Raw genomic sequence first — 57,671 nt, forward strand, 5'->3', positions numbered from 1 at the left:
CCATTTGCGCCGCATGTCATCGACCTTGTCAGGATGTTGGGCGGCCAGGTTGTGTTGTTCGGTGCGATCCCCATGCAGGTCATAGAGTTCCCAATCGTCGTCGCGGGCGGAAACCAGTTTCCAATTGCCAACGCGCAGCGCGCGATTGCCTTCGTGCGACCACCATAGTGCGTCCCGTTTGACGCTATCGTCCTTCGCGAACGCCGGGACGAGGCTTTTGCCCGGTGCGGGGGGGACCGGTTGGTCGTTCCAGGTTTTCAGCGGCGCGCCGCCGGCGATATCGAGAATCGTGGGGACGATGTCGATGACGTGTCCCACATCCTGCCGCAATTCTCCCTTGGCTGAAATGCCGGCCGGCCAATGCGCGATCAATGGTGTGGAGATACCCCCTTCATGCACCCAGGTTTTGTGACGGCGGAAGGGAGTGTTGGAGGTCGTCGACCAACCTGGTCCTAGGCAGAGATACGTCGCAGCGGATCCGGGAGCGGCGGTCGGGTCGTGACCGTCATCGCGGACCATAATCTCAGCGCTGCCGCCATTGTCAGAAAGAAACAAAATCAACGTGTTGTCCAGCGCTCCCATGGCACGCAACTGCGCAAGCACGCGGCCAATGTCGCGGTCGACACGATCGATCATCGCCGCATGAATCGCCATTTTGGTGGCTTGGAATTCCTGTTGTGCAGCTGTCAGTGTCTCCCAGGGCAGGGGACGATTGACCTCCCCTGGGCCGAGGATTTCCAATGCTTTGGGGAAATGGTAGGGCGGGCCGACGTCGGGTTCCACGGCGGACAATACGCCGTCGACCAATCCCATCTCTTGAATGCGTTGCCACCGTGCATCACGCACTTTTTCCCAGCCGGCGCGATATTGGTTGCGATACTTGGCGATATCTTCGGGCAGGCCGTGCAGCGGAAAGTGCGGAGCGGTGAAGGCGAGGTAATGAAAAAAGGGTGTCTCGCCATGTTTCTCCGCATGCTCTTTCAAGGTGCGGACCGCATGGTCGGCGATGGCATTGGTGGCGTAATAGTCGCCGCCCGGTTCAACGGGCGGGAGTTTCTGATCGTCTTCGTAATGGACTTTGGGATTAAAAAACCGGCCTTGGTCTTGCACGTAATACGAGTGGTCGAATCCGCACTGAAGCGGCAGTCCGTCGACGTGCCATTTGCCGGAGTGGTAGCTGCGATAGCCGAGCGGCTTGAGCATGTCGGGCAACAGCCGCGCCCACTGCGGCCGTTTGCCCCGCCCACCGCTGGGAATTCCGGGTAGGTTATCGCGGCGAATTTGTTGCGCGTAATACCCGGTCAGCAGCGCCCCCCGCGTCGGCCAACAGCGGGCGGTGTTATAGAACTGCGTAAACCGCAAACCGTTTTTGGCGAGGGCGTCTAGATTCGGCGTTTCAATCTCGCCGCCATAGCAACCGATGTCGGAGTAGCCCAGGTCGTCGGCGAGGATCACCAGCACGTTGGGGCGTTCGGCGGCGCTGGCGACGACGGGCAGGAGTGCCAGGAGACCCAGCGTGGCGAGTATGTATTTCATTGTGACCAACCTCTATCCAAAAAACGCGCATGTGGTGGCCGCCGCAGAATGAATTTGTGGACGTCACAACTCGTCGCCGGTATGCTCGACTGTTCCTGACGCGGCAGGTAGCGTTATTTTAAGGGTACAGTGTCGTTCGTTGGTTTTCCATACAATCGATTCTGAAGTCGTCGTGTCTAATGCTCAGGTTCGGTCGATGGCCGGTCAAATGAAACACAGTCCTAAAGAACAAGGAGAGAAAATTCCGATGCTCGATTTTCTCCTCACCGGCACCGATCCGAGTGGAAAACGCGATACGCATCGCGTGAAAGCAGCCAATTCTCAGGAGGCGTACCGGCACTTTGAGTCGCAGGGTTTTACTGAAATTGTGCTGCACACCGACGATGCGGCAGCATCAGCGTCAATCACCGTACTTGAGGATGGAACGATTACGCCGCGTGAGGCGGTAAACTTACGCGGAAAATCTCATTTCAAGGTCACCTGGTTTCTACTCAACAAGCTTTTGTGGAAACATTGGTGGAAGTTTGGGCTGTTCCTCGCTGTTCTTTGCTTGATAGTGCCGAATGAAAAACGCATCACCGTGATCGTTCTCGGAGTTGTCGTAGCCGTATGCAACTATGCGTTCCTACTGTTCAAGAGCTTGCTGTTTCCCCAATCCGAACTCACCGGTCGTTATAATGAACTGATCGATTCGTTCTACTGGGCGAAGTGGGACAACGTCCTAAACGGAGCGGATGCTCTGCGTGGAAAAGTAGAAGACTTTGAGCTTGACTCATATAAGGCGGGTGCGCTGGCAGGACTCGGGAGATTAGAAGAAGGCCTCGCAATTCTAAAACATTGGGAAGATTCCGACGACGTTCCGCAATGGTTATTGCTTACTCGGCTGTCCAATTTCTATAACGCCGCTTGTATGCCTGACGAAGCATTAAAATGCTTGGTGCAGGCCTATGAGGCAGAACCGGAAAACCCGACAGGAATCATTAACTATTCGATTGCGCTCTCCCGTGCTGGACAACAGACGCAATTAGCGGGTCAGCTGATTCAGTCTGCGGAACGAATGCACCTCAGCGAATCGGTGGCGATGCTTCTGCCGATGGCCAAAGGGCTTTGGCTGACAAACACCGGAAGCGCTGATCTGGCCGTCCATGAATTTGTGCGGTTTCGCGAAACCATGCAACCGCTGGCTAAATCAAATCCTTTACTTTCACTATTGGTCGATTTGAACCAAGCACATTTGGCCGTGGCTCTCTTACAGCTCGGCGACCGGGAACGCGCCGCCCGCGAAGCCAAGCTGGCGTTGCCGCGGCTCCGCGCGTTGAATCGGACGCGGCTACTAGAAAAACTGGCCGATGTCGCCGATTGATTCGACCGCAATGAATCATTTGGTCGTCGCAGTGAACATGTGTCCCAGAATCATGCCTAGAACACTGTGCAAGCACCCCTGAAAACAACGCAAACTGTAACGACTATGCACCGTTGTGTTAGACTATTCAGACGTCGCGCTGCTTGCGACCGAAGAAAAGCATAGGTCTCTAATTCTCGACGGTGAATGCTATGATGACGCGCTGGATGTTGCCCTTGATGGTCGTAACGATTTTGGCGGTTGCGCCGCGCGCTGCCGAAGCCCAATTGTTTGGTAAACGGGTTTTGGGCGGCAGTTCGTTATCGAGGCAAGCGAGACCGGGCGCTGCTGCTGCTGATGCCGGGTCGATAACCGGGAATGAGCGATTCATTCGCGGCAATCGCAGTCGTCGTGCGTTTGTCGGTTCAGATTCCCAGGATGTCACCAGTTTTGTTGGCTCGGAACAAGCCACCACGACTGGTAACGTGACTTCGACGACCACTGGCTTGCGGCCGCCGCCCGATCGGAGTGCCGCGATCAATACGCCGCTGCAACCGCGCAATCCGACGTCGCTGTATTATCCCAAGCTGGTCGTTCGCTTTGATGTTCCGCATCCGCAAAGAATCCAACCGACTGTTATTGCGCATCGACTTGAGGAATCAGATTCATTTCGCCAACTGGGGGAGATTGAGGTGGTGGTCTCAGGTCCGACGGCCACGTTGCGGGGTGAGGTTGCCTCCGAATCGGATCGTCGGCTAGCTGCTCTGCTTGCCACTTTCGAACCCGGAATCGATCGCGTACAAAACGACCTGACCGTGAATACCGAGTTGAAGTTGCCGCCGCTGCCTCCTGAACCTGGGACTGAGGCGGATGCGCCTCCGCTGGCGCCGCCTGCTGGGAATTAGTTGCGTTCTTTAACTCGGACTGCTGGATAGTATCGAGAAAAACGGCTTGCTGAGTGGGTGTCTGTTCCACCTTCTGCACGTTCACCGGTATGCCCGAGTGTTCGACAAACGCCGCTGGAACATCGATTGTGACGGTCGACATCGCTTCTTTGTTCGGTTCTTTCACGGTGGCTGGTGTTTCGTGGCCGACCGGTTGGATGTTGTATAAGTGCTCTCGTTGGTGGTCAATAAACTTCTGCAACCGCGTTCCGGCCGATTCGATCGGGCCGCCCGCTTGAACAACGCCGAGTGACGCATCGCGCTGTGCGGCGACTTGCTGGATCGGCGATGCTTGGGAAGTGGGTTCTTCAGTGGTCGTTGTCGCCACCTCTTCTTCAGGCGGCGCGCCGGGTAGAATTTTCGGAGCGGCGTCGGACATCACCGCGCCGCCTTGAGTCGGTTCGAATCGGACGAAAAGCGAAATACGCCGTTGCGGCCCGCCCACTTCGTCCCATGGCAACCAGACACTATAGGAATGTCCGATGTCCGACTTGCTGCGGTGTTTGGCCAGTTGCTCGGGCAAAAAGACATAGCGTTTCTCTGGTTTGGTCGCCATGCCTTTCCCGTTGTCATCACCAAAGGCATAGACGGTTAAGGTTCCATCCACAATCAACGGCTCAGCCGGTTTGTCGTCTCCGAGGCCTTGGTCGGCATAGAACATAATCCGTCCGCCGAATCCACGTATGGAGGGTTTGTTACGTTGATTGAGGACCGTATCGGTCCAAACCACCGAAAGGCGATTGGGAACCGAGACCGGGGGCAGCGGTTCTTCGTCGGCAACATCCGTCACCTGGTCCTCGGCAAACTTTGCGTCGGCGGGCTTCGCCTCCGGCGGAACCTTCGACCAGGGCATGGTGGCCGGCATCTTGAATTCGACGCAGCCGCTGAACCCCAGCACGCAGGTTAAGAGAACCCAATGGGACAAACGATTGTCAACGATTTTGATAAACATCGTGGACGAAACCTTCACTCAAATCGAATAGGAAGTCGACGGAACAAATTCAATCAGGGGCGACGCAATTACCGCGTCATTTGATCGGGCACAATCGGCCCGTTGGAGTCTTCAGGACTGTAGAGCACCTTGGGGATTCCCGTGCGCGAATCGGACGGTTGTGCTTTTCGTATCCGCCGTAACCGAACATTCAAATTCGGGTTCAGCGTCCCTTGGGGATTGTCGTCAGGAAACAAAGGTTCGACATCGTCCCAGGAGGACTGAACCGCCGAGCGGCGATCGATACGACTTTGCGGGTTGGTGTCGGGATAGATCACATCTTCTTGCGGTTGGGGAATCAAAGCCGGCTGGGCGGGAGTTGTGCCTTCGCCGCGCGGATCGCTGTCGGGATAAATCACGGGAATGGCGTCGTTGTACATCGGGCAGCCCGATTCGCCACACAGCAGAGGATCGTGATTTTGCAATTCGCATACGTCAGTCGCGCACCAACTCATGCGGGCGTACTCTTCCATCTTGATCCGTTCCATATCTTTTTGGTCGCGGATAACGTGCGGGGTGAGAATGATCAATAACTCGGTCCGCCGATCAGAATTAAAATCGTAGCTGAAGAGTTGGCCCAGCAGTGGTAGCTCTGAAAGATAAGGAACGCGGCGACGAATTTCTTCGGTCCGTTTAGTGATCAATCCGCCCAGAATGATGGTTTCTCCATCAGCAGCACTCACGGTTGTCTGTGCAGTGATGACGTTAATACGGGGTGACTTGACGATTGTTCCATCGGTGGAAACCAAGACGGGAATCCCATCGGCGTCGCTGCCCACGTCGGATTTTTCAGAATCGATTTCCATCACCACCATGCCTTCGGGACTGATGCGTGGCGTGACACCAAGAATCAGGCCGACATTTTCCAATGCGACACTATTGACCGTACCGGTTAACCCGACCGTAGAACCGGTGATACGAGGTACGCGTTGACCAACTTGGATATAGGCCGGTTGATTATCCAACGTCGTGACTTGCGGACGGCTAAGAACTTCCAAACGCCGATTCTCGTGCAGAGCTCGCAACAGGATATTCACGCTGTCGCTGCCGGCGGAAAGGACGAGACCGCCGTAACCAAGTTGCGTGTTCGTGCGGCCCACGGCGAAGTTCGACAATGCTTGACCGGCCACAGTCGCTGCGGTCGCCAACGAAGTGGCGCTGCCGCTGTTGCCCAAATCTGCTTGATTGAAGTCAAAGCCCGGTTCCAACGTGGCACCGATGACTTGTTGTTCCGTCTGGGTGGTGATCCCTTGGGAAGTCGATTGTTGTGAGGTTCGCGTTAATGTTTGTGAATCCGCGAGATTGCTCAACAGGCTGCGATCGAAAAGCAGCGAATCTTGCAGTCCCAACTCTACGCCGAATTCGTCGGTATCATTCAAGCCGACTTCGGCGATCAGTACTTGGATCATCACCTTGGGCGGTTGTTCGTCGAGTTTTTCGACAATGGTTTTAATCTCTTCGAAAAACCGCGGCGTGGCACTGACGATCAGGTTGTTCCCCACCGGTTCGGGCACAACAACCACTTCGCGTTCGATCTGTTGAAAAGCACTCAAACCACCCGGCGACGCCAATTGGATCTGTCGCTCACTTCGCAAAAAGTCGCCAATCGCGCGGGCAACGTCGGTCGCAGAAACGTTCTTCAAACGATACACGATATTCTGCCGCAGTTTGACTTCGCGTTCATCCAAACGCAGCAACAACGCTTCGATGATTCGCAAATGTCCCGCCGAGCCGGTGGCGATGATACTATTGGTACGTGTGTCGATGGCGAATCGCAACGGAGCGAGTGAGGTTTCCCCTTCAGCTCCAGGGAGTTGTGGGCCGGTGCCAGCGCCGGTTTGTGTCGGCAGCAATGACCGCAGCATCTGCACCAAGTCGGCCGCGTCGCTGTTGATGATCCGAAACACCTTGATTTGCGCGGTGTCCACCGGCGTTTCATCGAGTTGGCGAATCAATTCGCCCAATAGCTCCATGCTTTCCGGTGGTGCGGAGATGACGAGTGTATTTTTACGCGGGTCGGGTGTGATTTGAACGTTGTTCAACAACCCCGATTTGAGGACTTTTTGTCCGGCCGTATCGATCGCCAGCAGTTCCAACACCGAAGAGGCTTGTCCGCCACTCCCGTTGGCACCGGAAATGGCTTGTGTCAAAACCTGGGCGACATCGGCTGCTAAGGAGTTCTTCAGCGAGAAGATGCGTGCCTGATGAACCGAGGAACTTTCTGCGACATCAATCCGGCTGATCAACAGTTCCACATCCTGCATGTCCCGTGGTGCTGCCTGGATGAGCAATGCATTGGTGCGCGGGTCGGCTGTGACACGCACCGACGCAGCCAGTCCCGGCCGGTTCGTGAAATATTGTTGTACGGTTTGCTGCGCCTGTGCCGCCGGCGCATGTTTCAGCTGAAAGACGCGTAGTTGCGAGTTGGGATCGACGGGGCTATCCAGCGAGGCGATCAACTCTTTTAGCACCTCCATCGCTTCGCCCCAGCCAATCAATAACAGCGCATTGGGTGTGATCAGCGGGGTTTGTTCCACGCGGCCTTGTCGACCACCGATTAAATCGGGGAGCACACCGGTGATTAATGTCGATAATTGTTGGCTATCGACATGTTTGAGACGCACGACCTCAATTTCCGGTTCCGCTTCGGCGCTGAGCCGTTCGATTTCATTGATGATGCGGGTCATTTCTTCAACGTCACGATCGCGCCCCCGCAGGATGATGACGTCCAGATCGGGCAGCGTCTCGACTTCGACATCAGTTCCCAACTCCCGCAACCGTTCGCGTTGGCGGTCTAACTCGGCGTCCAGGGCGTCCGTTGGTCCGTCCGGATCCAGGGCTGGGGCGGAATCGCTGTCGGCGTCTGTTTCTTGGAAGGCAAAGTTGGCCGGGCGGATTTGCGAATCCGTGATGAGGTGCGTCCCCTTATCACCGGTTTTTTTGTGGTTGGTTTTTGGTGATTTCAGTTTGTTTTTTTCACCGCGATAGGCGCGAACGGCCTCCTCGACTTTATTGGGACTACTGCGTCGAAGTGCGAGGATACGAATCCGGCGGCCTTCGGTGGTCTCGCGGCTATCGAGTGCCCGCACGAGTCGCGCGACCTGTGCGACGGCTTGCTCTTGTCCATACACCAAAAACTGATTGCGACGGCGGTCGATGGTAATTTCGACATCGTGTCCCGCAATTTTCGAGAGGACATAACTCTGCTCGGGACTTTCGTTGACGCGGATCGGTTGCATGCGCTTTCCGAACAATTGCCGCAACATCGGTAGGATGTCGGCTGCTTGGGAATTGATCAATGAGACAAACAATTCACGCGGCGGGTCGGTCGACGGTGGCTCGACGGGCTGACCTGGTTGAGCACCTGCTTTGAGCGTGATCGTCCGTTCCACCTCTTGGATTTCTAGCGGCGGTGTCGGTTCGTCCAATCGCGACGAGATCCAGTCATGAATCTGTTGGGGCGCCACAACCAGTAACCGTGAAGCATCGACATCAATCGCGACACGGACCTTGCGGTTCTCTTGAAATCGTTTGCGGAGGCTGTCGGCTGCTTCTTGCAGTCCGGCAGGCTCGATCGGATAGGATTGGACGACCGGTTTTGTCTCGGCCGGAGCTGTAGTCGTCTTCGACTTGCGATCTACCGATTTGATCAGCTGCTGCGCAATCTGTTGAGCGTTTTTCGGCCCGCGGAGCAAGATTTGATTGTTTTGACGATCGGCAACCAGGTGCGTGTTGTCGTCGAGATTATCCAGCAGTTCCACCAGCATTTTTTCGACTTCAGTCGCCGATTTATGCCGCAGCGGATAGACCTGGTATTCGGCTGCCGAACTCGACTGAGCTGCGGCAATGCCCGAGAGGTAAAGTGTCAACAGAACGGCAGCAAATGTGCATTTCATGGGTAGCTGTTTCCACAAAACGTCTCGTCGTTGGGGTACGATCACGAGAAATTCCTCGTATGAAATTCGGTAGGCGAGCAACGTGCGCCACGCGAACTTGTCGGTGTTACAGAAATTGATGAGTTGTCGAAAATGTGAGTGAGAGAGGGGGCGGGATACTACGCAATTCCAGGGAGCCCATCAAGGGCAATTGATCCGTTCGTTATGAGAAATCTATCTGTTCTGAGAGAGGGTTCGGACGCGGCTGTATAATAACGATTCACAGCGCAAGCCATCTTGACAGAATCGAACGGTTGCGGGTATTACACGCTCCCTCTTCACAGACACTCTCTCATAAATACTCATTGACGAACCTGTGGCCATGACGCATTGCGTCTCGCCGCTGCCTATCCGTTGCGCGAACTTATTCGTTGCGCGAAGTCATTCCTTCCCCGCGAATGCGGGCAGGTCTGCATTCACGCGTTTCGACGGCATTTAGACACCTCTCCACAGCGACCACACTTCACCAACAATTGCGACTCGTTCCTCTTGGATGTTCATTCGAGATGAGTCACGCGTTCCATTCCTAACTTAGCGGACGTCCCTCCATGGCGACCGAACCCCAACAATCCGAATCCGGACTACCGGAATCTGATACGGCGCTGGCCGATGCGCCGAGCGTAGAGGGTTTGGAAAACGTCGATGATTTTCAGCCGCCGTTGGGTCTTGTGGCCAGATTGATGGACAAGTTTCGGGGCGTGGCCAGCAGCGCACAGGATTGGGTCACGCCGGCGAATTTGAAATTGGCCGGTTTTACGACGGTCGGTTTTTTGTTGTTGTTCGCCGGGATCTACGTCGCCACACGCGAGGAAGGGCCAACGAACTCCGAGAAATTAATAGAGGCTCTCGAATTTTTAAAAACCGGCGATGATGGACCCGCGGCACGCATCGCTCAAGAAATCCAGCAAGAAGGTTTCCAAGATCCTGATTTTCCGGGCGGCGACCAGTTTATCTTGGGCATTGTTGCATTTCGGCAAGCTGAGAAACTGACCGAGGACGAAGGCCGCGAACAAAAGTATCTAGTGGCCAAAAGTTTCTTGGAAGAGGCTCAGGAACGGGCCTTGACTGAAGAATATGAAGCGCAATGGGCCTATGCTCTGGGCTTGAGCATGTATCGCATTGGCCGGGCCAAGGCGGCGCAACCGTTGTTGGAAAAAGCGGTGGAATCCTACGCCCCCGGCAAGATCGAATCGGGATTGTTGCTGGCGGACACGTATGTTTATTCAAAAACGGCCGAAGATCTGGCGAAGGCGCACGAGCTGAACATCGCCATCGCTGCCTCACCCGAATTGAACGATCAACAGCGCGACCGTCTCTTTTTGCAGCGTGCACAAATTTTGTATGCGATGGACAAGCCGACCGAAGCCGAAGAGGCCTTGGCCAATGTCCATGCGGAAACCGACGGAATTACTATTCTGCGGGCTGAGGTGCTCATGAAAGCCGGCAAGTACGGTGAGGCCTTGGAAAAATTACGTCCCGTAGAAGCGGGCAAGGGTCTGCAACAAAAGTTTCCACGACAAGCACGGTACCTGATGGGATTGTGCGAACAACGGTTGGCCCAACGGGATCGCAGGAATCAAACCGTCCATTACGACGCAGCTCGCAATTATTACGAACGCACCTACAAACAATATCGTGGATCACACGAAGCTGTCGCGGCGCAGTTGTGGGCGGCGGACATTTTGAGACGGCAGGATTTTCACGAAAAGGCGCTGGAGACCTACCACGATGTCCTGCGGCAGGTACACAACCCGAGCGACTTCAGTAACAAATGGATCGACGTCAAGGTATTTCGCGGTGTGATTTTGGATGCCTGGAATTCCTGGAACGAGATGCAGTTGTATCAACACTCGATCGCGCTTTCCGAACACATGGCTCCACTGTTTCCTGCGGCTTTGGCCCGGGAATATGCGGCGTTGGCAAATCAAAAAGCTGCGCAGCATCTTGAGGATCAACTCGCGGTTGCCGACAACCAGAAACGTCAGCAACGACAAAGCGAACTCGAAAACCGCTGGGTACGTAGCGGGCAAGCCTTCGCACTCCTGGCTGCCGAGCGAAAGACGTCTGCCGAATATCCCACCGATTTGTGGATGGCGGCAGAGCACTTCTTGAAAGGGCATGACTATCAAAGTGCCGTGAACTACCTCACGTTGTTTCTGAATACGAATCCCACTAAGCAGTTGCCCGCCGCCTTGGTGCTCAAGGGTCGGGTCTTGATGCAACTGCATTTGTTTGAGGATGCCCTGAAACATTTTCAAAGAGTCATCACCAGTCATCCCACGCATGTCATGGCCTTTCAAGCGCGGCTGTTGATTGGCACGTGCTATTTCGAAACCGATCGCCATGAATTGGCGGAACAAACTTGGCGGGAAATGTTGATTTCCGACCAACTGACTCCTGCGGCGGAGGAATGGCAAGACGCGTTGTTTGGTCTGGGAAAACTGCTGCATCTCACCTGTGAAGAATTGGCGATGCAAGCCGCGTTGGTGGAAGCGACAGATCAGGAAGCTGCGGAAAAACTGAAATTCACCGCGTATCGGCGCTGGGACGAAGCGATCATCCGGTTGGATGAATATGTCAAACGATTTGACCTCCCGACAAAGGCAACCATCGACCCGCGGCATCGCGAACGAACCAAAATGTTGATGGAGGCTCGCTACTACCTCGCCAAGGCGTGTCAGCGCAGCGCCGAATATCAGCAAACAAAAATGAAAGCCGCTGAAACCGAAAACGCCCGCAACCAGTTTTTCAACCAGATGAAACAACTGCTTGATCAATCCAACAGTAACTATGAGCGGTTGAAGACGGAATTGTTGTTGGCGTCGGATGCGGGCCGCATCGACGCGTTGGGGCGTGAGTTCTTGCGGAACTGTTACTTTGAAATCCCCAACAACTTTTTCAATTTCCAAGACTATCACGGAGCGGTGATTCGTTATCGCGAAGCGGCCGGACGGTATCAAAACCATCCCGATGCACTACGGGCGATGGTCCAGGAAGCGAACTGTTATGACCGGCTCAATCGTCCGTTGGATGCCCGTGGGGCGCTGGCGCAGGCGAAATTTATTTTGGAGCAAATCCCAGATCAGGATTTTCTGGAACACAGCGAAGCGTTGAATAAGGACCAATGGAGAGATTGGTTGCAATGGGCTATTGAATTGCACAATCGACCCTCTGCTTAAAGACCTTCTGCTGAACGATACACGTTCTGTCTCGGCCACCTTTTATTTTTTTCTTGACTTCGAAACCATCCTATGACCGGATCTCCCACGTTCAACTTTGTGCGAATCTTCGCGGCACACCGCGAATGTTGCAGCCGGTTGTTGGAATTGTCCCGCAATCAGGATCGGTTAATCAATGAGGATGACTACACCCAATTGTTGGTCGTCTTGGGTAAGAAACAAAAAGTTTTGAACCAAATGGAAGAGTACGCCAAGCATCGGCCGCGGATTCAAGCTTTGTGGAAGATGCAACGCGATGAACTCGACAGTGAAACACGCCAACAATGTGAGGATTTACTCACCGGCACGGAGTCCGACCTCGCGGAACTCGTCCGACAAGAACAAGCCAGTACCGACCGCATTGAACAACGTCGCGCAGCCACACAACAGGATTTAAAAAACCTCGACCAAGGTGGCCGCGTGAGCGAAGCCTATCGCGATAGCCTGGCACCCGCGACACACCGCCGTTTGGACATCGGACAATGACCAACATTATTTCCACACACGATTCCAGTCGCCGTTTCAAATCAGCTGCATTGAATCAACCCATGGACCATCGAAACGACCACAACCTGAATGCCTCTCCGTTAAAAATCTACGGGGCTGACGTCCGTCAGGAACAGACACTCACCGCGCACGCGCTCGTGGTGGGCGATCAGCTTGACAGCCGTACCGCCGTGGTGGATGGGCTTGTCGAATTCGGCGGACGGGCAACAGCCGTCCATTCGCCCGCCGATGCCGAACTGTTGTTGCGCAGCCAGCAATTTGATTTGGTGATTTACAATGTGCACGAAGATGGCGAATCGGCGGTCGCGGCAATCACCGCACTGGTGACAAGTTCGCAGCCGACCCCGCACATTGTCATCGCTCACACTGCCGCTCCGTTTGCAATGATTGACAAGATGCAATCGCAGCCCTGTGTGGTGATCGCCCCACCCGTGAATCCGGAAATGCTCTGCAGCATCATACAGCAAGTATTGGCGCATGCTGAAATGATTGCGGAGAACACCCGCCTTACGCGACAACTTGCACAACGAGGAACACATGACATCGTCGGAAATAGTGCGGCGATTAGCGAATTGCGTTTACGAACTCTGCGCTGTGCCGATGGGGACGCGCCCGTGTTGGTTCAGGGAGAACCGGGCACCGGCAAGCAATTGGTGGCTCGCGTTTTGCATGATTTGGGATCACGAGCCCATCGTCCCTTCATCACGCTGGATTGTTCAATCTTGACCGCCGCACACTTGGAGCGGGAACTGTTCGGCGACACGGCAGTCGATTCGTTTCGAGGTGGTGAACCGCGACCGGGACGGCTGGACTTAGCGGCCGGCGGCACGTTGGTTGTGCAAAACATCGACGAAATGGCGTTCATGATTCAAGCCGACTTTGCACAGGTGTTGCGCGAGCGGCGGTTTCGCCGTTTGGGAGCAACCGAATACCGTCCGCTGGACACGCACATCATCACCACAACCCGCTACGACCTGAGTCATCAAGCGCGGCAGGGACTATTCCGTGAGGACCTACTCAAGGAAATCGCATCACGGATCCTCCCCACACCCGCACTAAAGAACCATCGCGACGACATCGCAGCACTCACAGAACATTTTCTCCGCAACATCGCTCTCAAACAGGGGAAACCGGCCAAACGTATTCCGGCGGCCACCATGGATATTCTGGCCAACTATGCCTGGCCGGGGAATGTTCAGGAGTTGGAAAATCTGATCGAGCGAGGGTGTGCCATCGACTGCGGTCCTAAATTGACCCCGGAACTGATTCGTCCCTGGTTGGCCGCCCCGACGCAAGACCACAACTCGTCCGAAACCGGCATGTCGCTGAAGGAAATGGAACGCAAACTCATCGAATCAACATTCGCGCGTTTTGCCGGCAACCGCGAAAAAACTGCACAAGCGTTGCAGATCGGTCTGCGAACGCTCTCTGGAAAACTGCGCGATTACGGCTATCCGCCGCGCGGCGGCCCCGGCTCCAATCAACCGTTCAAACGAGCTGCGTAACGAAAGGTTCATGTCATGATCAATTCAATATTGCAGTCCACCACAGTTCCGTTACTGGAACAGGTCGCCTCGTTCACCGAACGCCGCCAAGAAATCTTGGCCGGCAATATGGCCAACATCAACACCGACGATTACCGCATGCGGGATTTGGACGTTAAGAAGTTCCAATCTCTGCTGCGGGAAGCAATTGAACTGCGAAGCCAACCCAAACAATCCCAAAGCCAATACCCGATGCCTCCGTTTCCTTCTCCGGGGTTTCCGGGCGACAGCCAAGCAACACAACCCGATATTGCGGACTTGTTCACACCGGAAGTTTTCGAGGCGGTCCAAGCCCCACCCTACAACTTGACTTTTCAAGACGGCAATAATCGCAGCATCGAAGAAGAAGCGATGGAGATGACTAAAAACGGGATGCTGCAAAGTTACGCGATCGAATTCATCAATGCTCAAATGGCCTTGTTACAGCAAGTGATTTCCGAACGGGTCTAACACTTATTTTTTCTTAACGGCAGAACCATGTTCAAAACACTCGACATCAGCACCAGCGGCTTGACTGCCCAGCGGCAGTGGATGAATACCATTGCGGGCAATATCGCCAACGTGAACACGACGCGCGAACCGGATGGCGGGTCGTATCAGCGGCGGTATGTCAACTTCAGTGCCGACACATCACAAAGTGACGGGATGACCCGCGGCGTACCGGTCTCGTATGAAGTCAAATTGGACGAATCGCCACCGCGCTTGGTCTACGATCCCGGCCATCCCGATGCGAACAAGGAAACCGGAATGGTGGCGTATCCCGCATTTGATATCGTGACCGAATTCGTCAATGCCATCGCCGCCAGCCGCGCGTACGAAGCGAATATATCGGCTGTGGAAATGTCCAAAACCATGTTCAACAAATCGCTGGAGATCCTGGCTTAGTGCTTTGACACCAAGTGCACTGGGGTTCCACTGGCTTGGCCAGTGCAACAACCGACTGCCAGAACGACTGACAAAACACTGGCCAAGCCAGTGGCACACAACTTCCCCTTTCCCCCCTTTTATCGAAACAGACGATGCCCGGTTCCATTGGTGGATTTCAATCGAACTTGTTTCCGGCCATGCCGAAAATGCCGCACGCGCCCATTGGGGGCGCTGTCGGCGGCGCAGCCGGAGCGGACGCGCCGCAGGTCAATTTTCAAGAAGCCTTATTGAATTCCATCAACCAGGTTGGCATGCAGGAAAAGCAAGCCTATGCGGCCATTGAATCGTCGCTCGTCAGTGATGAGGACACTCAAGTCCATGCCATGATGGCTATGAAAAAAGCGGAACTCGCGTTTCGTACGATGATTCAGATTCGCAACAAGATGGTCGACGCCTACAACGAAATCAAGGACATGCGGTTTTAACCGCTGAAAAAAACCGCTGTTGTTCTCACACGCTCTTCACTTCACCTAGAAAACTTCAATAAACGCCATGGACGGCATTCAAAACATATTCAAACAGATCGGCGATCTGTGGCAGTCCTTTAGCCCCAGCCAAAAGGGAACGTACACGATGATCGTGGCGCTGCTGATCGCGGCGCCGCTGGTCTATTCCTACAAAGGCTCGGGATCGGATCACGTCCCGTTATTTCCCGGGATCGCTCTGAAGCCGCATGAGCTGCAAACGGTGCACAGAGCAATGGTTTCTACCGGTTTGTCGGGCTGGGATCTGGAGGGCATCGATATCGTCGTCCCCAAGGGGCGCGAAGCGGAATTTTCCAAAGCACTCGCAGGGCAGGGCGGACTTCCGCCGGAAATCTCGGACATTGTCATCAACGTGTTGCAGGATGAAAGCCCTTGGTCGTCGGGAGATGCACGCAAAGAAAAAACCGAAGAGGGCCGCAAGAAACAGGTCCGCCAACAAATTCTCAACATGGATGGTGTCCAGGAGGCCACGGTGAATTGGCCGCCGAAGGAACGCCAACGATATTTCGGTCAGAGTAAACCCCGTACTGGAATCGTCTCGGTGCGGATGGCGGGGGACCGTGAATTGATGCCGCACGAACGCAAATCGATGCAGGTCTTGGTTGCTGGTACGGTCGGGATTAGTCCCGACAGCGTTTCTGTGATCAACTTGGGCACGAATCGCGCCTACAATCCCCAGGACATCGATTCCAACGATATGTATTTCCAACGCCGCAACGAAGAAGAAACGTTGCTGCAGGAAAAAATTCTCAGCGCGCTGAGTTTCATTCGCGGTGTGGTGGTGACGGTTGCCGTCAAACTAGAAAAAGAAGAAGCCACGACGGAGCGGACCGTTTCCTATGACGCCAAGCCGATCGTGATCGAACAGACGACGTTATCCAAGACTGAAAATTCTCGCGAAAACAAACGCAGTGACCAACCGGGCGTCGTGGGCAATACGCCACTCGAAGTCCGTGCCACGGCCAAACCGGCGCAGGAGCGGGAATTTCAACTCGATGAATCCCAGAAGAACAGCATCACCGGTGGCAAAGAATCGTACGGTGTGATTCAAGGTCTACGACCAGTCTCCTCGACCGCCACGATTACCATTCCCGAAAGCTATTATCGAGAGCGCCTGGCAGACGAAGGTGTCCTTGCCCCGGGCCCCGAGGCTTCGGAGGAAGACAAGGCGGCGTATCAGGCCAAGGTCACGGCTGAAGAAACCAAGATTAAACCGCGGGTGACGGAATTGGTCTCCAAGTTGGTGACCGCTCCCCCCAGCGAAGACCCGACATCGTTGGTCACTGTGATCCGTGCGCCGTGGGCGTCTCCTGAGGTGGTGGAAGGACCAGGAATCATGGATACCGCAGGCGGGATGGTCAACGCCTACGGCCGCAGTGTTGGCTTGGGCCTATTCGCGTTAGCGGCGTTGTTTATGCTCAATCGCAGCATGAAAGCCGTGCCATCCGCGCCGGAACCGGATATTGACGCCATTTTGAATCCTCCCAAACCGGACGAACCAGAAGAACCGGTTCGCGAAGTCGAAGTCCTGCCCCCCTCGCGGCGGGACGATGTGCAACTTCTTGTCAAAGACAATCCCGAGATGGCGGCAGCCGTGTTGAACAAATGGCTCTCCAGCTAATCCATAAACGGAACCTGCATTTGTCGCCTCTTTTATTCTAAATCGACATCGAAATCGCTATGCACCCTACGAACGAATCCCAAATGAAACGAGTGCGTAAGTCGGCCGTCTTGTTGTTGAGTTTGGACCGGACCATGTCCGCCGAGATTCTCAGCCAACTCAATAAGGATGCGATCGAACAGGTTGCGTTGGAAATTGCACGATTAGACGACGTCACCCAAGAAGAACAAGAAGCGGTTCTGGAGGAGTTCTATTTGCAAGGACGAGCGCGTCGGCATATTGAATCCGGCGGGATTGAACACGCCTATGCTTTACTCGAACAGTCAATGGGAAAGGACGAGGCGGCGGAAATTATTGATTCCTTGCGGCAATCCATGAGTTCGGTGCCGTTTGGTTTTATGCATAAAGTCTCGGCGGAGAATGTGATCACCTTCATTATCGAAGAACATCCCCAGACGATTGCGCTGATCATGTCGCACTTGCCGTCGGGCTTGGCTGCCGAAGTGTTGGGGCGGCTGCCTTCGGATAAGCAGTTGGACGTCGTTCGCCGTGTTGCCACGATGGAACAAACCAGCCCGGAGGTGATTCGCGACGTGGAAAGCAGCTTGCACGCCCGGATGCGAACGATGTTTAGCCAATCGATGGAAAAAGCAGGCGGAGTCGGGTCGGTTGCACAAATTCTCAACGTTACGGATCGCATGACGAACAAAGGCATCCTCGAAAATCTCGAACAGGACAATCCCGATTTGGTCGACGAGATCAAACGACTGATGTTTGTGTTTGACGACATTCTCAAGCTCGACGACAAATCCGTGCAATCGCTGCTCAAGGAAGTGGACAACAGCCAATGGGCATTGGCGCTCAAAGGCGCTTCGGAAGACCTCAAAGCGAAAATTATGGGCAACTTGTCGCAACGCGCCGCTGCGATGCTGCAAGAAGAAATGGACTACTTAGGCCCCGTCAAACTCAGCGATGTCGAGGCTATGCAACAACAGATTGTCGACACAGTCCGCCGTTTGGAAGACAGCGGCGAAATTACCGTTGCCACTGGAAACGAAGCGGAACAATTGATCACGTAAGGGCTTTGCGACTGCCGACCAGACGCGGCAAACTTTCTGTTTTCCAGTTCAATCCTATTAACAAAGACACCTCAACCCCATGCCGGCCACACAACCCTCTCGGCTTCTCAAAGCCCACGACGCGCGCAACATTGGCTCAAAGGTCGCGTTCAATTACGAAGACTTGCGCCAACGATGTGATCAGTACATTGAACAGATTAGCGCACAGGCAAAACAAATTTTGCTCGACGCGCGGGCCGAAGCCGAACAATTGCGTGCCGAGGCTCAGGAGCAAGGGCACGCGCAGGGACTTGCCGCCGGGCATGAAGAAGGGCTCAAAGACCAGCAAAAGGCGATCGCCGATAAAGCGGACGAACTGTCGACCGCACGATTAAACGCAGCCTTACCCGCAATACAAGCGGCCGTAGATGCGCTCAACACTGAACGCAACCGTTGGTTGACCACTTGGCAGAACACGGCCATTCAACTCAGTGTGGCGATCGCCGAAAAACTACTGCATGCGGAATTGCAGCAGCGTCCAGAACTCGTGCAAGAGACGATCCGCGAAGCGCTGGAACTAGCGGCTGGTAATCCGCAAATCAAACTTCGTTTGAATCCTGACGACGCGGACCACCTGGGCGACTGGTGCGACGAATTGGTGGCGACCGTTTCCACCGCAGGAACGGCCGAAATTGTCGCTGATCCGCACGTCACCACGGGAGGCTGTGTGGTGGATACCAAACATGGCCAAGTCGATGCACGCCTCGAAACCAAACTCGCCCGCATCGCTCAAGAGCTGTTAGACGATAGCGTCTAAACAACCCAGGTTGAACGCGCCCTCTCCGACAGCAGAGGGGAATATTTTTCCGGCCACTGGCCACCGACCACTCGCCACTTGAAAAGCCACCATCATGCTTGCACTGGAAGAACAAATTCAACGCATCTTGCCGGTCGGACTGTCCGGCAGTGTGACGAAGATCGTCGGGTTGACCGTCGCTGTCAGCGACTTTCCGGCTCCGCTGGGATCGGTCTGTAAAATCGCCACCGAAAGTGGCCGCAGCGTCGAGGTCGAGGTGATCGGTTTTCAAGGCGAGCATACCTTGTTGTTGCCGTACGACGAACTGACCGGCATCCGCCGCGGCAATCGCGTCACCATGGTGCAGAGCGTTCCCGGCATTCGCGTCGGCGACCAATTGCTGGGACGCGTGCTCGACGGTCGGGGGCGGTTCATTGACTCCGGTGTCCCGGCCGCCTTGCCGCATCGTGCGCCGATTCACGCCGAGGCAACCTCTCCCTTAAAGCGGCCGCGCATCGATACCCCTTTGGGAACCGGCGTGCGGGTGATCGATGGATTATTGACCGCCGGCAAAGGACAACGGTTGGGAATCTTTGCCGGCAGTGGTGTCGGCAAAAGTGTGTTGATGGGACAAATGGCCCGAAATAGTACAGCGGACGTGAACGTGGTCGTCCTGGTGGGCGAACGGGGACGTGAAGTCCGGGAATTCATTGAGAAGGATTTGGGACCCGAAGGACTCGCCCGCAGTGTAGTGATCGTGGCGACCAGTGATGCGCCGGCGCTGCAACGCTTGCGGGCGGCGTTTGTCGGAACGGCGGTTGCGGAACACTTTCGAGATCAAGGAAAAGACGTCCTGCTGATGATGGACAGCGTGACGCGTTTTGCGCTGGCCCAACGAGAAATTGGTTTAGCGGCCGGCGAACCCCCGGCAACGCGGGGTTATCCACCGAGTGTTTTTGCCCTGCTGCCGCGACTGCTGGAGCGTAGCGGACGTAACGATCGGGGGAGCATTACCGGTTTTTACACCGTCTTGGTTGAAGCTGACGATGCCAATGAGCCGATCTCAGATACAGTACGCGGCATCCTTGACGGACACATCATGCTATCTCGAAAGCTGGCGCATCAGGCGCATTGGCCAGCGATCGACGTTTTGGCCAGTATTAGTCGGTCAATGCCCGACGTGACGACCGACCAACATCGCGCTGCCTCCGATGGCTTGAAACAACTGTTAGCCGCCTACCGGGAATCTGAGGACCTCATCTCGATTGGAGCGTACCAAGCCGGTTCGAACCAACAGGTCGACGTGAGTTTGAGAATGCGTGAGGCGATTCAACAGTTTTTGCAACAAGGCATGTCCGAATCGGCGGCATTGGACAGCACAATCGAGCAATTGTTGCAGTTGTCCCAAGTCCGTGAATCATTGCTGCAAAACAGTTCTGCAAGTGACGAAACACACGCTGCCTCGGCGTGACGACACGAGATTCAGTTTTCAACCCAATCTGCAAATTTACTAACAGGACATAGTTCTCCCAACGCAATTTGAGATAAGTCACGACCGTGCCGAAATTCCAGTTCAAACTCGAAACATTGCTCAACATGCGTTTAGGACGACGGGACCAATGCCGCCAGGCATTGGCGACAATCCTCAGCCACGACGCGGAGTTAGCAGCCCAAATGCAGCGCGTTGTGCAGCAACGTCTCGGGCAATTGCAGGAACTGCGCGATCTGAATTCGTCACGCAACATGAACATCGATGCCACAGCGGCGCGACGGTACTATGCCGGGCAACTGACGTCGGAAATCGCTGGGATCGAACATCAACAAAGCCTCGTTGCTGAGCAACTGGAAATCTGCCGCCAAACACTCGTCAAAGCAGATCAAGATGTCAAAGCTCTGGAGAATCTGAAGGAGAAGCAACAGGCGGAATTTATGCAACTCCAAGAACAGCGCGCTCAACGCGAACTCGAGGACAGTTGGTCCGCCACGAATCGAGATGAGGTGCCATTATGTTAAAAACCGGCATCGTGATCTTCGCCTGTTTCTGCATTGCAACCGTCATCACCGAAGCAGTCGGTTTAGGGGTGCTTTGGTCGCGGGGACAACTCAATCAGCGGACGTTTCGAGAAATTGAAGTCATTCTGACCGGCTCGGATTTGCTGGGTATCGACGTCCAAGACAACGAACAAGAAACGCGGCAACTCTCGCTGGATGAGATCAGCGAAAAACGGGTGACTGCGATTTTGGGCATCGAAAAACGCGAAAACCTTGCCAAACAATTGTTAAACGACGTCATGAAATTTCGCGATGAAGTGACCGCCGAGCAAAAGGCGTTGATCAAAGACCGTGAATCGTTCAATGCTGAATTGCAGCAGGTCAACGAACGAAACACGGCCGAAGCCACGGAACTGGCGCGAGGCATTCTTTTGGCCTCTTCGCCCAAGGTTGCCGTCGATCGTTTGATGGAATTGACCGTTGAGGAAGACGTCATCTTGCTACGAGGTATGCCTGACGAAAACATTGCGAAGATACTCAAGGAATTTAAAACAGGACTGGCACAGGAACGAGCACAACGCGCACGGCTTATCTACGAATCGATTTATCGCGGCGAACCAACCAGTTCCGTGATCAACAAACACTCCGAAAACGGACAACCACAGGTAGCCACCCCGGCCGGCTAGCCAACACAAATGGCACATGGCGAAATCGTCACGGACGATAGAGCGGGTGCACCGAATGCGTCGTTCGAAATCGTTGATCGGAAACCGACCCGCTGACAGGAACAAGAGTTATGTCCTCGGATAATTTTAACTTTTCGATCGATGCACTTCCGGTTTCGGCACCGGCAAAACCTTCGTCGCTGGACACGTCGGCAAACCGCAGCGATTCCACGCAGAGTGGGTTTCGCGATGTGCTGTCTGGTTCGATGGACGAGACCCGTCAATCCCGGCGGAACGAACCTCGCGATGACGCGCCATCGTCGACGCGCGAAGCCGCGGCACAGAAGCCGTCGGCAGAAGACCGTTCTTCTGATTCAGCGCGGCAGCGCCCAGAGATCCCCGCGGACTCAAAACGCGCCGAGGCGCAAAACACCAGCGCCGATGAACAGGTTTCAACCGAACCGACTGAACCGACCGAAGCGGCGACGGATGCCGGTCAGCAGCCTGCCGACCCGCCAAAAGCGGCTGAAGGTGCGCCGCCGGCAGAATTCGTGGCAACGCTAATGGCGACGCAAACCACAACCGCGAATGTGGATTCCGAAACGACCGCTTCCTCTTTTGAAACAACCACGATTACCGTACAACCGCCTCCACAAGGTCTGGTGACCGCTTTAGCTGCCACAGGCAATGGATCCGCCAACTCGCCGTTGACCAATGATCAACAAGCGGATGAGGGGACCGGGCTGGAATCTGCAGCGGAGGAAACAATAACGGTCAATCAGCCGGCAAATGCGACCGGGGCGGGCGGGCAACCGGTTGAGGCGGCTCAACCGGCGATCGAGAATCCAGCAGCCTCCCAAGTGGCTACGACAACACCCGCCAGCGAAACGGCTTCCTCGTCGCCGACAGAGAGTCGTCCAGCGCCCGTTTCACCGCCAACGACGGAGCCTCAAGTCTCGGCTGGTCAGAATGCAGCAAACAATGTGTCGGAGACCAATGAACCGCCAGTCGCGCAGAAAAATTCTCCACAACAGCCAACCGAAACATCTCAAACCGCGCAGCAACAATCCGTCGTTGAAAATACAAATGGATTGGCAACTGCGGACGAGGGGACCGATCCACAGCCTGCCTCACCGCCGACAACAACGGCAGGCAGTTCCGCAAAAAACTCTGAGACCTCCGAGACAGTCTCTTCCGACAAAGCCGGGCCGCAACAACCGCTGGATACTTCAATGGACGGTCAGCAATCGCAGAGCGGTTTGTCCGACGATCAATCACAGCAGCAATCGAGCAACACAGCGTCGTCTACCGATTCGTTGACGAAGACGGGAGAATCAGCGGGCGTACAAAGTCCACTTGTCGCAGTTGATGATTCGGCGACCGGGCAGGAATCGACGGAATCGGTCCTGGGCGGACCCGCACCCAGTTCGCAGCAGTCGGATGTCTCACGAACTGTCGGGACATCTACGACCACCACAGTGGAGACGGCTGTGGATGTTCAGCGACCTGATTTCGCCATGCGCATCGCCAACGCAGTCCGTACCTCTGCCGAAAACCGCCAAGAGGTCACCATGCGCCTGACGCCGCCGGAACTGGGGGCGTTGCGTATTGAGGTCGCCGTGGAACATGGAAAAGTCTCAGCCCGGATTGATGCACAATCGTCGGCGGCCCAGAAAATCCTCTTAGACAGCTTACCGCAATTGAAGGAAGCCTTGGTCCAAAACGGGGCGAGTGTGGAACGCATTGAGGTGATGCTGGCCGACAACTCGCCCAATGACCAAGGGGGCGCTCTGGGACAGGGATTCACAGAACAAGGCGAACGAGGCCAAGGGCCACAGGACCAAACGACTTACGGTGAAGACGATCGCAGTGCGGCTGAAGGCGAAGAGATAGCGGAAACCGCAGCGCCGACGGCTCAAGGAATCACACGAAATCGCGGCATACTTGAACTGGATATCACCATCTAAAGACCGGGCGGAATCCGGGACTTCGACTCGCAAGATCGTCAACCGAAGACACAACGTTTTACATTGGCTGTTCCACAAATGGTTGATCCATTTGTTTATTGAATGTCAGCCGGCGACATAGAAGGCCGGCTCTCGGAAGGAACCGATCATGGATGTCAATACAACCACAAGTACCAGTGCTGCGTCGACGGCCACGACTGTCGAATCCGAGAAAACGGGTTTTGCAGCACTGAATGCCGACGATTTCATGAAGTTGTTATTAACGCAACTTCAGAATCAAGATCCCTCGGAGCCTACGAGCAACGAAGAGTTGCTCAACCAGCTCTCCTCCATGCAGAGTTTGGCCTCGAGTATCGAACTAGGCGACACGCTCAAGGATATCGTCTCCAACCAGCAATTGACTGACGGTGCCGCGTTTTTGGGATCGTACGTCACAGGCGACAACGACCAAAATGTCGCCGTGGATGGGGTTGTGGACCGCGTCGTTATGCGAGAGGGATCTGCCTATCTCGGAATCGGCGAGCAAGAAATCCCAGTGCGGAACGTCACACAGGTGAACGCGCTGTTCGCCCAATAACGATTCCTGACTGAATTGAATCGAACTCCACCGTCGGCTGAACTTTCCTTCGGCACGCGGTGGTTTTTGCTGCGCGCTAGTCTTTGAAGCGCGGTAGTCCTTGATGCGCTGTGACGAAGTGGAGCTAGCGGACTTCCTAGATTACCAGGTTCCCCGGACCGTCATTGCCCAGACAATTGTACCGGCTGCAAAATATCCGGTCGATAAAACGACTGTGCGAAATTGTTCCGCCCTGCGGAGTCACATTTCGCGCTGAAAACAATTGTCACCTGTCTCGACCGAATGATTGGATTGGTCGAGCCGAATTGTCATGCTAGACCGTGGGGGGTCATTATGGGTCTTACGTCCGCGTTGAATACGTCTTTGAACGGCTTGTCTTTGAACGAAACCGCGATTGATGTTTTAAGTAACAATATCGCCAACGCGGGGACCAACGCGTTTAAGTCGTCTCAGGTTCAGTTTTCGACGCAGTTGGCCCGTACGCTCAGTTTCGGTTCGCGTCCCACTGCGACCAACGGCGGTACCAACGCCAAGCAAATTGGTTTGGGAGCCACGGTCGCGGCGATTATTCCCGACTTCAGCCAAGGGAGTATCACGAATACAACGACACCGTCGGACTTGGCGATTCAAGGCGATGGTTTTTTCATCGTCGAAAGCCAGGAAGGCAATGTCTATACGCGGAATGGGACGTTTCGTCTCAATAGCGAGAACGTGCTGACCAATAGCCAAGGACTGCGGGTGCAAGCTTATGGTGTGGATGACGATTTCAACATCATCAATACGGAATTGAAGGGCGTGCAAATTCCGCTCGGTGAACTGAGTATCGCTGAAGCCACCGAAAACGTGGTGATGAGTGGAGCGCTTTCTCCGCAAGGTGAAATTGGTACGCATGGGACATTATTGGAAACGGCCCCGTTGGTCATCGATGGCGCCGGAACGGCGCTCACGTCCACGGCGACGTTGCTTTCAGACGTCCGCTTAGCGTCCGATCCAGCGACGCAATTGTTCACGGGCATCCCCGCCGATTTGGAGCTGACCGCAGTCAAAGGGGGGCGAACCCTCGATACGAAGACATTAGCGGTCACAGCGACGACGACCGTCCAGGACTACATGGACTTTCTCGATCAAACCCTGGGACTGCAGTCGAACGGAGTGCCCACCGATGCCGATGGCATTGCCGTGGGCGTCGACCTCAGCGGCGGCATGATTCGTGCTAAAGGCAACCGCGGCTCCGTCAACGACATTTCTGTTCCCGTGGGTTCGATGGTCATGAACGGCGGTGTTGTTGGATTAGATGTTCCTCGGAATGGCGAAGCCGCCGATGGAGAAAGCACGTTCACCACGTTCGTTGTCTTCGACTCATTAGGCGAAGCGCTGACCGTGCGGATGAGTGCCTACAAAGAAGCTGAAACGACCAGTAGCACGACGTTCCGCTATATTTTAGAAAGCGATAACAACAGTTCGGGGATCCCCGGCGATGTTGATATTGCTTTGGGAAGTAGTACGGTGGTCTTCGATAGTGTGGGGAACGTCGCCGACCAACCCAACAACTCATTCTCAATCGATCGGAACGGGAGTGCCGCCGTCAGTCCGATGGTGTTTGAGGTCGACATGTCGGCGATCTCAGGGATTTCGTCCTCGGGAAGTAACCTCAACCTGAAATCACAAGATGGTTCCAGCCCCGGTGTATTAACGAGCTTCGTGATCGACGAACAAGGGGTGATCAACGGTGTGTTCGACAACGGTGTCATCCGGACGTTGGGGCAGGTCGTTCTGGCTCGTTTCACCAATCCAGGCGGCCTGTTACAAGACGGTGGCGATACATTTCGGGAAGGGGTCAGTTCCGGGGAACCGCTGGTGAGCACCCCGGGAACGTTCGGTGCCGGTACGATTCGCGCCGGTGCGATCGAGTTGTCCAATACCGACATCGGACGAAGTCTCGTTGATTTGATCGTAGCCTCGACCAACTATCGCGGTAACGCCCGTGTTATCGATTCCACGAATCGGCTCGTGGATGAGCTGTTACTGTTGGGCCGCTAATCAACGACTTGATCGCTGAGAACGGCATAACTCTCTCTTAGGGTAGGCAGCCATGATTCAACTGACGCGACTCAACGGCGACCAATTCGTACTCAATGCCGAATTGATTCGTTTTGTGGAAAGTCGCCCTGATACGTACATCACGCTCACCACAGATGATCGCTTTGTGGTGCGTGAAAGCATGGATGAGGTTGTGCAGCGCTCGATCCAGTATTCGCGTCAGATTCGCGGCGGCATCGTCTAACACGGTAATTGATCGAATTGGTTTTGAGGCCCGGGTCTCTGTTCGGGATGGCATTTTTGGGGCCGTCGGACAACCCGGTCGCGGTGCCGTGAAACCGGAAGTATCGACTCGGCGTTCAGGGATGAAAACAGGCTCATGGACAAAGCAACAATTGGTGGATTGGCGAGCGGAGTCGCATTGTTGGTCATCGCGGTGTTCGTTGCGCCTGGATCGAAGTTCTCAGCGTTTTGGGATACCGCCTCGGCCGCCGTCGTTGTGGGGGGCGCGATCGCTGCGACAGCAATCGCCTTTCCCGTGGTGGCGCTGCTCAAGTTTCCGCGGGTCATCAAAAAGACCCTGCAGCCCAATGCCTTAGAAGCCGGTCCGGTCATTGCAGAACTGGTCGGGCTGGCTGAGGTCGCCCGTAAAGACGGCATCCTGGCTTTGGAGCAAAAAACGGAGGAGATTGAAGACCCGTTCATTTTGCTGGGCATCCAGATGGCGGTCGACGGCATCGACTCGGAATTGATGGAGGAATTACTCCGCACCGAGGTCGATTCAGTCGCCGAACGTCACAAAACCGGCAAGATGCTGTTGGACACGTTGGGCCGTTACGCACCGGCATTCGGTATGATCGGGACGTTGATGGGTTTGATCATCATGTTGGGAAACATGGATGACCCCGATGCGATCGGTCCCGGTATGGCGGTCGCCTTGATCACCACGCTCTATGGAGCCATCGTCTCCAACTTAGTTTGCCTGCCCTTGGCCGACAAGTTGGCCTATTACAGTAAACGCGAAGTCGAAATCCGAGAAATCATCGTGCGTGGAATTCTCTCCATCCAACAAGGAGACAACCCGCGCGTGGTGGAACAAAAACTGAAGACCTGTCTGCCGGCCGACCAACGCGGCTCGGATGAAATGGCAGATGCCGCATAAGCGAGCAAATGGGGGCCGATGGAGCGGGTTCCTAGATCCAAGATTTGCTCTCCACAGCGGGCAACAAATTGTTGGCCCCGCCATTTCTTTTACCGGAAATCATCTCGGCCGAGGCGCGACCCATGCCTGTTCAAGACGATCCCGCTCCCGGCGTTCCCGAATGGGTTGTGACCTACGGTGACATGATGTCGCTGTTGCTGACGTTCTTCATCATGCTTGTCTCGATGAGCGAGATGAAAGAAGAAGGGAAGATGCGGGCTGCTCTGGACGCCATCAGCGAAGCGTTCGGTAATGAACAAGCGATGATGGGATCACCCGGCGATTCGTTCCAAACGACCAGTGTGCTCAGCAAGCTGAGTTCGATGGGGAATCTTTCGTTAGGGGGCACGCGCGAATCCGCTCTTAAAAATCGAGGTCCTGCGGGCAAATACGACCCGGTGCAACGAATTCGCGAAGGGACCGTCGTCACATTGGGCGGCGCAGCTATGTTTAAGCCTTTTGAGGCAGAGCTGTCCGACGAGCTGAAACGAAGTCTGGATTCGATTGCCAACGTTTTGCGAAAGCGTTCGCGGCGGATTGAAGTACGGGGACATGCTGCGCCGACGGCATTGCCCAAGAACAGCAAGTTTCGAGATGCCTTCGACTTGTCATTCGCCCGCGCCGATGCCGTTGCCAAATATCTTATCTCAAAAGAGATTCGGCCCGCGCGGATCCTGGTCAGTGCTGCCGGAGACAACGAACCGCGCTCTTTACGTCGCGGTTCTGAGCACCAAGCGCTCAATCGTCGGGTTGACGTGTATTTGATAGATTCCTATATAGAGCGGTCTTCAAAACACCGTTAGCAGTAGGATTTCTCAAAAACGACCGACGGATACATCGACGGCAGCTGCGCGCGACGTGATCAATACCAGTCATAGCAGCGCGGATGGGATTGTCGATGGTTCGCGAATCGTGGCGCGGCGGGTTTCGATGTTTGTCTGTTGTCGGCCTGTTGTCGATAGCGACAATTCGCGATTTCAGCGTACATTCCGCACGAATTAGCCAATACCGTCATGGAGGATGGTTCAATGGCGACGGCCACCACCGACGACCCCGGCAATGACACAGCGGAGGAACTTCCCGATGATCTGGAAGTCGCTCACGCCGCAGTCGCCGCACGCAAAAAAAAGATCAAGGCCGCCGGTTTAGTCGTCGGGCTCACGGTCGTCATGATGGGCGTCGGCTATATGTTTATGCCCGAAAGCAGTGCGGAAAATCTTGCTGAGGAGGATGAGTCCGCCATTGCCGCATCCGAAATCGAGGACGATACCGCCGAAGTCGAGATTGGCCAATTCAATTGCACCAACTCCCGCGCAGGGATCGACATCAGCGTCCACGTGAATTTTTCGTTGGTTGCCGAAGTCCAAAAAAGCAACGAACAAAATTTTCTGGATGCCAAAGATTTGTACGAGGCGCGCATCCGTGACATCGTCAATCGCGTGGCCCGCAGCGCCAGTCGCGACGACCTCAATGACCCGGCTTTAGACACACTCAAACGTGAATTTCGCGAAGGTATCAATCGCATCGTTCGCAAACATTATATCGTGAAGATCCATATTCCCGACTGGCAAACGATGGAACGTTAATGCCATTGTTGTGACGAAACCACGACAGGCGTTAAAGCGTCTCTACAAGCGAGAGCAACCGTGTCCGACGAAAACGATGATCTCCTCGATCCGGCAGAAATCGAAGCACTGCTCAATGAAGCAGGCGCAGGTGACGCACCGACTCCGCCGCCGCCACAAGCAACTGCGCCAGGCGCAGAAGCTTCTGCAAACGCTCCGGATACACCCGAGGCGGAGAGTGACCAATTGTCGCAGGACGATTTGGATCGTCTCATGGCCGAAGCGACAAGCGGTACCGCGCCACTGGAATCCAAGCCAAAACCGCCGGCAGAAGCCGCGCCGCCGCAGGACAACGACGGCGATTTGCTTGACCCCAGTGAAATCGAACAACTACTCAAAGCGCAAGAACCAGGTGCTGCTGCCAGTCCCACAGCCGCTGCGACCTCTGCGCCGGCGTCGAACCTTTCCGCCGAAACCGACGAATTGCTGCGACAAGCCGAAGCAGGATTGGCGGCCGCCATTTCCACCGATGGCGGGGCACAAGGCAATCCGGGACCCTTTGGAAATCCGGAGCCTTACACCTTTCAAGAATTTGGGAAATCCACGTCTAGTGCGGACAATGTCGCGCTGAATACTTTGCACGACGTGGAATTGGACATTCGCATCGAACTGGGCCGCACGGAATTGTTGATCGAAGAAGTCCTGCAACTCCGCGATGGGTCGGTGGTCCCGCTCGACAAACTGGCCGGCGATCCCGTCGACGTGATCGTCAACGAACGCCTGATTGCCCGTGGCGAGGTTTTGGTTCTCAACGACAATTTCTGCGTACGAATCACGGAAATCCTACCACCGCATCTCTAGCCGCACGTCATTGCGTCACATCAACATTTTTTAGCACGCAGCAACGCGACTCATTTGTTCTCGAGACTATGACACGAAACCTATTATTTGCATTCGTCGGACTATGTGTTTGGGCAGGGTGCGCGCTGCCCGCTGTCTGTCTCGCCGCTCCTCCGAAAACCGCATCCGGAAATTCAAATCCTCCTGCAGTCATCGGTGAAGCGCAAAAACAGGGCTTTCAAAATCCGCTTGACAAAAAGTTTCCGCAGGCGAGTACTGCTAAGAAATCATCGGCATCCTCAACTGAGACACAGCGCAAGAAAAAAGGGGGATCGTTGGTGCAATCGGCCTTGGGCTTAGCATTCGTGCTCTGCCTGATTCTCATCGTCGCTGCTTGGGCCAAACGACATTTGCCGCAAGCCAACAGCGCACTTCCCTCTGAAGCGGTGCAAATTCTCGGACAGCGGGCCGTCGGACAACGGCAGATGATTCAATTGATTCGATGTGGCTCACGGATATTAGTCCTCGGCGCGACTCCCAATGGGCTGACCACGTTGAGCGAGATCACCGATCCGGTCGAGGTGGATTATCTCGCCGGGTTATGCCGCCAGGACCACCCCCATTCGGTCACATCCGCTTTTTCGCGTCTCTTTCAAAATTATCGCGACATGAGCGACGATTCTACTCCGCCCGCCAACCCAATGGGGGCGCTGTCGTCGAAGCTGCGACGGACTGATCCGGCGACGGATGTACCTCAAAATCCGCCGCATCAATCCATGACCGAAACATCAGCTGAAACGCCTGAGCGTTCACTGAAGGAGCGATTGGGCCGCCTCGGTCCGTCTGGCGATTCCTCGCGGTTCTCGCCGCCCGGCGCGGAGGGTTCTTATGAGTAAATCTCCCGCAGCCACGAAGGATTATCTCAAATCAGCAATCCGCCGCGCGCGGCGTTTGGCGCTCTTATTTTCTGCATTGGTATTGGTCAGCGTACTCGTTGCTCCGGCTGATTCTTGGGCGCAAAACGGCAAGCAAAGCGGACGGCCACGCGCGCGTGCCAACCAAGGAGCCGTTCGCGCTCCCGGTGCACCACTGCCGGTTGATCCCGGAGCAAACCTTCCAGCTGCTAAGCAAAACGGCCTGCCGATCGTCGGTGATTTTAATCCCGAATCGCTCGTCTCGCCCGATGGCATGACCTCGACAATGAACCTGATGCTCACGCTGACGGTGATGACGTTGGCCCCGTCGATCTTCATCATGACCACCTGCTTTATCCGCTTCATCGTGGTGTTAGGGCTGTTGCGGCAGGCACTGGGCACGCAGCAACTCCCCCCCAATCAAGTCATCGTTTCCTTGGCCCTGTTTCTCACCTTTGCCGTGATGGGGCCGATCTGGCAGCAGAGTTACGAATCGGGCATCCGGCCTTATACAAACAACGAAGAGATCGTTATTGAGGACGGTAACGATCGGCTGACGCAAACATTCATCAACACCACGCGTCCGCTGCGCAGTTTCATGATCTGGCAAATCGACATTGGCAACAACGAGAACTCATTGATGTTGTTTGTCGACTATCAACGGGGACGGCCTGGATTTGTTGAGCCGAAGACCTACGACGATGTCTCCATCTGGGCACTGTTACCGGCCTTCATGCTCAGCGAACTGAAGACGGCGTTTATCATTGGTTTTGTGATCTATTTGCCATTCGTGATCATCGACATGGTCATCGCCTCGGTATTGATCAGCATGGGCATGATGATGTTACCACCGGTGCTGATTTCGCTGCCGTTCAAATTGTTGCTATTCGTGTTGATCGACGGCTGGACACTAACTGTCGGCATGCTGTTGGAGAGCGTCACCGTCTCCGAGTCATTATCAGCACTGGCCCACTTACCCCCCCCATTCGTATGACGTCGCCAGAGAGGCCACCGAGAAAATTTGGAATGTGCGGTCATCGCGGATTAAAGAATTTCTCTGTGTCCTCTGTGCTCTCTGAGGCTAAAAAAACCTTCCCATTTTTAGTGGCGTTTCACCAAAGACTGTGCCATGAGTCCTGACCAAGCTGTTGAACTGGCCCGTAGCGCCGTCGTGCTGACGCTGTTGCTCAGCGTGCCGATCATGGGCGTGGCCACGTTGGTCGGTTTGTTGATTAGTATTGCCCAAGCCGTGACGCAAATCCAAGATCAGACTTTGAGTTTCGTCCCTAAGATCATTCTGATGCTCGTTACGACATTGTTGTTACTTCCCTGGTCGATCACCCTCATTGTCGAATATTCGGAAGATTTATTTCACAGCATTCCTGGCATGTTTTAACGCACGTGCCGCTATGGTTCCCGATTCCAGACAGGCAAGGATGCCCGTTATGAATAACTTTTTCACCATGGTCTTCTCGGTGATCGCCTTGGCGGCTGCCGTCCTGTTCTTTGCTCAGTCCATGCCGACCGAATTGGCTCGCAGAATCCTTTCCTAAGCTCTTTGGATCCTCCCCCGGATTGACCAAGAGCTCTCCCGCGAGGCGCACAGTCGCCCTCTTCGCACGTGACCGAACTTCTCTCCAATTTGCTCCACGAGACCGCCGGGGCCAATGCACTCAATGCACTGACCGGTACGGCGATTGGATATTTCTACGCCTTCACATTCGTCATGTTGCGGATGGCTGGGCTGATGACCATTGGGCCGGTCTTCGGACATCCCGGCTTACCGGTGAATGTCCGCGTGCTGCTGGTCGTTGCACTGTCGATGCTGGTCACGCCGGCGATCTTCGCTGAGGCTCCGTGGCAGACAATCGCCAAATATGACGTCAACGGCGATGGCCGACTTTCCATTGACGAGGCGCCGGTTAAGATGCAACCCCGCATCGCTCGGCTGTTGGAATCCGCTCCCCCGGGTCGGCAAGACGCCGTCTCGCCGCAACAGCTCGTCACATCGATTGAACCGCCGAAGTCGTTGGTCGATTATCTCTGGTCGGGAGTGGGCGAATTCTCGCTCGGTCTGGTCTTAGGCATCGGCGTCACGATTATTCTTTCGGGACTGCAACTTGCCGGGCACATGATTGATCAGCAAAGCGGGACGGCGGTGGGAGAAATCTTCAACCCGGCGTTCAACACCTCAGAAACTGTGACTGCGCGCCTGCTATCCTGGTTGGGACTGGCGATCTTCCTGGCTGTCGACGGCCAACTCAGCATGGTCTCCGCACTGCTCGAAACCTATCAGGCGTTTCCGATTGGGGAAGGTTTCGTCGATAGCGGCGCCATCGATCTGCTGCACAACCTCTTCATACGTTCGTTGGCCTTGGCCCTGCAAGTCGCCGCTCCGGTGTTAGCTGTGATGTCACTGATCGCCGTGACGATGGGATTTTTAGGGCTGTCGGTCCCGCAAGTCAACGTGCTCGTCGTCGGCTTTCCTATTCGCGCGACCATTAGCTTGGTCGTGGTGAGTTTGACGCTTGTCGGCGCTGGCGGCGTGATTGTCGAGGCGGTCGAAATGTGCATTGAACAGTTGGAATATGCCATCGTCGGTGTCCCTCCGCTGTAGAAAACCATGTCAGGCGGTTGCCTGTCTCACTCAATCCTCTTCACCTTGTTGCGCTGCGGCGGAATTTGATTCATGGCGGACGATCTTGGTGACAAGACAGAAGAACCGACAGATCGCAAGCGGAGTCAAACCCGCGAAAAGGGAAACGTTGCGCGCAGTCAGGATCTGAATACCGCCGGGTTGTTGTTGGCGGCGTCCGCGAGTTTGAAGTTCCTAGGGCCGGGACTCGTCGAAGCCCTTGTTAAAGTGCTGAGGATGTTTCTCGCTCCCCGCGATTGGGAAACCGTCGATGCTCCGTTGATCTCCAAACTGTTGTGGGAAGTCTTTTCGCTGTTGGCGACGGGGATCCTGCCGTTCATGATTGCCATGGCAGCTGCCGCGCTCGTCTTAAACCTGGTGCAAGTTGGCTTCTTCGCAACAACCGAGCCGCTGATTCCCAAGTTCTCCAGGTTGAATCCACTGGAGGGAGCCAAACGGATTTTGTCGATCACCGGTTTGGTGAAGTTGGCAGTCAGCATCGGCAAAATCGCCATCGTCGCCACCATTGCCGGCTGGTTCGTCACCGAGCAGATGGGACATTTTCTGGAGACCATCAATTTTGAAACCGGTGTTTTCTTCTCCGACATCGGCGCGTCGATGGTGACGTTGGCATTTCAACTCGCCGCTGCGCTGGTGATTTTGGCGATGCTCGACTATGGATTCCAACTGTGGAAATTCAATAAAGATCTCATGATGACCAAACAAGAGGTCCGTGAGGAAATGAAAAACATGGATGGCGATCCGCACATACGGCAACGGCGCAAGGAAGCCCATCGCAAATTGGCGACCTCTCAGGAACTACGCCAAGTCCAGGAAGCGGACGTGGTCGTGACCAATCCCACCGAATTGGCCGTGGCCATCAAATACGATGCCAATAATATGGACGCGCCAATTGTCGTCGCCAAAGGAGCCGGAGAACTCGCCGCCCGCATCCGGCAACTCGCCGCCCAACATGGTGTGCCGATTGTTGAGAAAAAGCCGCTCGCGCAAGCGCTCTACAAAAACATCAAACCGGGCCAAGCCGTTCCGGTGGATCTCTACGAAGCGGTCGCCGAAATCCTGGCCTACGTCTACCGCCTGAACAACAAAGCCGCCTCCGCAGCCTGAACGGGCACCCAATCGATGAGCGTGCCTTTGGAACCGGGAGGGGCGAGGCACCTGCCGGTGACGCCCAGCGATGTGGTCGCGACTCTTTCGCGGGCAACCACACCCTATTCAGCCTTGCGTGCGATAACCGAGTTCCGTCAATACTTCGCGGACGCGATCTAATTGACGGCCTTGGATTTCAATGGCCCCCTCTTTGAGCGTCCCGCCGGCGCCGCAGGCGGATTTGACTTTCTTCAGCAATTGCGGCAAATGGTCAGCTTCATCTTTGAGGTTGCGGATCACGGTCACGACTTTGCCTTTGCGCCGCTTTTCGACTGCTAGTTTGGCGGTCTGTTTTCCCGGCGGCACAATTTCTACTTCGGGTGGCGGACAGGTGCAGTCCGCTTCGAGTTGTTCACACTGTGGGCAATGCGGCGGGCGATCCCACTGGGTTCCTTCAAATAAGTGCATGTGCAACTCCAAGGGGGGGATGGGCGGGGGGATTTCCTGCGCCGTCCATCACTCCGACAAGACTCCAACGACAAGTATGGCTCACCCAAATCGATAAGGGATCTACTTAAGTAGGTATTTCTACCGGGGGGTTAGTGTAGTTGCAACCGTCATATTCCGTACGGTTTACGGCATGATGCCATTTCTCAACACATTCCCCTGTCCTAAACGTCAGCGCTTTGAAACATATCCTAAGTTGTCATTGACGAAACATCATGGAAAAGCGCCAAACGTTAGCCTGTGTAGAATGAGCGCCAAATTCTAGCCAGTAACTTGAATGGGGTCGGAAAGGATCCAATCCACGAAAATGAAGTGATTATTTAGGTGCGAGGGAAAACCATGGTCGGTAGTACGATGACGCTCAGCGAGCAAATGGCGGCGCTGGATCGACTCGTAAAGCGAATCGACGAGATTTCAAGTCTTCCCGATATCGCGATGCGCGTGATTGAAGTTGTCAGTTCCCCAGATTCGGCTGTCGCTGACTTGCGGTTGATTGTTGAAAGCGATCCCGCTTTGGTCGCACGGATTTTGCGGACCGCCAATTCATCTGCTTATGGTTTGAGCACGCGCGTCGATAGCATCCATCGCGCCATCGCACTATTGGGATTCAATGCTGTCAAGGATTTGGCGATCACGGCTTCGATTGCACAAATCTTTAAAGACAAAACCAACATCGGCACCTACAACCGCGCCTCACTGTGGAAACACCTTGTCTGTGTCGCGGTGGCATCACGAATGATCGCCTCGCGGAGTGGAATTCAAGAATTCGACGAAGCATACATGTGTGGGCTTTTGCATGACATCGGAATTGTATTGATGGATCAGCACAATCACAAAGGGTTCCTTGAAGTGGTTGCAGCCCTCTCCGTCGATGAACCCACCTTGGTCACTGAACGCCGCATCTTGGGTTTTGACCACACACAACTGGGTTCCGAAGTCTCCCAGAGATGGGGTTTTCCCACCAGTGTGCTGCAAACGATCAAATACCACCACGACACGTCGCGTTGCGATGCGGAGGTGCGTCCCATCGCCCAAGCTGTCGAAGTCGCGAATTTCTTTTGTACGAAAAAGAACATCACCGCCATGGGGTTGATGAACGTCCCCGCCCCTGCGGGGGAGACATTCGCCGCACTCTCGATTGGGCGAAATGAATTGAAGGTCTTGTTTCAAGATCTTGACGCAGAGCTTGAAAAATCACGAGACCTCTACGAAATCTAAACGGGGCTGACGATGTCGAACGTGGATTTACTATCCGATGAGATCTTTGGATGTGACACAGCGAAAAGCGAGTCGCAATCCTGTTTGGAGTTGATCCAGACGGCGCTGGAACCGTTCGATATCCGGCGACTCTCCGTGTGGGATACCGAGGGACGCTGCCGGGCGAGTTGGCCGTCCATGGATTTGGAGTCCGCAGAAGATAGCACTGCCGGTTTGGGGACCATGGATTTGTCCTGTGATGGGCACCAGTGGTCGACTAGTCTTGATGGTCGCACCCAATTGGCCGTGCAGTTGGGGAATCACGGCTTGGCCACCGGCTTGCTGATTGCCGAATTCGGCCAAACGTCCGCTGGCGAATTCGAAGCCGAACAATTACAGCAGCAGTTGCCGTGGCTTCGCGCCGCGGGGACTGCCGTCATGACCGTCAGCGAACAAACCGAAGCCGCGGTGGAATCCGACGCGCGGACCAAGCAGATGCAACAGCAGCATCGCGCGTTTCAAGAAGAACACCTCCGCATCGTTGAAATGAATCTCAACGAAAGCGACGCGCGTGTGCGCGAGCATCAACGGTATGCCACGCAGTTGAAAATGGAGGTCGATGCGCGGACGCGTGATTTGATGGTCAGTGAAGCGGAAACACGTTCGATTTTGGATACAGCTCCTGACGGCATTGTTACGTTTGATCGCGATGGCGTGATTCAATCCTGCAACCGCGTCGCCGACTCCATGTTCGGATATTCCCAAGATCAAGTCGTCGGCATGCACGTGTCGGTGTTGCTGGGCGAATCGGTGCAATGGATCTTAGCCGAGGGCGGGTTTGGTTCTACGGAATCGAGTCATGTCAAATGTGTGGATCATGAATTCACCGCCAAGCGTCTGAACGGCGCTGAGTTTCCCATGCACTTTGCAGTCAGTTCGGTCAAGATCGAAAGCGGTCGCCTGTTCACCGTGATCATGCGTGACGTGACCCAACAAAAGGAAACCGAACAACTCATCCGCTCGCAAACCGAACGGTTGGAGGCAATCAACCAGGCGAAAAGCGAGTTTCTGGCAAATATGAGCCACGAAATTCGCACCCCGATGACCGCAATTTTGGGGTTTGCCGAAGTCCTGCGAGAAAGCAACGCGCACCCGGACCAAATTGAAGCCATCAATACCATCTTACGTAACGGGACCTATCTACTCGAAATCATCAATGACATCCTGGATTTGTCAAAAATTGAATCGGGTAAAATTGAAGTCGAGCTCATGTCGGTCGACCCCATTCAGATTGTCCGAGACGTCACCTCGCTGATGAGTGTCCGCGCTGTTCCCAAACGATTGGCGCTTGATATCGAATGCCGTGGACCGATTCCCGAAACCATCAACACCGATCCCACGCGGTTGCGGCAAATATTGGTGAACCTCGTCGGCAACGCAATCAAATTTACTGAGACGGGTGGCGTCAAAATCGCCATGGAACTGGCTGGTCAAGATACGCCTTCGCCGAAGTTGATGTTTGAAGTCATCGACACTGGTATTGGCATCACGCCGGATCAGATGGATCGGCTGTTCAAACCATTTGCTCAAGCGGATTCGTCTGTTACTCGTCGTTTCGGCGGAACGGGACTTGGCTTGGCCATCTCGCATCGGCTTTCGGAGATGCTGGGAGGCCAAATCATGGTCGAGAGCGAACCGGGGCAGGGGAGTACATTTCGAGTTTCCGTCGCTACTGGTGACTTGAACAATGTGCGACTCCTCGCCGATGCCACCACAGCAAACGTTGATGCGGAAAAACGGCCCGCTACGTATTGCTCATTAACTCAACAGGGGCTGGGATGCCGCGTCTTGTTGGCCGAAGATGGTCCGGACAATCAACGGTTGATCAGTTTTCTACTCAAAAAAGCGGGCATGGAAGTGACTGTCGTCGACAACGGAGAGTTGGCACTCACCGCCGCTTTAGAAGCGGTCGCAGCCAGTGAGCCGTTCGATGTCATCTTGATGGATATGCAAATGCCAGTCATGGATGGCTATACGGCTGCAACCAAACTGCGTGAAGCCGATTACCGGCGACCGATCATTGCTTTGACCGCCCATGCGATGAAAACCGACCGGCAAAAATGCCTCGACGCCGGCTGCGATGAATACACGACAAAGCCGATCAAACGCGAAGAGCTATTCGGCCTCATTCGGGAGTTGGCCGGAAGCACGTCCGCCGAATGAACTGTCGGATCCAGCTTTGCCGGTCTGATGGCAGCGGCAACAACAGTCCGGCACGAGTGTTAAAAATTTGCCGTTACGGTCCAGGTAATGTGGGCGTGCCGAGTGCCGCTCTCAGTATTCGCGACTGTTTGAAGCGCGACTGAAATGATCGCTCGACGGTTCCCCATTCGTCGCCGTGAGAGTCGGCTGACTCCGCTACCGAGTCGGCGTTGTCTTCCAGTTGCTTCTGCTGCCGGTCGACAAAAGCGCGTGCCGGTTGGGCCAAGAGTCGTTGCGCGGATCCGGCTGTCCAAATCACGCCAAACAACAAGGCTGCTGCGACCCAAACGCGTCGACGCTGTGCGCGCTCATGATAGGCGCGGACCGATTTGGCAAGTGCTTGACGACGCAATGCCGCCGAAGGCTCGGGATAATCACGGGCCGCGAAAATCATCTGCTCGATATTGCTGAATTGCTTGTCACGCATAGGTGACCTCATTTGCCATGGGCTGCAAAATATGAGTAAGTTTTTCAAGCGCATAGCGATATCGGCTGGCGGCGGTGTTGGGAGATTCGCCGAGCACTTCGGCAATTTCCAAAAACGTCATCCCTTCCCAGATTTTTAGTACGACGACCTCGCCTTGAGCGGGAGGCAATTCGCGAATCGCAGCTCGGATTTGTGCATTGGCCTCTTGCTGGTCGAGTTGGCAACTCTCGGTCACACCAATCGGGGCCACCGTTGCCAAGGAACAAGCTGCGCGTTTCTTCCGTAGAATTTTCAACGCTTCGTTGCGGACAACCTTCAAAAAGTACGGCCAAGGATGATCGGCTCCGGCCAAAGCTTTGGGCCGCAACGTCATTCGCACCATGGCCGCCTGCAGCGCGTCTTCGGCATCTTCTCTGTTCCGCGTCAACGTTTCCGCGTAGCGCAACAGTCGTGACGCCGTAAAATCGTAGAGCTTAGCCAGCGCGCACATTTCTCCCTGGCCGAGCTGCCGTGCAAACTCAGCGACGCAAACCGAGAAATGTGAGGTAGATGCGTCCATCATGTTCTACTTCCATAGATGCCGTTGCCGGGCCGGTTTGTCTACAAAAAAGTGAGGATTTCGACAATTTCTGGAAATTCCTCCTCATTCGCACCGACGCGCCCTCGCTCGCGAAAACTTTGCCACCCCGGTCAAATCATCTCGCCGCGATCAGCCACGTGCAGGGCAGCGACCCCTAAACTCTCCACTGCTCGATTCAAGCCGGCGAATCGAGGATCGCGCGTGTGCCCTTCGGCGTACCGGAAATAAATTTGCTGCACGATCACTGCCAGCTTAAACAGCCCGAAGCAATAATGAAACAAAATTCCTGAAGTATCGCGCCCGGTGACCTCTTCGTAACGACGCACAATCTCCCGCCGCGTTAAATTGCCCGGCAAATTGGTCGGCCCAGCGATGAACGCTTTCAGCGCCGGCTCGTCGTCTTCTTGAACCCAGTATGAGAGCGAGACCCCCAAGTCCAACAACGGGTCTCCCAAGGTACACATCTCCCAGTCGAGCACCGCAATGATTTTCGTCAGGTCCTGCGGATCCAACACCAAGTTGTCGAATTTAAAGTCATTGTGAATCAATGACACGCCGCTCGAGGGCGGAAGATGCTCGGCCAACCAGCCGGCGATGTTTTCCATCTCGGGAAAATCATCGGTGCGAGCCTGTTGGTACCGCTTGGTCCAGCCTGCGACTTGCCGTTCAATGAATCCTTCCGGTTTGCCAAGGTCGCCCAGTCCAGCCGCTGCAAAATCAATGGCATGCAGCGCCGCTAAATTATCGACAAACGACTCACCCAGCCCGCGCAGCGTCGCCGCATCCAAGTCGTATTTCTGCTGCTTCGGCGACCGCAAGATCACTCCTTGGCAGCGCTGCATCACATAGAACGGAGCACCAAGGACCGCTTCGTCTTCACAATAGACCAACGGTTGCGGTACCAAGTCATAGACGCCGGACAATTGCGAAAGGACGCGAAACTCACGCCCCATATCGTGCGCCGATTTGACACGATTCCCAAACGGCGGCCGCCGCAGCACCAGTTCCTGATCGCCCAATTTCAAGAGATACGTCAGATTCGAAAACCCTGACGGAAACTGTTCCACGACCAACGGACCCGACGCATCGGGTAGATGAGTGCGCAGATAACCACCAAGTTTGTCAGTATCCAATTGTTCGCCCTCGCGAACATCCGCCGGTTGATCGAGGTGAATGGACATAGGGGTTTAGACTGTAGGTTTTAGGCTGTAGGCTTGAGGGGAATGTTTGATGCTGGGTGAGATTATTTTTTCATGCCGAAACTCCGCAGCGCGCGTTTGGCGAGGACGGTTTTGTGGACTTCGTCTGGCCCATCATAGATGCGGGCGCCCCGTTCTTGGCGATAGAAGTATTGCAGGATCGTATCGTCGCTCACGCCCAGTGCTCCGTGGACTTGGATGGCGCGGTCGACAACCGCCATCAAGACGCCAGCGACGTAAAACTTGATCGCCGAGATTTCCTCACGCGCCGCTTTGGTCCCCTCGTTGTCGATCTTCCAGGCAGCATGCAGCACCATCAGCCGGGCGGCGTTGATTTCCGCGCGGCTTTCGGCGATCCAATTTTGAACCGTCTGCCGGTTGCCCAGCGGATCTCCCGGTGCCAACTCGCGCGTGGCGGCCCGCTCGCACATCAAGTCAAAGCTCCGCTCGCAGATACCAATCCAGCGCATGCAATGATGAATACGGCCCGGTCCCAGTCGCGCTTGAGCGATAGCAAAACCGGCTCCTTCTTCTCCCAACAGATTGGACACCGGCACGCGGACGTTTTCGAAACGCAATTCACTGTGGCTGGGCCAACCATCACCCGCATGTCCCATCACCGGAATGTTGCGAATCCAGCGATAACCGGGAACATCGGTGGGGACGATGATTTGACTGGCCCGTTGATGCGGCTCAGCATCGGGATTGGTTACGACCATGGCAACGGCAAAGGCGGCGCCGTCGGCTGCAGAGGAAAACCATTTGTGGCCGTTGATGACATATTCGTCGCCGTCGCGGACAGCTGTGGTTTTCATCCAGACCGGATTCGAGCCGGCGCATTCCGGTTCGGTCATCGCGAAGCAACTGCGGCTCTTTCCGGCGGCCAACGGCAACAGGAATTGTTCCTTTTGCGCTTGGGTGCCAAACTCAGCGAGGATTTCCATGTTGCCGGCATCCGGTGCTTGGCAGTTGAAGACATAATGCCCCATCGGAGTGCGGCCCAACTCTTCGCTCAGCATCGCATGTTGCATAAACCCCAAGCCGACACCGCCATATTCGGCCGGCACTTGTGGCGCCCAGAGTTTCATCTCTTTGACGCGTGCCCGTTTCTCTTCGAGCGTGGGGACCAAATCGGCAAACGCGCCGCTGACGAAGCGTTCTTCCAAGGGATACACTTCCTCGCGGAGGAATTGTCCCACATTGGCAAGCATGTCTTGTATATCTGACGGGATCGAAAAATCCATCGGTCGGATTCCTATAGCTTCGAGAGATTAGCGGTAAGTGACGATGTCGTCTTCGAGATGGGCGACGGAATTGAATGAATCAAGCGTCAGCCGGTTGTCGCTGAACAGAAATTGATTCACTGTACAATTTCGCAGCCGCCAACCGAGTTGTAAAGCGGCCTCGTGTTCCAGCCCGAGCGATTGTTGCAAAATCACCGTCATCGGCCCGACCGAACTGAATGCCAAAACATGACTGCCGCGAGGTTGGTTGCCCGTCGTTTTTTTCAATCCACAGCAAACCCGCGCATGAAACTGTGCATAAGGTTCGACACCGGCGACCACAATTTTGTCAGCCACCCACAGTTTGGTGACCGCTTCAAACAGCCGTTGAAAATGTTTTTGGATCGCATTGCGATCGTGGTTGTCGCCCTCACGGCTGCGGCGATAATTTTCAGCCAGTGCTTGCAAATGGGGGTGCTCGCCGATGATCGCATCCAGGGACTGCCGCAAAATGACATCGGCGGCATGTTCGTCGAGTTCATCAACAACAATCGGGTCCGGAAAAGGCAAACCAGCAGTTTGATACGCTTGGGCGGTCCAAGCAGCCGTGTCACGGTGACGTTTTGCCGGTCCGGTGATCACAGAATCAAATTGCACGCGGCGGGCCGCTAGCGCTTTTCCCAATTGCCGCGCCTGTTCACAACCCCGCTCCGAGAGCTGATCATAATCGTCTTCAAAAAACGACGCTTGGGCGTGTCGAACCAGATAGAGCGTACTCATAAAATTTCAATGCACAATTCGCGGTAGTCATTATGGTGGTCTCTGACCGGTCGTCCAGCCCTGCTATTTCTTAGCCGCCCGTTCGATGCAATAGATCCCGCTGTCCGTGCGGATCAACAATTTGCCTTGGGCCATCGCTGGGGTGGCCATACACATCGTGTCGTCGGTCAGCGAATTTGTTCGCAGCAATTCGTACTCGCGTCCCGCGCGGAACACGAAAGTGACGCCGTCTTCGTTGAGGCAAAAAATCTTGCCCTCGTAGGCCCAGGGCGAAGCGGTGAAGTTTTTGCCGTTGGGAATCCGCTGTTTGCCATAAACCTGTTTGCCGGTTTTTGCGTCATAGCAAGCCAGAAAACCGCGATCCAATAAAACGTATAGCAGGTCGCCGTAAACAATCGTCGAGGGATTGTACGGACCGGCTTGTTTTTGGCACCAGGCGATATAGTCGTTGCTGGTTTCTTCTTTACCGAGGCTGATGTCACCTGTGGCACCCGGGCGAATCGCGAACAACGGCTTCTTTTTGTCGAGCACGTACCCCGAACTGACGTACAACAAACCGGAGTCCGCATACGGCGTGGCGATAGTGATGCTCGACATCCCGCCAAATTCATAAAGCGGTTTGCCGTCGAGATCATACGCACGAACTTTCCCCGTGCCGGGCGTGATGATTTCGGTGCGGAGTTCGTTTTCCCAGATGTAGGGCGTCGCCCAGTTGCTTTTCTCGTCCCGTTTGATGTTCCAGATTTCGTCACCAGTCCGTTTGTCGAGTGCGACGAGCCGCGAGTCCTCTTCGTTGTCGTTGACGAAATACAACCGGTCGCCGTGGAGCACTGGCGAGGCGGCGCTGCCCCAATCGTAGCGGGTCTTCGTGACCGGCAGTGGTTGCGACCAGACTTCGTTTCCCTGCATGTCGTAACAAAAAATGCCGAGGTTGCCGAAGTAGGCATACACCCGCTGACCATCAGTGACGGGCGTTTCGGAGGCGTAACTGTTCTTCAAATGCAGCGGGCCTTTCGGGAGTCCTTGATAAGCGACGGACTCCCACATTGGCTTGCCGGTGTTGAGGTTCAGACAAATCACCTTCCAGCTATGCACGGTCGTCGGCACGGTCGGGCGATTGCCGCCGAAATAGAGCCCTTTTTTGGGCTTCTCGGTTTCTCCTTCGTTGACCACCGTGGTCAGAAAAACCCGATCGCCCCAAATGATCGGGGAGGACCATCCCCGTCCGGCCAATTCTTGTTTCCAGGCGACGTTCTCTGTGGCGCTCCAGAGGGTGGGCAGGTCGGTTTCCTCCGAAACACCTCGCGCGCCGGGGCCGCGGAATTGGGGCCAATTTTCCCCGCCATGTGTGGGTGTCGACCCCAAACCGGTCAGCACCGCTACAGCAAGGATGTGACTCGTTTTGCCAAGTATCCGCATGTGCCCATTCTCCGTTGAGTTCCGCATGATTTCGGTGAAGCGCACCGGTTTGTTGTACTCTTCGACGAGGGGAATAACAACTCGTCGCCAGGAATGACAATCAGGTTGGGGCAATGCATCGCTGCCGCAACATCGCGTTACACGTGTTCACTGGACCCGCTTCAAACACACTCAACTTGCCCCGATTGGGGGGTTCGCACTAGAATGCGGGCTGTGATGGGAAGACTTCGCTGTAAGTCATTTGAGAATCATTTGTTGTGGCCTAAGCCGTTGTGTGGCCCAATGAGTGACTCTCGATTTGTGTCCCTCGGTCGAACAGACTGCGGCATTTCATTGAGGGTCATGGTTGTCGTGATCCCGTTGTCTGCGTATTGAAAGCCAACATTTCCTGTTTGGACGTATTTGATGTCCCATTCCTCATTTGAGCCGGGCCGGCATTCGTCAGCCAAATTGCCGTTGCGCTCAATCACGGAGTGGGCGATCCGGCACCCGGTCTGGGCGCTGTTGATAGCAATTGCATTCGGCGCCGCCGGTGTGGCCTACTCCGGCATGAGCCTGGGCTTCAAGACGAAGCGGGCCGATTTGATTGACCCCTCGGCCGATTACCATCGCCGCTGGCTGAACTATACCGACAGCTTCGGCGACCAATCGGACATGGTCGTCGTCGTCGAAGGCGAAAACCCCGAGGACATCAAACAGGTCATCGATGATCTGGGTTGGCATCTCGAACAAGACACAGAACACTTTTCGCAAGTGCTGTATCGCACCGATGCCAAAGCCCCCGCGCTGCGCGCCAAGGGACTGCAATTTTTGAACACCGAAGAGTTGCACCAGATCGAACGCTGGCTGGACGAATTGAGCCGTGTTCTCAAAGGGCAGTGGGGCCTGTTCAACATCTCGTCGATCTTTATGGGATTACGCCACCAGATTGAACGCGCCGATCCGGGAACGAGCGATGAACCCTCCCCTGCCATGGAGCCGCTTTTTTATCAGGCTCAACTTTTCGCAAAAAGTTTAGACAATTTTGCCGCCAAGAAAAGCGTTTTTGTTTCGCCTTGGCAGAGTATGTCGGCGATCGGTGCGGATCTCCCGGAGCCCGACCGGCAAGAACTGCATTTGATGAATGCCGCTGGGACGATGGGCTTTCTCAAAGTCCGGGCTGTGGTCGAGGAGAACGACTTCGCCGGCGCATCGGCATCGATTCAACGTTTGCGGGATGTGCTCGAAACAGTTCGCGGGAGTTATCCCGACGCGAAAATTGGGTTGACCGGTATCCCCGTCCTTGAGTTCGACGAGATGCAGCAATCACAACAGGCGATGTTGTGGGCCTCAGGAATCTCATTTGGCGGCGTCGCCATCTTTCTGATCATCGGTTTCCGCGGTGTGCGGCATCCGTTGATGGCGCTGGCTATGTTGTTGGTGGCGATGTCTTGGTCGCTGGGGGCTGCGACGGGAATTATCGGGCATTTGAATATTCTGTCAGTTTCGTTTTTTGCAATTCTGATCGGGCTGGGGATCGATTTTGCGATCCATTATTTAGCGCGGTATCTGGAATTGCGACATGCGGGCGAAGATTTACAGTCGGCTCTTGTGGATACTGCGACCAGCGTGGGGCCGGGTATCGTGACTGCGGGCATCACGACGTCGTTGGCGTTTTATTGCGCCGCGTTTACTGACTTTTTAGGCGTTGCCGAACTGGGCATCATTGCTGGCACCGGCATTTTGCTGTGTGTGGTTGCAGCATTCATCATGTTGCCTGCATTGGTCATGTTGGGGGATCAACATACCGAACCGCGTCAGTTGCCCATTCCCTTCCAAGGCCGCGCGCTCAAACGGCTCATCTCGCGGCATCCGGTGCTTGTGGTTGCCGTTACGTTAGCCATGACCGGTTATGTCGGCGTCTACGGGCTGAACGTTAAATACGACTACAACTTATTGAATCTGCAAGCGGAAAACCTAGAGTCAGTCGAAGTCCAATCACGGGTCTTCGAGCAATCGGATGGATCGTTGCTGTTCGCTGTCTCGGTCGCTGATTCGCCGGAACGGGCGCTTGAGCTCAAAGAAAAATTCTTGAAACTGGACGGCGTCAAACGGGTCGTCGAATTGGCCTCACAATTGCCAAAGACCCCCTCCGAAGATACGTCGTTGCTGGTGCAAGCGATCAACGTCCGCTTGGCGAATTTGCCGCCTCGCAATTCATCGATCGCGCAGCTTGCTGGAAAAACATATGAAGTCGAGCCCGATAAGGTGGGGATCCGCGTGGAGGAATTGTGGGAACAATTACAGAAGTTCCCCTCCCCGCTCGCTCAGGCCGCTACGAAATCTTTGGATACGTTTCTCAACCGCTTCGACGAACTGACGGCCGAAGAACAGGTCAAACTGGTCGCCGCCTATGAAGACCGCATGACGGCCGATTTGCTCAGCCAACTCTACGAAATCCGTGATGCTTCCGCCGTCGAACCGGTGACCATCGAAGATTTCCCCGAAACCGTCCGCTCGCGGATGGTCAGTGACAAAGGGAAATGGTTGTTGCAAGTTTATCCCGCTTATGAAATCTGGGATCACGAACCGCTGGAACGATTTGTGCAAGAGGTGCGTAAAGTCGATCCCAATGTCACCGGGACTCCACTTCAAAATTATGAAGCAGCACAGCAAATTGCGACCAGTTACGAACGAGTCGCGATTTATGCTTTGATCACGGTCTTTATTGTCCTGTTGATTGATTTCCATAGCATCAAGGATGGGTTGTTGGCGCTGTTACCTCCCTTGGCCGGCGGCGCGCTCATGATGGGGGTCCTGGGACTGTTGGGAGTGGATCTCAATCCAGCGAATCTGATCGTCTTACCGTTGGTGATCGGCATCGGGGTCGACGATGGCGTGCACGTCGTACACGACTTCCGCCAGCAAACGGCCAATTACCGCATGTCGGCCAGCACGACCAATGCCATCGTGTTGACGTCGCTGACCTCAATGATCGGTTTCGGCAGTATGATGGTCGCCTCGCATCGCGGGTTGTATAGCTTGGGGCTCGTGCTTGTGGTCGGCGTGGGGGCTTGCCTGTTCGTTTCGTTGGTGATGCTGCCGGCGTTATTGACGTTGTTTTCGCGAGAGGCTCCCAAATCACATCCCTGGCGGTTCACCGATGAGGGCCGCGCCATGCCCCGCGAGCGTGGAGCCCGGTTCCAGGAGCAGGAAGAGGCACTGCCTCAACCCGATTCAACCGTTGATTTTACGACGATGGATAACCCCAATCCGTTATCTTAAAACGCCGGAAAATTCAAGCGGTTGCCTTGCCAAGCAGCGTGAATAAAACCCGCATTCACCGACCTCCCCAGTTGTGCTAGATTCCTGTCCGTTTTGGAAATGTACGGGCCAACAAATCCAAGGAGGGATCGGATGAAAAAGAAAAAACGGATGCGCTCGCTGTTAGGGGTCACCTTGTTAATGGGGATCAGTGCTGCCGTGATTTGGCAGGTTGATCCGCTGCGCATGAATGGCATCCCGCGGTTTCTGACCAATCCCGATTTGAATGCGATCACCACTCCTCCCCCAGCTGCCGAAGACGAGTTGCTTGCCGCGCACTCCGCTAGCGCTCCCGATCAATCCGCTTCCGGAGAGGCAGCTGAACCGCCGCTACAGCAGGATTTCGTGTTCGAAACCGAACCCGAAATCGTGACGGAGCCCGAAGCGCCGCAAACGGATTTTGATGCAGACGAACTCTTTGAATACACACCCACAGAATTGGCTGCGGACGATACGACCGAGATTGGCACAGACGTTTTTGAGTCGGATGTGTTTGAGACTCAAGAAATCGAAGTCACCCCCGCCGCACAAAGGCTGAGTAGTGAGCACGTGACCTCGCAAGACTCCTCGATCATCACAGTGGCCGGAACCGAACCCGCTGTCCAATCTACGGCAACCGACAGCGCGATCTCGTCGGAACACCTTTTGGAAATCAATCAGCTGCTCGAAAACGGTCAGGAGCAGGCCGCCCACAAACGACTCTCCGCTTGGTATTGGAACCATCCGCAGGACCGCCCACGATTCCAAGAGACGATGGAAGAATTGGCCCAGTCGATCTATTTTTCGCCACAGCCACACTATGAAGAGGCATATGTCGTTCAATCGGGCGATCAACTGCGCAAGATCGCCAAGCAATACAAACTCTCCTGGCAATATCTTGCGCGGCTGAACCGGGTCAATCCCCGCAAAATCCGCGTCGGTCAAAAGTTGAAAATCGTCAACGGTCCATTTGATGCCGTCGTCGATCTCAGCGAATACCAACTCACGATTCTCTGCCGCGGACAATTCGTCCGGCAATACAGCGTCGGAATCGGTAAGGATGGCACTTCGCCGATTGGCAAGTTTACTGTCAAAGACAAACTCGAAGACCCGGTCTACTACGGTCCCGACGGCGTGATCGCCAACGACAGTCCCGACAATCCGCTCGGCGAACGCTGGATCGACATCGGCGACAGCTTCGGCATCCACGGCACGATCGATCCCGAATCGATCGGCAAAAGCGAATCCCGCGGCTGCATTCGCATGCTCAACAACGACGTCGCCGAGGTCTACGATTTTCTAACCGTCGGCTCAACCGTCTGGATCCGCCGCTAGGGCGGTGACTTGTGCCCGCGTCGGTACCGGCTAACATGGGAATCGTTTCCAGTTCGGGAAGGATTCACCACGGAGGCTCAAAGAGACCTTAGGCTGTAGGCTTTAGACTGTAGGAATTGGCGTTGGACGATCAGGTCTTTTTCCTAAGGTCTACAGACTAAAGCCTACGACCTCTTTCAGCCTCCGTGGTGAACCTCCTCCGTAATTAGCCACTTATGACGGCAATCGCAGTACACCGCGGGAGTAGCATGATGGACTTGTTGAGCACGATTGACGGCTCGTTGTTGGAAGGTTTTTTTCCCGCTGGTTGGGATCTGGCAAAAATCGATGCCTGTGTCGATGACAACCCGGCTACGATCGCGGATCGCCAAGGGTTTTGGCATCCTGAGTTTTCACCGGTCCCTTGCTCGAACGTCGGTGACTTCGATGCGATGCTGGGACATGAGATCGCCCACACCATTCGGCTCAGTCGCGACGCCGGTGAGCAACTGGCGCTGATTCTTCCCGTTGGCCCTATGGGCATGTATCGCTGGGCGGTTTATTTTCTCCAACAGTGGGGCGTCGCCTGTGATCACGTGCATGGCTTCAATATGGACGAGTGGAGCGACGCCGACGGCAACACGCTGCCCTCGGACAATAGCGGCGCGTTTCAATATGCGATGGAGCAAGCATTCTACGGACCGCTCGGGGACTTGACCGTTCCGCCGGCGCAACGCAATTTTGCAACCAAAGAAAACCTGCCGACCTTCGGCGAGAAAATCGGCAACCTCAAATCAGCGGGGGCAAAACTGGGTGTGATCTTCGGGATCGGCCGCGTCTGTCACATCGCGTTTTGGGAACCGCAATTCGCGGCTGAGTATGACACCGAAGCAGAGTGGAAATCTCAAACGCACCGAATCGGCGCCAAACTGCATCCGCTGACCATCGAGCAAAACGCGATCACCAGTTTCAAAAGCCGCACCACCCTGGTGCCCGCCTTCGCCAACACGATCGGCCCGGGACTGTTCCTGCAAGCTGACAAAATCATCGGCGGCGCCGACGGCATCCTGGGTCGCGGCATGATGTGGCAAGGGCTCAGCTTATGGATGACCCTCCGCCACGGCCCCAGCACCTGGATCCCCTCCAGCTACATGCCCACACTGCCGGGTAAACTGTTCTACCTAGAAGAACTCGCCGGTCCGTTGGTGGCGGAGTGTAACTAGTAGGCAGTAGGCAGTAGGCAGTAGGCAGTAGGCAGTAGGCAGTCAAAAAAAGTGTCCGTTCCATAGACGACACGAACCTCCCCAACGCGACAGCCTACGGTCTAAAGCCTACAGCCTGTTTCAGTGGCCAGAGCCCACTAAAACCCTGCAACGGCCAGCCCTCAAGCCTGTTCCCTCACGCCTCAAGCCTTTTCAACCTTGGAATCCCCTCACTGAGGCGCCATAATAGAGTCTCTGCGTTATTTAGATGACACGTTGACCAATGGGATGAAGTTCTGATGACTGAAATGCAGCCGATCGATTTTGTGAATCCTCCGATCAATCGTCGCCAATTTCTCAATTCCAGCGCCAAGAATGCCGCCGGCGTGGCGGTGGGGATGGTGGGATTGGCGAGCGCCGGAGCGGTTGCCAAAGCGGCGCCCAACGAGCGGATCAATGTGGCCGGCATCGGAATTCGTGGGCAAGGCAAGTTTGTGAGCTCCAGTATGGCGTCGCTGCCCGACGTGAATCTCGCCACGGTTTGCGATATCGATGAAAATCTGCTGCCTCGCGCTGCGAAATCAATTCAGGATGCGCAGGGCAAAGCTCCGCAATTCGAAACCGATTTCCGCAAAGTGCTCGACGACAAATCGATCGATGCGGTGGTGATTGCTACCCCGGATCATTGGCATGCGTTGATTGCCATCATGGCTTGCCAAGCGGGCAAAGATGTTTATGTCGAAAAACCGGTGTCGCACAACGTGCTGGAAGGGGTCCGCATGGTCGAGGCGGCTCGCAAGCACAATCGCGTTGTGCAATCGGGTATCCACCAACGGTCCGGGTCGCATTTTCAGTCAGCGGTCGATTACGTCCGTAGCGGAAAACTGGGCAAGGTTCGACTTGCCAAAGCTTGGACGATTCACACGCGCAAACCGATTGGCCACAAAGCAGACGCACCGACGCCCCCCGGTGTGAACTACGACATGTGGCTGGGTCCGGCAGCATCGCGGCCGTTTAATCCCAATCGCTTCCACTACAATTGGCATTGGTTCTGGGATTACGGCACCGGCGAGATGGGCAACTGGGGCGTGCACATGCTCGACATCGCTCGTTGGGGAATGGGCGTCGATTTGCCGAATCACATTTCGGCCAGCGGCGGCAAGTTTTATTTTGACGACGACCAACAGACACCCGACACGCATTTGGTGCACTATCGTTACGACGATGCGATGATCACTTGGGAGCATCGGTTGTGGACGAATCACGGCCAAGAAGGCCGCAGTGCCGCCGCCGGTTTTTACGGCGACAATGGTACGCTGATCGTCGATCGCGGTGGTTGGAAAGTCTACGACCAAAAAGACGCCCCGACCTCCGACACCAGCGACCAAGCGCGGACGCACCACGAAAACTTCATCCACTGCATCAAGACTCGCGAGACGCCGACCTCGGACATCGAAATCGGCCACATCACCAGCGCCATGTGCCACCTCGGCAACGTCGCCTACCGCGTCGGCCGCGACATCCAATTCGACCCGGCCACAATGAGTTGCGGTAACGATGGCGAAGCGAACGCGCTGTTGGGGCGTGAATATCGCAAGGAGTGGGAATTGCCGGTGGTGTAGGTGTAGGTCATGCTGTGCATGACGAAGCTAAAACGAGCTATGCGTCTTCGAGCAACGTCATGCACAGCACGACCTACGGAGCTTTGCCGGATAAGGGAAACCTATGCGCCGCGCTTATTCGATTGGGATACTGGCCGTTTTCGCGAGTCTTGTAGGCTGTAACTCCGATGTGGAAAACCTGGTGGAGGCTACGCAAGAAAGCGCTCCTTTCACGATCAGTGGTCGCAGTGTCGAATGGGCAAACGAATCTGTCGGTGAATTTGACCGAGTTGTCGCTGGAGGGGAAAGCGATTGGGGGGAGCTAGTTGCGTCACTGCATCATCCCCAGGTTCGTAAGCACATGTGGGATCATAATGGGCATCAGGTTGCCGTGATTGATGCTGCTCTTTGGTTAAGTATTACTGGAATGCCGAAGGATTCGCTCAACGTATCGGGTTCATTTGAACGGCCTCGCGGAAAAGACAACGTTAGGCAGATCATTGCAGCATGGCAAGATTGGGGCTCTCGAGGAATGCCCGTAACGATTCACGCTGACGGCTATCAAGTGCCTGAACTCGTTGACTATCCCGACGTCGAAGATGTGTTCGTAAAATAGGGTGTAGATCATGCTGTGCATGACGAAACTTGAGGGAGTCGCACGTTCCTGAGCAATGTCATGCATAGCATGACCTACAAAATTGACTGGAATAGGCATGCCCAACTATCGTCGCGCTCGCATCCCGGGGGGGTGCTATTTCTTCACCATCGTGACAGATCGCAGGGTGCCAATTCTTTGTCATCCTGCAGCGCGATCACTTCTAGGCAGGGTCATCCGGGAATGTCGTCAGCGTTGGCCGATGTTCATAAATGCTTTTGTATTGCTACCTGATCACCTACATACAATATGGACCTTGCCATCGGGCGATGATCGCTATGCAGCTCGGTGGGGCTGGATCAAGAAGGAGTTTGCTAAACATTGGGTAGAGCAAGGAGGCAAGCAACAATCCATTTCAGCCTCTCGTCACAACCAGAGGCGTCTTGGAGTATGGCAACCACGCTATTGGGAGCACACGATCGAAGATGACTACGATTTTGAGCGCCATTTCGATTACATTCACTACAATCCAGTGAAACACCGGTTTGCAGATTGTCCCAAAAACTGGCAATGGAGCAGCTTTCATCGTTGGGTCAAATCTGGCGTGTACTCTGAAAACTGGGCTTGTGGCAATGTGGTGCAGAATCAAATGAATTTCGCGGATCTCGAAAACAGCGTCGGCGAATAGCCGTAGGTCATGCTGTGCATGACGAAACTTGTAGGAGCTATGCGTCTTCGAGCAACGTCATGCACAGCATGACCTACGATTGTCGGGAGAGAAAACGATGACGTCACTGCGAAATATCCGGCAAGTTTTGGTTATTGTTGCGCTCGCCTACGTCGCCTCACCCACTCTCGCCGATTCGCCGCAAACCATCGAGATGCAACTTGCCGGCCAGGACGGCAATGAGCGACACGGTTACGGCAATTGCCAATGGCTGCACCCGCATGACACATGCCAAGAAACGGATTTGAAGCTGCCGGAGTTGGCGTCGGAGAATCCGGTGTTTTATGCGGCCAAGTTTGGTGAGGCGGATGACTCGGTGTTTACCTTTGTCATCGATAAGACTCCTGATAGCAAAAACAGCTACAATGTCGTTTACGTCGATGCGAATAACGACAACCGCATTGATCCTAAAACGGAACGATTTCCTTTCACGCTAGGTTCCACCCGTAAAGCAACTCCATTGCGGATCCCCTTAATGGTGACCAATGGGGACGTGACCGCTCCTTATTTTGTCAATTTTACGGCGTTCCCATATCAGGATAAAAATAACCGTAAACAACGCGTGCATGCCAATCTTCGCAATAGCTCCTACTACAAAGGCGAAGCCGATTTCGATGGGCAGCGGCACAATTTCATCGTTTTGGATCTGAACAGCAACGGTCGCTACAACGACTACGAACTGAAACTGTTCAAAGGGGATCGCTTGCTGATCGATTTGGACCACGATGGTCACTTCCGCAGTTTCGAAGACCCGAAAAAAAATGAGTCGTTCCCTTTAAGCCGGTTCACATTCGTGGCCGGTCGGTGGTTTTCGATCCTCCCCAGTCCTGATGGATCACGGGCTAAGATCGCGGCGGTCGATCCGCCCATGGGTGTGGTTGAGGCGGCGCCGCACGTCAGTCGTGTGAAGTTGCGGTCAGCATCGCAAACCTTGGATTTAATTTTCCACGACGGTCAGGCCGAGGCCATTGTCGGAGCGTATGAGATTCATGAAATCGAACTCACATCGCCCCGAGGAGAGGCTTTGGAGTGGAGCTTAACTGCTCGGCTTAAAAAAAATGACCGCCCTAAAGTGGTCGTCACCAAAGATGAGACGTTAAAGTTGGATGTTGGAGAACCGCTCCGTGTTGAATTGGATATCGAACCGCAAAAAAATCGCGCCCGCATGGTGAAACTTCGCATGCAGATTGTTGGCAACCGCGGTGCAACGTATTTGTACAACGAAGATCAAGAAATCGTTGCACCCCCCGGTCTGATTGTGCTCGATTCCAATGAACGTCCCGTGGCGACATGGCCAGTGCGCAATAGAATCATTCTTGGTGATATTGGGAACTCATGGTCCGTGCCCCGAAGTTTTACCGGCAAGTACGAACTCTGGCCGGTGGTCGATCTGCCCGGCCTGGACTTCGAAACCGTTGGACGTGAGGTCGAGTTTCGCGATGGCGAAATTGTGATGCCGTAGTGATCACGATCCACTGGCAGGGCTACGGCAGAACGGTTGTTCGAAAACCGCCTACGAATCGCGTGATAAAACCCGTGTGCAATGCGTCTGCACCAATGGGCGCAATTTGATTGTGGCGAATGGATTTAGGGATCGCCAGCTGAGAATCATAAAAAAACGGAACCATACTCGGTCCGTTTGCGTCCAATGCGTCGGCGATCATCGTCGCTGCGGGGATGTTCGCCTCTCATCTGGGCACATTCGTGCTGAGAAAAACGCTCTTCGCCGATGCATTTGCGGTGTTGCGCGCAAAATACACGTGGTTGGATTTTTATCCCAAGTCTGCCGAGTCGCGAAAAAATTGTGCTATTGGAATAAATAGTAGCCCAGTAACCCGTATAAGTATCGGCAAAGGGGCAGACTTCGAAAAAACGTGTGGGCAGATGTTTCGCGAGGTGACTTTGTGACAATATTGTCACGACCGCCAAAGCGGGATTGACTGACTGGGCGCGACGCAGGAGGATCTAACCTGCGTTTAATAAATGGTCGCCGCTTGCGAATAACTTGGAAATCGCGTAGATTGATTAGACAAATTACACTTGTACGCCATATCTATTGGCCCAGTGGGCACGGACTGTTTCATCATAGTTTGATTGACAATTGAGGAGCACGCATGCCGGATTCTGTAGCGCTGCCGGAAATGAAGCTTTCGGATAACGATGTCCAGGCGATTGACGATCTGCGTGACCTTTATGGTCGGCTCCGTACGGAGTTAGGACGCGTCATCGTCGGCCAAGAAGAAACGATCGAACGCTTGTCGATCTGCCTGTTCGCCCGCGGGCATGCTCTGTTGATGGGAGTGCCGGGGCTGGCCAAAACGCTATTGGTGAGCAAATTGGCCGAAACCATGTCGCTGAAATTCAGCCGCATCCAGTTCACACCCGACCTGATGCCGATGGACATCACCGGGACCGACATTCTGCAGGATAGCGAGCACGGGCGGCGGGAATTTCAGTTCGTGCATGGTCCGGTCTTTGCCAATATGGTGTTGGCCGACGAAATCAACCGCGCTCCTCCCAAGACCCAAGCGGCGATGCTCGAAGCGATGCAAGAGCATAAAGTGACCGCTGTCGGCAAAACCTTTCCGCTGGAAGAACCGTTCCTGGTACTGGCGACGCAGAATCCGGTCGAGCAGGAAGGGACCTATCCGTTGCCCGAAGCGCAATTGGATCGGTTCATGTTCTTGATCGAACTCGATTATCCGTCCGAAGCTGAGGAAGTGAAAATCGCCCGGACCACGACCGGTGATGCGTTGCCGGAATTGGAACACTTGGTGCATGCGGCGGAAATCATCGCCCATCAAAACCTGGTCCGCCGCGTTCCGGTGCCCGATCATATCTATACTTACTCTGCGCGATTGGTGCGGCAGACGCGACCAGCTGGCGACTCCGCTCCCGAATGGCTGAAGCCGTTGGTCGCCTGGGGAGCCGGTCCGCGGGCGGTGCAAAATCTCATTCTGGCTGCCAAAGCGCGGGCGGCATTGATGGGAAGTTACATGGTTCGGCTGGAGGATATTCAGGAAGTCGCCGCTCCGGTATTAACGCACCGGGTGATCACGACGTTTGCGGCGCAGGCGGAGGGCATTAGCGCGAAGGAAATCGTGCGGCGCCTGATTGAGGAAACCAGCACAGACGAATAACGGCGGGGTCTTTGCATGGGTTATAGAGCCAGTTTCAAAACCCGGTTGCGCTTGTTCTAGAAACGTTCAGATCAATGTCGGTGAGACGCGTCAGAGGGTTTTGAAACAACTATTAGAGACCTGAGGTCGTGAAGGTGGCAAGGTCGGGAGACCTTGCCACAACTAGTGGCCCTGCCGCAACTGGTATCCAGAGTTGTGTGCGGGTTTTCTGTAACCTGTCGATTCGACTGGTGAAGGAGTCGTTGATGTTTCCGGATGGTAATCGCCGGGAGTTCTTGGATCCGTCGGCGCTGTCGCGCTTATCGGGTTTGCCGCTGTTCGCGCGGCGGCCGATGATGGGCAGCGTCTCCGGTCGACATCCCAGTCCGCACCGCGGCGCCAGCGTGGAGTTTGCGGAGTACCGGAAGTATGTCCCAGGCGACGATTTGCGGCGGCTCGATTGGCGGGCTTATGGCCGGACCGACCGTTTCTATGTCAAGGAATTCGAGGCGGATACCAACCTGCGGTGTTGCCTGGTGCTCGATACCAGCGGCTCAATGGACTTCGGCAGCGGCGACATCACCAAGTTGCAGTATGCCCGCAAGATCGCCGGCGCATTGAGTTATCTAGCGGTCCAACAAGGGGACGCCATCGGCCTTTCCTGTGTGGCCGAGAACATGATTCAAAATATCCCGCCGCGACGAAATCCTGCGCACCTGATGCACGTGTTTGACACGTTGGAGAAAGCTGTCCCCAAGGATGGCACGCAGTTGACGAGCGTGTTGCACGAGTTGGCTGAAACGATTCGTCAACGGGCGTTGATTGTGATCATCTCCGACTTTTTTGTGGAACCGGCGGAGTTGCGGAGCTGTTTCGAGCATCTGCAATTTCGCAAACACGATGTCACCGCGTTCCACTTGTTGGATCCACAGGAGTTGGGATTCGAATTTCGCCGCCCGATGCGGTTTTTGGATATGGAAGGTGGGCCGGCCATTTTTGCTGAGCCAAACGAGATTGCCGACCGTTATCATAAAGCACTTCAAGAGTATCTGGAGAATCTCAAACAGGTCGTGTTGCAGACAGGAATCGATTACCACCGCACAGTGATCGATGAAGATTACGAAAAAGTTTTGACACAGTTCTTGGCCGGGCGGACGCGAGCGCGAGGCGTACGATGAGTTTTTTGCAGCCGATGCTCTTGGCGGCGCTACCCATAATTGCGCTGCCGATCATCATTCATTTGATCAACCAACGCCGTTACCAAACGACGCGCTGGGCGGCGATGATGTTTTTACTCGCCGCCAACCGCATGTCGCGGGGCTACGCGCGCATTCGACAATGGTTGATCCTGCTGTTTCGCACATTGGCGATCGCCGGTTTGATCTTTGCCATTAGTCGCCCACTGGCCAGTGGCTGGTTGGGTATGACCGCCGGCGGCCGCGCGGATACGACGATCATTCTGTTGGACCGTTCGCCCAGCATGCAACAACTCGGGCCGGGAGCGGTCGTCTCGAAGCTCGAAACCGGGCGGCAGCAATTGGCCAAAACTCTCGAAACACTCGGATCGACGCGGTACGTGCTGATCGAAAGCACTAAAAATGTCCCCCGCGAATTGAACGATCCTACAGACTTATTGAACCTGCCGGAAACAGAACCAACGAGTACATCCGCCGACCTCCCGGCCATGTTGCAGGCAGCGCACAGTTACATTGCAGCCAACCAATCGGGCCGGACGGAGATCTGGATCTGTTCCGACCTGCGCGAGAACGATTGGAACGCTGAAAGCAGCCGTTGGAAATCACTGCGGGACAGCTTTTTGGAATTCTC

General features: G+C 55.0%; 50 protein-coding genes (2 of these 50 cut by a window edge). 40 read left to right on the forward strand and 10 right to left on the reverse strand.

Going from position 1 to position 57,671, the window contains the following annotated elements; all coding sequences use genetic code 11:
- Positions 1 to 1,536, reverse strand: the 5' portion of a protein-coding gene (locus Mal52_RS00385; RefSeq protein ID WP_145373644.1) for a sulfatase-like hydrolase/transferase. The gene continues 804 nt to the left of window position 1, outside the view; 1,536 of the gene's 2,340 nt are visible here — the first part of the coding sequence; its start codon is at positions 1,534 to 1,536; its stop codon lies beyond the left edge, outside the window.
- 304 nt (positions 1,537 to 1,840) lie between these two features.
- On the opposite strand from Mal52_RS00385, the gene Mal52_RS00390 reads away from it, so the two are divergent.
- The gene (locus Mal52_RS00390; protein ID WP_145373645.1) at positions 1,841 to 2,899 is read left to right on the forward strand and encodes a hypothetical protein; all 1,059 of its coding nucleotides are present in this window, start codon (positions 1,841 to 1,843) and stop codon (positions 2,897 to 2,899) included.
- 169 nt (positions 2,900 to 3,068) lie between these two features.
- On the opposite strand, the gene Mal52_RS30085 is transcribed toward Mal52_RS00390, so the two are convergent.
- On the reverse strand, positions 3,069 to 3,269 hold the full coding sequence (locus tag Mal52_RS30085; protein ID WP_231962019.1) for a hypothetical protein: 201 nt from the start codon (positions 3,267 to 3,269) through the stop codon (positions 3,069 to 3,071).
- Positions 3,270 to 3,573: 304 nt separating this feature from the next.
- Here Mal52_RS30085 and Mal52_RS30410 point away from each other — a divergent pair, with 304 nt between their 5' ends.
- Positions 3,574 to 3,783, forward strand: coding sequence for a BON domain-containing protein (locus tag Mal52_RS30410; protein ID WP_420824964.1), 210 nt, complete (start codon positions 3,574 to 3,576; stop codon positions 3,781 to 3,783).
- Between the two features lie 779 nt (positions 3,784 to 4,562).
- Positions 4,563 to 4,805, forward strand: coding sequence for a hypothetical protein (locus Mal52_RS30420; protein WP_145373647.1), 243 nt, complete (start codon positions 4,563 to 4,565; stop codon positions 4,803 to 4,805).
- A gap of 37 nt (positions 4,806 to 4,842) precedes the next feature.
- On the opposite strand, the gene Mal52_RS00405 is transcribed toward Mal52_RS30420, so the two are convergent.
- Positions 4,843 to 8,709, reverse strand: a complete 3,867-nt coding sequence (locus Mal52_RS00405) for a secretin N-terminal domain-containing protein (protein ID WP_145373648.1) — start codon at positions 8,707 to 8,709, stop codon at positions 4,843 to 4,845.
- Between the two features lie 587 nt (positions 8,710 to 9,296).
- Here Mal52_RS00405 and Mal52_RS00410 point away from each other — a divergent pair.
- The 25 genes from Mal52_RS00410 (at position 9,297) to flhB (ending at position 34,428) form a co-directional block, all read left to right on the forward strand.
- Positions 9,297 to 11,927, forward strand: a complete 2,631-nt coding sequence (locus Mal52_RS00410) for a tetratricopeptide repeat protein (RefSeq protein WP_145373649.1) — start codon at positions 9,297 to 9,299, stop codon at positions 11,925 to 11,927.
- 72 nt (positions 11,928 to 11,999) lie between these two features.
- On the forward strand, positions 12,000 to 12,452 hold the full coding sequence (locus Mal52_RS00415; protein WP_145373650.1) for a hypothetical protein: 453 nt from the start codon (positions 12,000 to 12,002) through the stop codon (positions 12,450 to 12,452).
- Complete coding sequence (locus Mal52_RS00420; protein WP_145373651.1) at positions 12,449 to 13,978, forward strand: sigma-54-dependent transcriptional regulator; 1,530 nt, start codon at positions 12,449 to 12,451, stop codon at positions 13,976 to 13,978. The genes Mal52_RS00415 and Mal52_RS00420 overlap by 4 nt, the downstream gene beginning before the upstream one ends.
- A 15-nt stretch (positions 13,979 to 13,993) precedes the next feature.
- Positions 13,994 to 14,467: a flagellar basal body rod protein FlgB gene (locus Mal52_RS00425; RefSeq protein WP_145373652.1), complete on the forward strand. Its 474-nt coding sequence runs from the start codon at positions 13,994 to 13,996 to the stop codon at positions 14,465 to 14,467.
- Between the two features lie 27 nt (positions 14,468 to 14,494).
- On the forward strand, positions 14,495 to 14,902 hold the full coding sequence (gene flgC / locus Mal52_RS00430) for a flagellar basal body rod protein FlgC (RefSeq protein ID WP_145373653.1): 408 nt from the start codon (positions 14,495 to 14,497) through the stop codon (positions 14,900 to 14,902).
- 134 nt (positions 14,903 to 15,036) lie between these two features.
- Positions 15,037 to 15,369 carry a flagellar hook-basal body complex protein FliE gene (fliE, locus tag Mal52_RS00435; RefSeq protein WP_145373654.1) on the forward strand — a complete coding sequence of 111 codons (333 nt, stop codon included), beginning with the start codon at positions 15,037 to 15,039 and terminating at the stop codon, positions 15,367 to 15,369.
- A gap of 67 nt (positions 15,370 to 15,436) precedes the next feature.
- Entirely contained in the window at positions 15,437 to 17,050 is a 1,614-nt protein-coding gene (locus Mal52_RS00440) for a hypothetical protein (RefSeq protein ID WP_145373655.1), read from the forward strand.
- Positions 17,051 to 17,133: 83 nt separating this feature from the next.
- On the forward strand, positions 17,134 to 18,129 hold the full coding sequence (gene fliG / locus Mal52_RS00445; protein ID WP_145373656.1) for a flagellar motor switch protein FliG: 996 nt from the start codon (positions 17,134 to 17,136) through the stop codon (positions 18,127 to 18,129).
- A gap of 79 nt (positions 18,130 to 18,208) precedes the next feature.
- A complete protein-coding gene (locus tag Mal52_RS00450; RefSeq protein ID WP_145373657.1) occupies positions 18,209 to 18,925 on the forward strand; it encodes a FliH/SctL family protein in 717 nt (238 codons plus the stop codon).
- A gap of 94 nt (positions 18,926 to 19,019) precedes the next feature.
- Positions 19,020 to 20,375, forward strand: coding sequence for a FliI/YscN family ATPase (locus Mal52_RS00455; protein WP_145373658.1), 1,356 nt, complete (start codon positions 19,020 to 19,022; stop codon positions 20,373 to 20,375).
- Positions 20,376 to 20,461: 86 nt separating this feature from the next.
- Entirely contained in the window at positions 20,462 to 20,917 is a 456-nt protein-coding gene (locus tag Mal52_RS00460) for a flagellar export protein FliJ (RefSeq protein WP_145373659.1), read from the forward strand.
- Positions 20,911 to 21,582 (forward strand): hypothetical protein, encoded by a 672-nt coding sequence (locus Mal52_RS00465; protein ID WP_145373660.1) that lies wholly within the window; start codon positions 20,911 to 20,913, stop codon positions 21,580 to 21,582. Before Mal52_RS00460 ends, Mal52_RS00465 begins: the two co-directional genes overlap by 7 nt.
- A gap of 110 nt (positions 21,583 to 21,692) precedes the next feature.
- Positions 21,693 to 23,528, forward strand: coding sequence for a flagellar hook-length control protein FliK (locus Mal52_RS00470; RefSeq protein WP_145373661.1), 1,836 nt, complete (start codon positions 21,693 to 21,695; stop codon positions 23,526 to 23,528).
- Positions 23,529 to 23,676: 148 nt separating this feature from the next.
- A complete protein-coding gene (locus Mal52_RS00475; RefSeq protein ID WP_145373662.1) occupies positions 23,677 to 24,105 on the forward strand; it encodes a flagellar hook assembly protein FlgD in 429 nt (142 codons plus the stop codon).
- A gap of 333 nt (positions 24,106 to 24,438) precedes the next feature.
- Positions 24,439 to 26,145, forward strand: coding sequence for a flagellar hook-basal body complex protein (locus Mal52_RS00480; protein WP_145373663.1), 1,707 nt, complete (start codon positions 24,439 to 24,441; stop codon positions 26,143 to 26,145).
- A gap of 52 nt (positions 26,146 to 26,197) precedes the next feature.
- Complete coding sequence (locus Mal52_RS00485; protein WP_145373664.1) at positions 26,198 to 26,389, forward strand: flagellar FlbD family protein; 192 nt, start codon at positions 26,198 to 26,200, stop codon at positions 26,387 to 26,389.
- 135 nt (positions 26,390 to 26,524) lie between these two features.
- Positions 26,525 to 27,307: a motility protein A gene (locus Mal52_RS00490; RefSeq protein WP_145373665.1), complete on the forward strand. Its 783-nt coding sequence runs from the start codon at positions 26,525 to 26,527 to the stop codon at positions 27,305 to 27,307.
- Positions 27,308 to 27,429: 122 nt separating this feature from the next.
- The gene (locus Mal52_RS00495) at positions 27,430 to 28,149 is read left to right on the forward strand and encodes an OmpA/MotB family protein (protein ID WP_145373666.1); all 720 of its coding nucleotides are present in this window, start codon (positions 27,430 to 27,432) and stop codon (positions 28,147 to 28,149) included.
- Between the two features lie 225 nt (positions 28,150 to 28,374).
- The gene (locus Mal52_RS00500; protein ID WP_197534574.1) at positions 28,375 to 28,932 is read left to right on the forward strand and encodes a flagellar basal body-associated FliL family protein; all 558 of its coding nucleotides are present in this window, start codon (positions 28,375 to 28,377) and stop codon (positions 28,930 to 28,932) included.
- A gap of 60 nt (positions 28,933 to 28,992) precedes the next feature.
- Positions 28,993 to 29,772 (forward strand): flagellar motor switch protein FliN, encoded by a 780-nt coding sequence (gene fliN / locus Mal52_RS00505; protein ID WP_197533606.1) that lies wholly within the window; start codon positions 28,993 to 28,995, stop codon positions 29,770 to 29,772.
- Between the two features lie 68 nt (positions 29,773 to 29,840).
- Positions 29,841 to 30,647, forward strand: a complete 807-nt coding sequence (locus tag Mal52_RS00510; protein WP_145373668.1) for a FliO/MopB family protein — start codon at positions 29,841 to 29,843, stop codon at positions 30,645 to 30,647.
- Positions 30,640 to 31,659: a flagellar type III secretion system pore protein FliP gene (gene fliP / locus Mal52_RS00515; protein WP_145373669.1), complete on the forward strand. Its 1,020-nt coding sequence runs from the start codon at positions 30,640 to 30,642 to the stop codon at positions 31,657 to 31,659. Before Mal52_RS00510 ends, fliP begins: the two co-directional genes overlap by 8 nt.
- Before the next feature lie 135 nt (positions 31,660 to 31,794).
- Positions 31,795 to 32,061, forward strand: a complete 267-nt coding sequence (fliQ, locus tag Mal52_RS00520) for a flagellar biosynthesis protein FliQ (RefSeq protein ID WP_145373670.1) — start codon at positions 31,795 to 31,797, stop codon at positions 32,059 to 32,061.
- A 225-nt stretch (positions 32,062 to 32,286) separates the two neighbouring features.
- On the forward strand, positions 32,287 to 33,282 hold the full coding sequence (locus Mal52_RS00525) for a flagellar biosynthetic protein FliR (RefSeq protein WP_145373671.1): 996 nt from the start codon (positions 32,287 to 32,289) through the stop codon (positions 33,280 to 33,282).
- Between the two features lie 72 nt (positions 33,283 to 33,354).
- On the forward strand, positions 33,355 to 34,428 hold the full coding sequence (flhB, locus tag Mal52_RS00530; protein WP_145373672.1) for a flagellar biosynthesis protein FlhB: 1,074 nt from the start codon (positions 33,355 to 33,357) through the stop codon (positions 34,426 to 34,428).
- A gap of 108 nt (positions 34,429 to 34,536) precedes the next feature.
- Here the strand turns inward: flhB and Mal52_RS00535 are convergent, their stop codons facing one another.
- Positions 34,537 to 34,878 carry a translation initiation factor gene (locus tag Mal52_RS00535; RefSeq protein WP_145373673.1) on the reverse strand — a complete coding sequence of 114 codons (342 nt, stop codon included), beginning with the start codon at positions 34,876 to 34,878 and terminating at the stop codon, positions 34,537 to 34,539.
- A 378-nt stretch (positions 34,879 to 35,256) separates the two neighbouring features.
- On the opposite strand from Mal52_RS00535, the gene Mal52_RS00540 reads away from it, so the two are divergent.
- Both Mal52_RS00540 and Mal52_RS00545 read left to right on the forward strand, forming a co-directional pair.
- Complete coding sequence (locus tag Mal52_RS00540; RefSeq protein ID WP_145373674.1) at positions 35,257 to 36,135, forward strand: HDOD domain-containing protein; 879 nt, start codon at positions 35,257 to 35,259, stop codon at positions 36,133 to 36,135.
- A gap of 12 nt (positions 36,136 to 36,147) precedes the next feature.
- Positions 36,148 to 38,337 (forward strand): hybrid sensor histidine kinase/response regulator, encoded by a 2,190-nt coding sequence (locus Mal52_RS00545; RefSeq protein WP_145373675.1) that lies wholly within the window; start codon positions 36,148 to 36,150, stop codon positions 38,335 to 38,337.
- Between the two features lie 73 nt (positions 38,338 to 38,410).
- Here Mal52_RS00545 and Mal52_RS00550 read toward each other — a convergent pair whose 3' ends face one another.
- From Mal52_RS00550 to Mal52_RS00575, 6 genes are all read right to left on the reverse strand, one after another.
- A complete protein-coding gene (locus Mal52_RS00550; RefSeq protein WP_145373676.1) occupies positions 38,411 to 38,803 on the reverse strand; it encodes a hypothetical protein in 393 nt (130 codons plus the stop codon).
- Positions 38,796 to 39,365, reverse strand: a complete 570-nt coding sequence (locus Mal52_RS00555) for an RNA polymerase sigma factor (RefSeq protein ID WP_197533608.1) — start codon at positions 39,363 to 39,365, stop codon at positions 38,796 to 38,798. Before Mal52_RS00555 ends, Mal52_RS00550 begins: the two co-directional genes overlap by 8 nt.
- Positions 39,366 to 39,493: 128 nt before the next feature.
- The gene (locus Mal52_RS00560) at positions 39,494 to 40,564 is read right to left on the reverse strand and encodes a phosphotransferase family protein (protein WP_145373677.1); all 1,071 of its coding nucleotides are present in this window, start codon (positions 40,562 to 40,564) and stop codon (positions 39,494 to 39,496) included.
- Positions 40,565 to 40,626: 62 nt separating this feature from the next.
- Complete coding sequence (locus Mal52_RS00565) at positions 40,627 to 41,826, reverse strand: acyl-CoA dehydrogenase family protein (RefSeq protein ID WP_145373678.1); 1,200 nt, start codon at positions 41,824 to 41,826, stop codon at positions 40,627 to 40,629.
- A 27-nt stretch (positions 41,827 to 41,853) separates the two neighbouring features.
- Positions 41,854 to 42,585 carry a histidine phosphatase family protein gene (locus Mal52_RS00570; RefSeq protein ID WP_145373679.1) on the reverse strand — a complete coding sequence of 244 codons (732 nt, stop codon included), beginning with the start codon at positions 42,583 to 42,585 and terminating at the stop codon, positions 41,854 to 41,856.
- A 63-nt stretch (positions 42,586 to 42,648) separates the two neighbouring features.
- Positions 42,649 to 44,004: an outer membrane protein assembly factor BamB family protein gene (locus Mal52_RS00575; RefSeq protein ID WP_145373680.1), complete on the reverse strand. Its 1,356-nt coding sequence runs from the start codon at positions 44,002 to 44,004 to the stop codon at positions 42,649 to 42,651.
- 405 nt (positions 44,005 to 44,409) lie between these two features.
- Here Mal52_RS00575 and Mal52_RS00580 point away from each other — a divergent pair, with 405 nt between their 5' ends.
- The 10 genes from Mal52_RS00580 to Mal52_RS00625 form a co-directional block, all read left to right on the forward strand.
- Positions 44,410 to 47,268 (forward strand): MMPL family transporter, encoded by a 2,859-nt coding sequence (locus Mal52_RS00580; protein WP_145373681.1) that lies wholly within the window; start codon positions 44,410 to 44,412, stop codon positions 47,266 to 47,268.
- A 132-nt stretch (positions 47,269 to 47,400) separates the two neighbouring features.
- Complete coding sequence (locus Mal52_RS00585) at positions 47,401 to 48,621, forward strand: L,D-transpeptidase family protein (RefSeq protein WP_197534575.1); 1,221 nt, start codon at positions 47,401 to 47,403, stop codon at positions 48,619 to 48,621.
- A 251-nt stretch (positions 48,622 to 48,872) separates the two neighbouring features.
- Positions 48,873 to 49,823 carry a sugar phosphate isomerase family gene (locus Mal52_RS00590; RefSeq protein ID WP_145380483.1) on the forward strand — a complete coding sequence of 317 codons (951 nt, stop codon included), beginning with the start codon at positions 48,873 to 48,875 and terminating at the stop codon, positions 49,821 to 49,823.
- Between the two features lie 278 nt (positions 49,824 to 50,101).
- Positions 50,102 to 51,424: a Gfo/Idh/MocA family protein gene (locus Mal52_RS00595; protein WP_231962491.1), complete on the forward strand. Its 1,323-nt coding sequence runs from the start codon at positions 50,102 to 50,104 to the stop codon at positions 51,422 to 51,424.
- A 103-nt stretch (positions 51,425 to 51,527) separates the two neighbouring features.
- Positions 51,528 to 52,019 (forward strand): hypothetical protein, encoded by a 492-nt coding sequence (locus Mal52_RS00600; protein WP_145373683.1) that lies wholly within the window; start codon positions 51,528 to 51,530, stop codon positions 52,017 to 52,019.
- A gap of 97 nt (positions 52,020 to 52,116) precedes the next feature.
- On the forward strand, positions 52,117 to 52,686 hold the full coding sequence (locus Mal52_RS00605) for an REP-associated tyrosine transposase (protein WP_145373684.1): 570 nt from the start codon (positions 52,117 to 52,119) through the stop codon (positions 52,684 to 52,686).
- Between the two features lie 97 nt (positions 52,687 to 52,783).
- Positions 52,784 to 54,187, forward strand: coding sequence for a hypothetical protein (locus Mal52_RS00610; protein ID WP_145373685.1), 1,404 nt, complete (start codon positions 52,784 to 52,786; stop codon positions 54,185 to 54,187).
- Positions 54,188 to 54,839: 652 nt separating this feature from the next.
- A complete protein-coding gene (locus tag Mal52_RS00615; RefSeq protein ID WP_145373686.1) occupies positions 54,840 to 55,865 on the forward strand; it encodes an AAA family ATPase in 1,026 nt (341 codons plus the stop codon).
- A gap of 245 nt (positions 55,866 to 56,110) precedes the next feature.
- The gene (locus Mal52_RS00620) at positions 56,111 to 57,022 is read left to right on the forward strand and encodes a DUF58 domain-containing protein (RefSeq protein WP_145373687.1); all 912 of its coding nucleotides are present in this window, start codon (positions 56,111 to 56,113) and stop codon (positions 57,020 to 57,022) included.
- Positions 57,019 to 57,671 carry the start of a BatA domain-containing protein gene (locus tag Mal52_RS00625; RefSeq protein WP_145373688.1) on the forward strand. Its footprint extends 1,330 nt past the window's final position, so 653 of the gene's 1,983 nt are visible here — the first part of the coding sequence; the start codon lies at positions 57,019 to 57,021; the stop codon falls past the right edge of the window. The genes Mal52_RS00620 and Mal52_RS00625 overlap by 4 nt, the downstream gene beginning before the upstream one ends.

The organism is Symmachiella dynata (assembly GCF_007747995.1).
In the GTDB taxonomy this organism is placed as follows: domain Bacteria; phylum Planctomycetota; class Planctomycetia; order Planctomycetales; family Planctomycetaceae; genus Symmachiella; species Symmachiella dynata.

Bases quoted from the DNA above. Each gene is read 5' to 3' on its own strand.
- Mal52_RS00465 (WP_145373660.1), top strand. From the start codon at position 20,911: ATGTTAAAAACCGGCATCGTGATCTTCGCCTGTTTCTGCATTGCAACC.
- Mal52_RS00500 (WP_197534574.1), top strand. From the start codon at position 28,375: ATGGCGACGGCCACCACCGACGACCCCGGCAATGACACAGCGGAGGAA.
- Mal52_RS00485 (WP_145373664.1), top strand. From the start codon at position 26,198: ATGATTCAACTGACGCGACTCAACGGCGACCAATTCGTACTCAATGCC.
- Mal52_RS00585 (WP_197534575.1), top strand. From the start codon at position 47,401: ATGAAAAAGAAAAAACGGATGCGCTCGCTGTTAGGGGTCACCTTGTTA.
- Mal52_RS00510 (WP_145373668.1), top strand. From the start codon at position 29,841: ATGACACGAAACCTATTATTTGCATTCGTCGGACTATGTGTTTGGGCA.
- Mal52_RS00455 (WP_145373658.1), top strand. From the start codon at position 19,020: ATGCTTGCACTGGAAGAACAAATTCAACGCATCTTGCCGGTCGGACTG.
- Mal52_RS00590 (WP_145380483.1), top strand. From the start codon at position 48,873: ATGGACTTGTTGAGCACGATTGACGGCTCGTTGTTGGAAGGTTTTTTT.
- fliQ (WP_145373670.1), top strand. From the start codon at position 31,795: ATGAGTCCTGACCAAGCTGTTGAACTGGCCCGTAGCGCCGTCGTGCTG.
- Mal52_RS00580 (WP_145373681.1), top strand. From the start codon at position 44,410: ATGTCCCATTCCTCATTTGAGCCGGGCCGGCATTCGTCAGCCAAATTG.
- Mal52_RS00545 (WP_145373675.1), top strand. From the start codon at position 36,148: ATGTCGAACGTGGATTTACTATCCGATGAGATCTTTGGATGTGACACA.
- Mal52_RS00410 (WP_145373649.1), top strand. From the start codon at position 9,297: ATGGCGACCGAACCCCAACAATCCGAATCCGGACTACCGGAATCTGAT.
- Mal52_RS00420 (WP_145373651.1), top strand. From the start codon at position 12,449: ATGACCAACATTATTTCCACACACGATTCCAGTCGCCGTTTCAAATCA.
- Mal52_RS00610 (WP_145373685.1), top strand. From the start codon at position 52,784: ATGACGTCACTGCGAAATATCCGGCAAGTTTTGGTTATTGTTGCGCTC.
- Mal52_RS00405 (WP_145373648.1), bottom strand. From the start codon at position 8,709: ATGAAATGCACATTTGCTGCCGTTCTGTTGACACTTTACCTCTCGGGC.
- Mal52_RS00615 (WP_145373686.1), top strand. From the start codon at position 54,840: ATGCCGGATTCTGTAGCGCTGCCGGAAATGAAGCTTTCGGATAACGAT.
- flgC (WP_145373653.1), top strand. From the start codon at position 14,495: ATGTTCAAAACACTCGACATCAGCACCAGCGGCTTGACTGCCCAGCGG.
- fliP (WP_145373669.1), top strand. From the start codon at position 30,640: ATGAGTAAATCTCCCGCAGCCACGAAGGATTATCTCAAATCAGCAATC.
- Mal52_RS00495 (WP_145373666.1), top strand. From the start codon at position 27,430: ATGCCTGTTCAAGACGATCCCGCTCCCGGCGTTCCCGAATGGGTTGTG.
- Mal52_RS00540 (WP_145373674.1), top strand. From the start codon at position 35,257: ATGGTCGGTAGTACGATGACGCTCAGCGAGCAAATGGCGGCGCTGGAT.
- Mal52_RS00600 (WP_145373683.1), top strand. From the start codon at position 51,528: ATGCGCCGCGCTTATTCGATTGGGATACTGGCCGTTTTCGCGAGTCTT.
- Mal52_RS00605 (WP_145373684.1), top strand. From the start codon at position 52,117: ATGCCCAACTATCGTCGCGCTCGCATCCCGGGGGGGTGCTATTTCTTC.
- Mal52_RS00535 (WP_145373673.1), bottom strand. From the start codon at position 34,878: ATGCACTTATTTGAAGGAACCCAGTGGGATCGCCCGCCGCATTGCCCA.
- Mal52_RS00550 (WP_145373676.1), bottom strand. From the start codon at position 38,803: ATGCGTGACAAGCAATTCAGCAATATCGAGCAGATGATTTTCGCGGCC.
- Mal52_RS00450 (WP_145373657.1), top strand. From the start codon at position 18,209: ATGCCGGCCACACAACCCTCTCGGCTTCTCAAAGCCCACGACGCGCGC.
- Mal52_RS00575 (WP_145373680.1), bottom strand. From the start codon at position 44,004: ATGCGGATACTTGGCAAAACGAGTCACATCCTTGCTGTAGCGGTGCTG.
- Mal52_RS00470 (WP_145373661.1), top strand. From the start codon at position 21,693: ATGTCCTCGGATAATTTTAACTTTTCGATCGATGCACTTCCGGTTTCG.
- Mal52_RS00415 (WP_145373650.1), top strand. From the start codon at position 12,000: ATGACCGGATCTCCCACGTTCAACTTTGTGCGAATCTTCGCGGCACAC.
- Mal52_RS00480 (WP_145373663.1), top strand. From the start codon at position 24,439: ATGGGTCTTACGTCCGCGTTGAATACGTCTTTGAACGGCTTGTCTTTG.
- Mal52_RS00425 (WP_145373652.1), top strand. From the start codon at position 13,994: ATGATCAATTCAATATTGCAGTCCACCACAGTTCCGTTACTGGAACAG.
- Mal52_RS00570 (WP_145373679.1), bottom strand. From the start codon at position 42,585: ATGAGTACGCTCTATCTGGTTCGACACGCCCAAGCGTCGTTTTTTGAA.
- Mal52_RS00475 (WP_145373662.1), top strand. From the start codon at position 23,677: ATGGATGTCAATACAACCACAAGTACCAGTGCTGCGTCGACGGCCACG.
- flhB (WP_145373672.1), top strand. From the start codon at position 33,355: ATGGCGGACGATCTTGGTGACAAGACAGAAGAACCGACAGATCGCAAG.
- Mal52_RS00595 (WP_231962491.1), top strand. From the start codon at position 50,102: ATGACTGAAATGCAGCCGATCGATTTTGTGAATCCTCCGATCAATCGT.
- fliE (WP_145373654.1), top strand. From the start codon at position 15,037: ATGCCCGGTTCCATTGGTGGATTTCAATCGAACTTGTTTCCGGCCATG.
- Mal52_RS00555 (WP_197533608.1), bottom strand. From the start codon at position 39,365: ATGATGGACGCATCTACCTCACATTTCTCGGTTTGCGTCGCTGAGTTT.
- fliG (WP_145373656.1), top strand. From the start codon at position 17,134: ATGAAACGAGTGCGTAAGTCGGCCGTCTTGTTGTTGAGTTTGGACCGG.
- Mal52_RS00565 (WP_145373678.1), bottom strand. From the start codon at position 41,826: ATGGATTTTTCGATCCCGTCAGATATACAAGACATGCTTGCCAATGTG.
- Mal52_RS30085 (WP_231962019.1), bottom strand. From the start codon at position 3,269: ATGAATCGCTCATTCCCGGTTATCGACCCGGCATCAGCAGCAGCAGCG.
- Mal52_RS00490 (WP_145373665.1), top strand. From the start codon at position 26,525: ATGGACAAAGCAACAATTGGTGGATTGGCGAGCGGAGTCGCATTGTTG.
- Mal52_RS00440 (WP_145373655.1), top strand. From the start codon at position 15,437: ATGGACGGCATTCAAAACATATTCAAACAGATCGGCGATCTGTGGCAG.
- Mal52_RS00560 (WP_145373677.1), bottom strand. From the start codon at position 40,564: ATGTCCATTCACCTCGATCAACCGGCGGATGTTCGCGAGGGCGAACAA.
- Mal52_RS00620 (WP_145373687.1), top strand. From the start codon at position 56,111: ATGTTTCCGGATGGTAATCGCCGGGAGTTCTTGGATCCGTCGGCGCTG.